Origin of the sequence: Campylobacter novaezeelandiae, assembly GCF_018968685.1 — a bacterium.
GTDB lineage: Bacteria > Campylobacterota > Campylobacteria > Campylobacterales > Campylobacteraceae > Campylobacter_D > Campylobacter_D novaezeelandiae.
In genome coordinates this window covers 1-44227 of sequence record NZ_CP076658.1, presented here as the reverse complement: position 1 = coordinate 44227, position 44227 = coordinate 1, and the positions used below count along the sequence as shown (strand labels likewise).

At 26.4% G+C, this 44227-nt stretch carries 46 protein-coding genes and 1 pseudogene; 39 read left to right on the top strand and 8 right to left on the bottom strand.

From position 1 onward, the window contains the following. The first annotated feature begins 168 nt into the window (after positions 1-168). From CNZW441b_RS07855 to CNZW441b_RS07730, 26 genes and pseudogenes are all read left to right on the top strand, one after another. Positions 169-432: a TrbC/VirB2 family protein gene (locus tag CNZW441b_RS07855; RefSeq protein ID WP_059110833.1), complete on the top strand. Its 264-nt coding sequence runs from the start codon at positions 169-171 to the stop codon at positions 430-432. A 12-nt stretch (positions 433-444) separates the two neighbouring features. Next, positions 445-3213 (top strand): VirB4 family type IV secretion/conjugal transfer ATPase, encoded by a 2769-nt coding sequence (locus tag CNZW441b_RS07850; RefSeq protein ID WP_216681620.1) that lies wholly within the window; start codon positions 445-447, stop codon positions 3211-3213. A 10-nt stretch (positions 3214-3223) separates the two neighbouring features. Then, a complete protein-coding gene (locus CNZW441b_RS07845; protein WP_216681619.1) occupies positions 3224-3781 on the top strand; it encodes a Rha family transcriptional regulator in 558 nt (185 codons plus the stop codon). Then, a complete protein-coding gene (locus CNZW441b_RS07840) occupies positions 3778-4071 on the top strand; it encodes a hypothetical protein (RefSeq protein ID WP_216681618.1) in 294 nt (97 codons plus the stop codon). The genes CNZW441b_RS07845 and CNZW441b_RS07840 overlap by 4 nt, the downstream gene beginning before the upstream one ends. A gap of 21 nt (positions 4072-4092) precedes the next feature. After that, positions 4093-4503, top strand: coding sequence for a single-stranded DNA-binding protein (locus tag CNZW441b_RS07835; protein ID WP_216681617.1), 411 nt, complete (start codon positions 4093-4095; stop codon positions 4501-4503). Positions 4504-4515: 12 nt separating this feature from the next. Continuing rightward, entirely contained in the window at positions 4516-4785 is a 270-nt protein-coding gene (locus tag CNZW441b_RS07830) for a hypothetical protein (protein WP_059110828.1), read from the top strand. Further along, complete coding sequence (locus CNZW441b_RS07825) at positions 4782-5759, top strand: type IV secretion system protein (protein ID WP_216681616.1); 978 nt, start codon at positions 4782-4784, stop codon at positions 5757-5759. Before CNZW441b_RS07830 ends, CNZW441b_RS07825 begins: the two co-directional genes overlap by 4 nt. After that, positions 5756-6766 (top strand): TrbL/VirB6 family protein, encoded by a 1011-nt coding sequence (locus tag CNZW441b_RS07820; protein WP_216681615.1) that lies wholly within the window; start codon positions 5756-5758, stop codon positions 6764-6766. The genes CNZW441b_RS07825 and CNZW441b_RS07820 overlap by 4 nt, the downstream gene beginning before the upstream one ends. Continuing rightward, positions 6756-6923 carry a hypothetical protein gene (locus tag CNZW441b_RS07815; RefSeq protein ID WP_194963486.1) on the top strand — a complete coding sequence of 56 codons (168 nt, stop codon included), beginning with the start codon at positions 6756-6758 and terminating at the stop codon, positions 6921-6923. Before CNZW441b_RS07820 ends, CNZW441b_RS07815 begins: the two co-directional genes overlap by 11 nt. Further along, entirely contained in the window at positions 6913-7575 is a 663-nt protein-coding gene (locus CNZW441b_RS07810) for a VirB8 family type IV secretion system protein (RefSeq protein WP_126250091.1), read from the top strand. Before CNZW441b_RS07815 ends, CNZW441b_RS07810 begins: the two co-directional genes overlap by 11 nt. Beyond that, entirely contained in the window at positions 7572-8462 is an 891-nt protein-coding gene (gene virB9, locus CNZW441b_RS07805; RefSeq protein WP_216681614.1) for a P-type conjugative transfer protein VirB9, read from the top strand. Before CNZW441b_RS07810 ends, virB9 begins: the two co-directional genes overlap by 4 nt. Before the next feature lie 13 nt (positions 8463-8475). Then, positions 8476-9657, top strand: coding sequence for a type IV secretion system protein VirB10 (gene virB10 / locus CNZW441b_RS07800; RefSeq protein ID WP_126250089.1), 1182 nt, complete (start codon positions 8476-8478; stop codon positions 9655-9657). After that, positions 9638-10645: a P-type DNA transfer ATPase VirB11 gene (gene virB11, locus CNZW441b_RS07795; protein WP_126250088.1), complete on the top strand. Its 1008-nt coding sequence runs from the start codon at positions 9638-9640 to the stop codon at positions 10643-10645. The genes virB10 and virB11 overlap by 20 nt, the downstream gene beginning before the upstream one ends. Next, entirely contained in the window at positions 10645-10923 is a 279-nt protein-coding gene (locus CNZW441b_RS07790) for a hypothetical protein (RefSeq protein ID WP_216681613.1), read from the top strand. Before virB11 ends, CNZW441b_RS07790 begins: the two co-directional genes overlap by 1 nt. Further along, a pseudogene (locus CNZW441b_RS07785) lies at positions 10920-11462 on the top strand (Rha family transcriptional regulator); the annotation flags it as partial. The gene CNZW441b_RS07790 and the pseudogene CNZW441b_RS07785, both read left to right, overlap by 4 nt. A 194-nt stretch (positions 11463-11656) precedes the next feature. Beyond that, on the top strand, positions 11657-12223 hold the full coding sequence (locus CNZW441b_RS07780) for a hypothetical protein (RefSeq protein ID WP_216681611.1): 567 nt from the start codon (positions 11657-11659) through the stop codon (positions 12221-12223). After that, positions 12220-12738 carry a Rha family transcriptional regulator gene (locus CNZW441b_RS07775; protein ID WP_216681610.1) on the top strand — a complete coding sequence of 173 codons (519 nt, stop codon included), beginning with the start codon at positions 12220-12222 and terminating at the stop codon, positions 12736-12738. Before CNZW441b_RS07780 ends, CNZW441b_RS07775 begins: the two co-directional genes overlap by 4 nt. Continuing rightward, a complete protein-coding gene (locus tag CNZW441b_RS07770) occupies positions 12735-13307 on the top strand; it encodes a hypothetical protein (protein ID WP_216681609.1) in 573 nt (190 codons plus the stop codon). The genes CNZW441b_RS07775 and CNZW441b_RS07770 overlap by 4 nt, the downstream gene beginning before the upstream one ends. A 21-nt stretch (positions 13308-13328) precedes the next feature. Next, entirely contained in the window at positions 13329-13889 is a 561-nt protein-coding gene (locus tag CNZW441b_RS07765; RefSeq protein WP_216681608.1) for a hypothetical protein, read from the top strand. After that, complete coding sequence (locus CNZW441b_RS07760) at positions 13890-15701, top strand: type IV secretory system conjugative DNA transfer family protein (RefSeq protein ID WP_059110819.1); 1812 nt, start codon at positions 13890-13892, stop codon at positions 15699-15701. After that, positions 15682-16113: a cag pathogenicity island Cag12 family protein gene (locus CNZW441b_RS07755; RefSeq protein ID WP_059110818.1), complete on the top strand. Its 432-nt coding sequence runs from the start codon at positions 15682-15684 to the stop codon at positions 16111-16113. The genes CNZW441b_RS07760 and CNZW441b_RS07755 overlap by 20 nt, the downstream gene beginning before the upstream one ends. A gap of 2 nt (positions 16114-16115) precedes the next feature. Beyond that, a complete protein-coding gene (locus CNZW441b_RS07750; RefSeq protein ID WP_059110817.1) occupies positions 16116-16868 on the top strand; it encodes a TrbM/KikA/MpfK family conjugal transfer protein in 753 nt (250 codons plus the stop codon). Between the two features lie 2 nt (positions 16869-16870). Next, complete coding sequence (locus tag CNZW441b_RS07745) at positions 16871-17641, top strand: hypothetical protein (protein ID WP_059110816.1); 771 nt, start codon at positions 16871-16873, stop codon at positions 17639-17641. 70 nt (positions 17642-17711) lie between these two features. Then, positions 17712-18332 carry a hypothetical protein gene (locus CNZW441b_RS07740; protein ID WP_059110815.1) on the top strand — a complete coding sequence of 207 codons (621 nt, stop codon included), beginning with the start codon at positions 17712-17714 and terminating at the stop codon, positions 18330-18332. 169 nt (positions 18333-18501) lie between these two features. After that, positions 18502-19173: a hypothetical protein gene (locus CNZW441b_RS07735; RefSeq protein WP_244985450.1), complete on the top strand. Its 672-nt coding sequence runs from the start codon at positions 18502-18504 to the stop codon at positions 19171-19173. A gap of 92 nt (positions 19174-19265) precedes the next feature. Then, positions 19266-21449 (top strand): DNA topoisomerase 3, encoded by a 2184-nt coding sequence (locus CNZW441b_RS07730; protein ID WP_216681607.1) that lies wholly within the window; start codon positions 19266-19268, stop codon positions 21447-21449. A 104-nt stretch (positions 21450-21553) separates the two neighbouring features. On the opposite strand, the gene CNZW441b_RS07725 is transcribed toward CNZW441b_RS07730, so the two are convergent. Further along, complete coding sequence (locus tag CNZW441b_RS07725) at positions 21554-22162, bottom strand: DUF4145 domain-containing protein (RefSeq protein ID WP_216681628.1); 609 nt, start codon at positions 22160-22162, stop codon at positions 21554-21556. Positions 22163-22246: 84 nt separating this feature from the next. Beyond that, a complete protein-coding gene (locus tag CNZW441b_RS07720) occupies positions 22247-22561 on the bottom strand; it encodes an EexN family lipoprotein (protein WP_216681624.1) in 315 nt (104 codons plus the stop codon). A 391-nt stretch (positions 22562-22952) separates the two neighbouring features. Between CNZW441b_RS07720 and CNZW441b_RS07715 the strand changes: the two genes are divergently transcribed. The 4 genes from CNZW441b_RS07715 to CNZW441b_RS07700 are packed head-to-tail and all read left to right on the top strand — an operon-like array spanning position 22953 to position 30462. Further along, positions 22953-23513 carry a P-loop NTPase family protein gene (locus tag CNZW441b_RS07715; RefSeq protein WP_216681627.1) on the top strand — a complete coding sequence of 187 codons (561 nt, stop codon included), beginning with the start codon at positions 22953-22955 and terminating at the stop codon, positions 23511-23513. Positions 23514-23516: 3 nt separating this feature from the next. After that, a complete protein-coding gene (locus CNZW441b_RS07710) occupies positions 23517-23783 on the top strand; it encodes a hypothetical protein (RefSeq protein WP_059110811.1) in 267 nt (88 codons plus the stop codon). Positions 23784-23827: 44 nt separating this feature from the next. Beyond that, a complete protein-coding gene (locus tag CNZW441b_RS07705; protein WP_216681626.1) occupies positions 23828-29644 on the top strand; it encodes an SNF2-related protein in 5817 nt (1938 codons plus the stop codon). 26 nt (positions 29645-29670) lie between these two features. Beyond that, positions 29671-30462 carry a DUF3800 domain-containing protein gene (locus CNZW441b_RS07700; RefSeq protein ID WP_216681625.1) on the top strand — a complete coding sequence of 264 codons (792 nt, stop codon included), beginning with the start codon at positions 29671-29673 and terminating at the stop codon, positions 30460-30462. A gap of 206 nt (positions 30463-30668) precedes the next feature. Here CNZW441b_RS07700 and mobP1 read toward each other — a convergent pair whose 3' ends face one another. Then, entirely contained in the window at positions 30669-32057 is a 1389-nt protein-coding gene (mobP1, locus tag CNZW441b_RS07695; RefSeq protein ID WP_216681629.1) for a MobP1 family relaxase, read from the bottom strand. An 8-nt stretch (positions 32058-32065) separates the two neighbouring features. Then, complete coding sequence (locus CNZW441b_RS07690) at positions 32066-32611, bottom strand: hypothetical protein (protein WP_126250109.1); 546 nt, start codon at positions 32609-32611, stop codon at positions 32066-32068. Positions 32612-32811: 200 nt separating this feature from the next. On the opposite strand from CNZW441b_RS07690, the gene CNZW441b_RS07685 reads away from it, so the two are divergent. The 5 genes from CNZW441b_RS07685 to CNZW441b_RS07665 all read left to right on the top strand — a co-directional run bounded on the left by CNZW441b_RS07685 (position 32812) and on the right by CNZW441b_RS07665 (position 36206). After that, entirely contained in the window at positions 32812-33096 is a 285-nt protein-coding gene (locus CNZW441b_RS07685) for a hypothetical protein (RefSeq protein WP_126250108.1), read from the top strand. 20 nt (positions 33097-33116) lie between these two features. Next, positions 33117-33749 (top strand): hypothetical protein, encoded by a 633-nt coding sequence (locus CNZW441b_RS07680; protein WP_059110804.1) that lies wholly within the window; start codon positions 33117-33119, stop codon positions 33747-33749. A 3-nt stretch (positions 33750-33752) separates the two neighbouring features. After that, positions 33753-34406, top strand: coding sequence for a hypothetical protein (locus CNZW441b_RS07675; protein WP_059110803.1), 654 nt, complete (start codon positions 33753-33755; stop codon positions 34404-34406). Positions 34407-34524: 118 nt separating this feature from the next. After that, entirely contained in the window at positions 34525-35751 is a 1227-nt protein-coding gene (locus CNZW441b_RS07670; protein WP_059110802.1) for a DUF5710 domain-containing protein, read from the top strand. Positions 35752-35891: 140 nt separating this feature from the next. After that, positions 35892-36206 carry an EexN family lipoprotein gene (locus tag CNZW441b_RS07665; protein ID WP_216681624.1) on the top strand — a complete coding sequence of 105 codons (315 nt, stop codon included), beginning with the start codon at positions 35892-35894 and terminating at the stop codon, positions 36204-36206. Positions 36207-36342: 136 nt separating this feature from the next. Here CNZW441b_RS07665 and CNZW441b_RS07660 read toward each other — a convergent pair whose 3' ends face one another. Then, positions 36343-36546 (bottom strand): zinc ribbon-containing protein, encoded by a 204-nt coding sequence (locus CNZW441b_RS07660; protein WP_059110842.1) that lies wholly within the window; start codon positions 36544-36546, stop codon positions 36343-36345. A 190-nt stretch (positions 36547-36736) separates the two neighbouring features. Here CNZW441b_RS07660 and CNZW441b_RS07655 point away from each other — a divergent pair, with 190 nt between their 5' ends. The 4 genes from CNZW441b_RS07655 (at position 36737) to CNZW441b_RS07640 (ending at position 42766) form a co-directional block, all read left to right on the top strand. Further along, on the top strand, positions 36737-37024 hold the full coding sequence (locus tag CNZW441b_RS07655; RefSeq protein WP_216681623.1) for an EexN family lipoprotein: 288 nt from the start codon (positions 36737-36739) through the stop codon (positions 37022-37024). 277 nt (positions 37025-37301) lie between these two features. After that, positions 37302-38876: a DUF4435 domain-containing protein gene (locus CNZW441b_RS07650; protein ID WP_216681622.1), complete on the top strand. Its 1575-nt coding sequence runs from the start codon at positions 37302-37304 to the stop codon at positions 38874-38876. An 865-nt stretch (positions 38877-39741) separates the two neighbouring features. Next, entirely contained in the window at positions 39742-41535 is a 1794-nt protein-coding gene (locus tag CNZW441b_RS07645) for an AAA family ATPase (protein WP_059110838.1), read from the top strand. 25 nt (positions 41536-41560) lie between these two features. Then, positions 41561-42766 carry a hypothetical protein gene (locus tag CNZW441b_RS07640; RefSeq protein WP_216681621.1) on the top strand — a complete coding sequence of 402 codons (1206 nt, stop codon included), beginning with the start codon at positions 41561-41563 and terminating at the stop codon, positions 42764-42766. Between the two features lie 119 nt (positions 42767-42885). Here the strand turns inward: CNZW441b_RS07640 and CNZW441b_RS07635 are convergent, their stop codons facing one another. The 3 genes from CNZW441b_RS07635 to CNZW441b_RS07625 are packed head-to-tail and all read right to left on the bottom strand — an operon-like array spanning position 42886 to position 44227. Then, positions 42886-43500, bottom strand: a complete 615-nt coding sequence (locus CNZW441b_RS07635; RefSeq protein WP_059110836.1) for a recombinase family protein — start codon at positions 43498-43500, stop codon at positions 42886-42888. After that, positions 43497-43907, bottom strand: a complete 411-nt coding sequence (gene vapD / locus CNZW441b_RS07630) for a VapD family protein (protein ID WP_059110835.1) — start codon at positions 43905-43907, stop codon at positions 43497-43499. Before vapD ends, CNZW441b_RS07635 begins: the two co-directional genes overlap by 4 nt. Continuing rightward, positions 43904-44227, bottom strand: a complete 324-nt coding sequence (locus CNZW441b_RS07625; RefSeq protein WP_059110834.1) for a hypothetical protein — start codon at positions 44225-44227, stop codon at positions 43904-43906. The genes vapD and CNZW441b_RS07625 overlap by 4 nt, the downstream gene beginning before the upstream one ends.

Genomic DNA, 44227 nt, shown 5'->3' with positions numbered 1-44227 from the left:
TTTTATCCTTTCATCAAAAATCTAACAAATTCTAGTAAAAAATAACTAATACTTAAATAAAAGCTTTTAAATAGCATTAATCTAATTATAAAACTAAATTTAAATTATTTTTTAAACTCTTTTAATAACTTAAATTAAACGAACATTTTATTTATTAAAGGATTCAAAGTGAAAACAAAACTATTATCGTTAATTTTAATAAGCCCTATATTGTTATTTGGAGCTGGTGGAATTGATAAAGTAAATACATTCTTAGAAAATCTAAGCACGGCTTTATACGCAATTGGTGCAGTTTTATTAACAATTGCATTTATGTGGGGTGGTTCTAAAATTATGTTTCAAGGACAAACACTTAGAGAGGTTGCTCCTATTTTTATAGGCGGTATTATTTTTGGTTCTGCATCAGCAATTGCTGGATATATTATTTCATAAATAGGATTAATAATGCAGAAAAATCCAATTTTTAAAGGCTTAACACGTCCACCTATGATATTTGGAGTTCCTATGACTCCACTTGTTATAGCAATGGGATGTATTTTTTTATTTGCATTTTATACTCAAAGTATCTTTTTGCTTGTTGTGGCTATTCCTGTATTTTTTATTATGAAAGCAATGACCAAAAAAGATGATTTTATTTTTCGTTTGATGTTTTTAAAGATGAGATTTTTCTCAAATCCTGCTTCAAAGAATTATCACAAAGTTAAAACCTATAGTGTAAATTCTTATAGACAAATGCCAAAAAATTCTGATTTTCCAAAAATATCTGTTTTTGGACTTAATGCAGAACCTAATTTTGAAAAGCTTATCCCTTTTTCATCACTTATAAGTGATAGTGTAGTAATTACAAAAAATTACTATCTTTTATCTACTTGGGAAGTAGGTGGAATTAGTTTTGAAGCTGAAGAAGATAGCGAATTAGACATTAAAAATGATCTTTTGAATATGTTATTTAAATCTTTTGCAAATGAACCTGTAAGTTTTTATTTTCATAATTGTAGATATTCTATACAAGACAAATTAAACTCAAAGTTCAATAACGCTTTTTTAGAAGAAATTGATAGAAAGTATTATGAGTCTTTTAAAGAGGGGACACTTAGAAAAAATTCTTTGTATTTAACTTTAATTTTTAATCCTTTAAAAGTTCAAATAGAAAAAACAACTTTTATGAAAAGTTCTTTTGAAAGCAAAAGAAGAGCAATTAGTTTATTCTTAAGCAAATTTAATGAATTTGCAGATAGATTAGAAGCAAATATTAAAGATTTTAATCCAAAAAAATTAAAAACATATTCCAAAGATGATCAAATTTATTCTAAACAATTAGAATTTTACAACTATTTACTTGGTGGAAATTTTAATCCTGTAAGAGTATTAAAAACTCCTATAGATCAATATCTAAATGGTAATTTACAAAATATACAATTTGGTTATGAAACCATACAATTAAATAGTAATAATGGTTTAAAAAGATTTGCCAGATGTATTGAAATTAAAGATTATACAAGCGAAACTTTTGCGGGTATTTTAAATATTTTAATGTATTTAGATGTTGAATATACTATAACACAAAGTTTTTCACCAATTCCAAAAATAGATGCAAAATCTGCAATATCAAAACAAAAAAAGCAGTTAATTGCTACTGAAGATGATGGTTTTTCACAAGTAGAACAAATAGATGAAGCATTAGATCAACTTACTAATGGTGAAATTTCATTTGGTAAATATCATTTTTCTATACTTGTATATGGTCATTCTTTAAAAGAATGTAAAGACAATACAAATGAAGTAATTACAAAAATGAATGAATTAGGATTTGGGGTAACTTTAGCTACCTTAGCACTTCCTGCTACTTTCTTTTCTCAATTACCATCAAACTTTGCTATACGCCCTAGAATTAATTTAATTTCATCAATTAATTATTCATCTTTAATAGCTTTACATAATTTTTCTATGGGAAAAAGAGATAATAATTGCTGGGGAGAAGCAGTTACAATACTTAAAACACCAAATAAACAACCTTATTATTTTAATTTTCATCAAAGTTCAGGTATTAATAAAGATGATTTTGGACAATTCTTTTTAGCAAATACTTTAATACTTGGACAAAGCGGTGGTGGTAAAACCGTCTTAATGAATTTTATTGTAGATCAAATGCTTAAATATGCAAACAAAGATACTTTTCCTGATGATATACCACAGGAAAATAGAAAATTTACAGCTGTATATTTAGATAAGGATAAAGGTGCTCTAGGCAACGTTCTTTGTGCTGGAGGTAGATATATTAGTATTGAAAATGGTAAGCCTACAGGATTTAATCCTTTTATGGTTGAGAGCACACAAGAAAATATAAGACAACTACAATCGCTAATGAAACTTTTAGTAACTAGAAATAATGAAATTCTTACAACTAGAGAAGAAGAAATGCTTAATAATGCTGTTAATTCTGTTATGAAAGGTTTTGAAAAAGAAGAAAGAAAATATCCTATTTCTTTATTACTTGAAAATCTAACTGAAAATGTTGATGATGACAATTCTTTAAAATCAAGACTAGCATTATTTAAACAAGGCAAACAATTTGGCTGGGTATTTGATAATGAGTTTGATAATTTAGATTTTCCTGATGATATTAATTTATTTGGCATTGATGGAACTGAATTTTTAGATGATAAAGATGTATCTGGAATACTTAGTTATTACATTCTTTGGCGTGTAATGAGCTTAGCAGATGGTAGAAGACTTTGTATTGATATAGATGAAGCTTGGAAATGGTTAGAAAATGAAATAGTGCAAGAAGAAGTTAAAAATAAATTTAAAACTATTAGAAAACAAAATGGTTTTTTAAGACTTGCTACACAAAGTATAGAGGATTTTTTAAAATTAAAAAATGCTACAACTCTTATAGAGCAATCTGCGACAATGATATTTTTACCTAATCCAAAAGCCAAACAAGAAGAATATGTAGATGGTGTTGGCTTAAGCTATGATGAATATATGATTATTAAAGGGTTTAATCCTGCAAAAAGACAATTTTTAATTAAAAGACAAGATGAAAAAGTTATTTGCACACTTGATCTTAGCTCTTTAGGTAATGAGAATCTAAAAATATTATCTACTGGGACTTCTTATATAGACATCATAGAAAAAATCTTTGCACAAAATAATAAAAGTCTTGATGAAAAAGTATTAGAGCTGAAAGAATTTTATAAAAACTCATAGGAGATGAAAAATGAGTAATAAAGTGATTATTAATAAACAAGAAGTGCAATTTGGCACCAAAGGTAATCAAATCTTTTGCACTAGTTTGGATGTGGCTAAGGTTTTTGACAAAGAGCATAAAAATATTTTAAGAGATATTGAAAACATTTTAAATGATTTGCGAGAAATAGGGGATTTGCAATGTAAGCTCAATTTTGAGCTTTCATTCAAAGTCCGTAAAATACAAGGTTTTAAAGGTAGAGAAAGAAAATATCCATATTACAACTTAACTCGTGATGGATTCTCTCTTTTAGCGATGGGTTTTACAGGTAAAGAAGCATTACAATGGAAAATACTTTTTATCAATGCTTTTAATGAAATGGAAAAACTTTTACAAAAAGAAATTAGAAGTCCTAATAAATACTTAACAGATTTAATGAAACTCATTCATCCAAACTTACCACAAGATGATTATAAGGTTAGTGTAGTAATTACAAATAATCCTTATTCTAAAGATTCTAAAGATATTTTTTCTTTAAATTATCTTGTTGATAATCGCACACCAAAAGATCCAAAGAAATTGCAATGAGTGATTATAATTGGAGTGTAAAGGCAAATGATGGAAACATTCTTAAATATGGTGAAAGAGATTATGGAGAAGGGTATAGGTTATTAACTGCTCATAGCTTAACAGAGAGGGGTGAGCGAGGTCAACCTCACCGACAGATTCACGACCTCAATTTTCACAACTCTGTTAGCAAAACTATACCACAAAAAGACAAATCTGTAAAAGATTTTAAAGCAAAGTTAAAAGAATTTGCAAATAAGAAGCAAATTGACACCAAAACTAAAGAAATAGAAATACCAATAAAAAAATAAAAATTATTAAAGGAGATAAAAATGAATAACGTAAATTTAATTGGATACTTAGGAAAAGATTTTGAAGTAGGAACTACAAACAATGGTAGATTATTTGCAAAAAATTCTCTTGCAATTACTAAAAAATGGAAAAATGAAAAAGGCAATGACGAAAGCCATACTACTTGGATACCTATAGTTTTATTCGGTAAAAGTGCAGAAAGTGCTTCAATGTATATTAAAAAAGGTTCTCAATTTGCGTGTAGTGGAGAATTATCATCTAGTCAATATACAGATGAAGATGGAAATACCAGAGTAATACTTAGTGTTATTGTTTCTAAGTTCTATTGGCTTGGAAAAAAAGATAAAGAAAACATAATACAAACTCCACCAAAAGATCCAAATATCGAATATGAAAATACAACCATAGAATCAGAAGAAACAGTTTTTTAAGTGAGGAAAAAAATGTCAATACAAGATTTAAACATAGAAGAATTAGCAAAAGAATTAGAAACTTCTAATTGCGAAAAACTAATTAAAGCTTTATTTTTATTTGAAAAAAGTTTGACAATGAAAGATCTTACTTTATCTCAAAAAGAAATAATTTTGGATGAAGCATATGAATTTTACACAAATCAAAAATTTATATCTTCCTTTTTACAAGAAGATATAAATAAAGTTTTAGAAAAAGCTATTGATAGAGAACTTTCAAAACAAAACAAGGAAGCAAAATGAAAAAGATCATTTTCAATGCAAATATAGCCACAAGGAAAATCCACCACACCCCAACAAGCTGGGCAAGGCTAAAAAGCCTTGACTGTAACTATACAAAGGAGTATAATTACAACTATGAGATTTGTGTAACTCAATTTAATCACCTCCTTTCGGAGTGCAAATTAAGCCACAAGGGTGCGAACCTTGTGGCAAACACCCTGCAAAATTATACTCAAAAATTTAAAAAAGCTATTTTTATTTTTGTCTCTTTATTAATTTTACCTAATTTAGCATTTAGTGCTGGTATTCCTGTTGTTGATGTAACAGCAAATCAACAAATGTCTGTGCAAAATGCAAAAGAAATAGCTGAATGGGCTAAACAAGCCTCAAGATGGACTGAGACTGTATCACACTATCAAAAACAAATACAAGCTTATAAAGATGAGCTTTTATCAAAAACAGGTGTAAGAAGTAGTGTATCTTTTTTAAAAGATATAAAACAAATATATTCTGATTTTGCAGAAGCTGGAGAGAATATACAATCATTTTATAATGACGTTTTAAGAGATCCAAAAGATTTTTTAAGCGACAAAGGTAATGAAATCTTTGGAAAATACACAAGCTTTGATCGATGTAATTATGATTTTATGACTCAAGATGAGAAAAATATTTGTAGAATCAATTTAATTACCTATGCAGCTCAAGTAGAAACTTATAATCAAGCTTCAAAACAAATGGATACAATCAGTGAAACACTTAAAAAACTACAAGATAGGCTAGTAAATTCTAAAGATATTAAAGAAAGCACAGATATAGGCAATGCCATTCAATTAGAAGCAGCAAAAATTCAAATGGTTAAAAACCAAGTTGATTTAGCCAATGCAAGTTATGAAAATCAAAGAAGAATTAAGCAAGAACAAGATATGCAAGAATATTCTAAGTCATTTGATAAAGAAAGATTAGATCCTTCAGAATTTTTTAAGAAGAAACAATGAATTCAAAACTTTTCCAAACTCTAGGCGAAAGCATACAACAAATTGTTGATGCTATAAGACAAATAGGCACTAGTGATAAGATCGCTGAGCTTAGTATTTTATTTTCTATTATCGTTACTTTGGTGATTATGTATAAAGGTTATGAAGTTTTAATGGGAAGAAGTCAAAGTCCTATTAGAGAATTAACCTTTGATATTGTTGGAAAACTTGTTGCTATTACTTTTGCTCTAAATTTAGGAGGATGGTTAGATTTAACTATTTCAGCATTAGATGGAATATACGAGTGGGCTGGAGGTGGCACACAAATGTATAAAAATTTAGATGACTTGTTTGTAAGCACAAGTCAATTAACAAAAGCAATTTGGGCTAAATCAAGCGGAATTGGAGATTCTATTTTAGCAATCTTTGCTATGCTACTTTGCTATATAGGTTTTATTATTGCTACAATTCCAATCTTAGCAATTATCGTTGTTTCAACTTTTACTCAAACTTTACTTGTAATTAGTGCTCCTATTGTATTTTGGCTTTTAATTTTTAAAGCCACTAAAAATGTTTTTACTCAATATATAGGACTTTTGCTTTCAAATACTTTAGTCATTTTGCTTGTAGGGTTATTTTTAAAGACCTTTATGGAACAAATATCAACTTGGATTAATTATTTTTCAAAAGCAACTCAAATAGGTGATGAAATATTAAGTATCAGTATTTTCTTTGTAATTGCTGCTTTTATATTGGTTATTATGATTATATCTACAAAAGCGTTTGCTGAAAAAGTTGCTAATGTAACTATGGATGGGGCTATGGGTGGTGCAATAAGCAATGCTTTAAGTCCTGCTAGCAGATTAGCTGGGAAGGCTGGAGGTAAAGTTGCAGGAACAGCTGTAAATGTAGCAAAAACTGGTGGAAAATATGCAGGAAAAGGAATATCAGCAGGAGCAAAAATAGCAGGATCTCAAGGTTATAGTTTTGCAAAAAAAGCTTATGAAAGGATGAGAAATGAGGCTTAATTTTATTTTTATTTTACTCTTTAGTGCTTTATTTTTTAGTGCTTGTAGTACTAAAAATCAAGGTAAATATGATGATTTTTTTAATGATCAATCAAATTGGATACCTATTAATTCTCAAAACAATGATTTAAAACAAGGACAAATAAATGAAAAATGATTTTAATACAGCAATAGATTATGAAGCTAGTTTTAGATACTTAATAGAAAAAAGCAATAAAAGAGCTTGGCTTATCGCTTTTGTTTCTATTTTTATAGCTATTCTTTCTATTGTAGCTGTTGTTTTACTTACTCCTTTAAAGACTATAGAACCTTATGTGATAAGGGTAGATAATACTACAGGAATGGTAGATATTTTAACTATGCTCAATGAAAAAGAAATCACCGAAAATGAAGCTTTAGATAAATATTTTATTTCTCAGTATGTAAAAGCTAGAGAAGGTTATTACTATGATCTTTTAAATCAAGATTATTTACTTACTCAATTAATGAGTTCTGAAAAAGTAGCTAATGAATATAGAGCTTTATACGAAGGTGAAAATGCTAGAGATCAGATATTGAAAAATTCCAATGAAGTACAAGTAAATATTTTAAGTATTGTTTTAGGGGAAAGTAATGGAGTTAAAACTTCAACTATTAGAGCAAATATCATAACAAAAAATTTAAACACTAGAGGCACAACACAAGTTACTAAAGTAATTACATTAAGTTATGAATATGTCTTAGCTAAAGCAAGTGAAGAAAACAGAATTTTAAACCCTTTAGGCTTTAAAGTTTTAACCTATAGAATTGATAATGAGGTAGAAAAATGAAAAAAATAATTTTAATAAGTTTATTTTTAAATACTTTTATTTGGGCTTTAAGCATTCCTAAAACTTCTATTTTTGATAAAAGAATTGCTTATGCTGTATATAATGCAAATGATGTGTTTCAAGTTAATGCTAAAAATGGTTATGTTAGTGTATTAGAATTTGGTCTTGATGAAAGAATTATCAATACAGCTACAGGATTTGCACAAGGCTGGGATTTAATAGAAAAGGATAATTTATTATTCATTAAGCCTAAAGCTTATAAAACTCAACTCGTTCAACAAGATAGTAATAATATAGGCGAAAATCAAACATCACAAGAGTTTGTTGTAGATCCTAATCCAAGTGATTGGAAAACTAACTTAATTGTAATTACAAACTTAAACACTTATGTATTTGATTTAAAACTTGTAACTAAAAATAGCAACACTACCTATAAACTTAGTTTTTCATATCCTCAAAAAGAACTAAAAACTGCTAAAGAATTTTTAGAGGCACAAGAGCAAGAAAACATTAGAACAGATTTAAATAAAAATACTATTCCTAGAAATTGGGATTTTTATATGAAAGTTAATAAAGGTAGTGAAGATATAAGTCCTAATTTTGCTTATGATGATGGTGTTTTTACTTACTTAGGCTTTGATAATACTAAAACTTTCCCTGCTGTTTTTATGTATGAAAATGGAAAGGAAAGTATTTTAAATACTCATATTAAAAAAGATGGAAATTATGATGTTTTAGTAATTCAAAAAATTGCTAAACAAATTCTATTAAGAAGCGGTGATAAAGTAGTTGGCATTTTTAATCGTGGTTATGCCAAAAATCCATTAAGAAAAACAAGAGAAACCTCTAATGAAAATATCCAAAGAGAAATAAATAAAAAGAAATAAAAGGAAAATAATTATGCAAAATAAAGAACAAGATAATTTAGATAATGATTTTGAAGAACATATTAGCGAATTAAGTAATCAAAAAAATCATCTTAAAAAAATACAAGCTTATGCAATTTTTGCCATTGGTGGCTTATTATTAATTATACTAATTATTTATTTTGCAAAGTCTTTTTCAGATAATAATGAAACTTTACAAGAAACTCCAAAAGAAGAAAATAAAGATTTAGCACAAAGTGTTAAAACAAGAGATTTTATTCCACCTCCACCACCTCCACAAAAAACATTTGATGAATTAATTATGAAAGAACCAAGAGAAGAAAAAGCAATATTAATTGAACCAAAAGCTCCAAAACCTAGAATTGTAAAAGGAGCTGGAGTAACTGTTGTTGCCTCATCTAATAATGAAGGGTTTAGCAGTGGTGGATCAAAAGGAGAATTTGGTGAAAAACCAAATACAGTATTTGAGTTTGGGCAAAATGGTGCAGGGGCTTTGCAAAATTCTAACAACTCGCAAGGTGGGGGAGATTTTGTAGGTGAAGTTTTTACACCTACAATCGCAAAGCTAAGTGAATTTGATCAAAATCTACTTCTGCCAAAAGGAACTTATATAGGTTGTGCTTTAAAAACAAAACTAGTAAGTTCTATCAAAGGTGGAATTGCTTGTATTGTGTCAAATGATGTTTATTCTGCAAATGGAAACACATTATTAATTGAAAAAGGTAGCACTATTACAGGAACATTTAATGCAGGTCAAATGGATGATGGAATGGATAGAATATTTGTAATTTGGCAAGAAATTAGAACGCCAAACAATATTGTTATTCCTGTATATTCTGGTGCTACTGACGAATTAGGCTCTAGTGGAATGCAAGGGTGGGTTGATCATCATTATTTAAAACGATTTGGTTCTGCAATTTTACTATCAATGATTGATGATGGAATGGCTATATTAGCAAGTCAATTAAACAAAGGGAATAATAATAACAATAATAACAACTACTATAACTATAGTGAAAATACTAGAGACAATATTAATGAAATTGCTAGTATCGCTCTAAAGAAAATGATTGATATTAAACCTACGCTTTATAAAAATCAAGGTGATTTAGTTGGCGTTTATGTTAATCGCGATATTGACTTTTCAAAAGTTTATAAATTAACAAGGAAAAAAAATGTCAATAACATTAGATAAATATACAACACAATATTTTGGTGAATTTTTAAAAGATGATAGCATTAATGAAATCTGCTATAACGGAGATAATCAGATTTGGATACAAAATTCTAAAGGGTTATGGCAATCAGTAGAAACTAAACTTGATTTTGAAAAGGCAGGACACTTTGCCACTGCTGCAGCTGCTTTTAAAAAAGATAAAATTGATGTATCACGCCCTATTCTTAGCTGTATCTTAGTAGGTGGAGAACGTATGCAAATTGTAATTCCACCAGCTACAAAAAGCGAACATATCTCAATTACCATTAGAAAACCTAGTAAAACTAGATTTAAAATGCAAGATCACGTTAAAAGTGGTCTTTTTGAAGATTTAAATCCTGATGATAAAAATAAAATCAAACCAAGCGATGAAGAGTTAATTAAACTCTATCAAGCAAGAGATTATCAAAATTTTATATCAAAAGCCGTTGGTTATGGTAAAAATATTATTATCGCTGGTGAAACAGGTAGTGGTAAAACTACCTTTATGAAAACACTTATTGATTTTATAAGTTTAGAAGATAGAATTATAACTATTGAAGATGTTGAAGAAATTAAATTTTATGAGCATAAAAATTTTGTGCAATTATTTTATCCATCTGAGGCAAAAAGTATAGATTTTTTAAATTCTGCAACACTTTTAAAATCTTGTTTAAGGATGAAGCCTGATAGAATTTTATTAGCAGAACTTAGGGGTGCTGAAACATATGATTTTATTAATGTTTTAGCAAGTGGACACGGCGGAAGTATTACAAGTTGCCACGCAGGAAGCCCAGAAGAAACATTTACAAGACTTGCTTTAATGACCTTACAAAATCCGCAAGGACAATGTGTGCCTTTTGAAATTATTCAAAAAACACTTAAAGATTTAATAGATATTGTAGTGCATATACACGCTCATCACGGAAAAAGACGCATTAGTGGAATTTATTTTAAAGAAATAGAGAACATCAAAAAGAGTTTTTAATGAGTAATAAAGAATTAGAAATTTTTGAACTTTGTGAAAGATTATCAAAGCTACAAGTAGCTACTGGTGAAGCCGTCCACTCCCTTCACACCTCGAGACCTGCCGAGCTGGGCGGTAATAATCAAAAATTATCTGGTGCAAATGCACATTCAGCAACTACCAATCAAACTATACCACAAAAAGACAAATCTGTAAAAGATTTTAAAGCAAAGTTAAAAGAATTTAACACCAAAAATAAAAGTAAAACTCAGACCGAAGAAAGAGAGTTAAAACGATGAGTAAGTCTATGGCTATAAATAATCAAGAAGTTATTTTTGAAAATAAAGAAAATCAAATATTTTGCACAAGTTTAGATGTGGCTAAGGTTTTTGGGAAAAGACATGATCATGTTTTAAGGGATATTGAGAACATTTTAAACGATTTGCGAGAAATAGGGACTTCTCAAGATATCCTCAATTTTGGGGAGGTCGTGCGAATATCGAAAACAACGAACCCAAAGAATGGTAAGCTTGTTAGTAGAAAAATGCCTATGTATAATCTCACTCGTGATGGTTTTTCTCTTTTAGCGATGGGTTTTACAGGCAAAAAAGCATTGCAATGGAAAATTGCTTTTATTAATGCTTTTAATGAAATGGAAAAACTTTTACAAAAAGAAATTAGAAGTCCTAATAAATATCTTACAGAAATAATGAGCGAGCTTTATAAAAGACTTCCACAAGAAGATTTTAGTGTTGATATTACACTTAAAGATAGAAATCAAAACAATAAAATAATTTTCTCTCATTATTATGAAGTTGGCGGTATACCAAAAGATCCAATGGTAAATAAAAATAGTTTAAAAAATTTGAAATTAATGGCTAAAAAAGATGTAATAACCGGTGGTAGGGACGCCCACATCCCCTACACTCAAGCCCAAAGTCTTGACGGACGACTGGTTCAAAAGAACATTTCATCGGCTAATGATAGAACTATACCACAAAAAGACAAACCAAAAATAATGGAATTTAAAAGATGAGTAATAAAGAATTAGAAATTTTTGAACTTTGCGAAAGATTATCGGAGCTTTTAGGAGATAAAGAAGCAATTGCTGATTTAAAGAAATTATATGCGAAACACCCTGAAATGTTTAAAGATATGAACGAATTATCAAATACTATTAAAGAAGTAGTTAAAGAACCTGAAATCATTATTGATGCAAATAGAGATAAAAGAGATTATGAAGTTATTAAAGCGGCAAAAATCATAAATGATAAAAAAATGGCTGATGTAGTTATAAAAAATGAAAATGGAACAAATGAGATATTCCATGCAAATCAAAAAAGAATAAAAGAATTTAATAGATTAAGCAATAAAAATAATCTGTTGCAGGTAGAGACCCCAACACCCTCTACACACCAACTTAATGGATTGGAGCTAATAGATAAAAATCCATCTGGTGCAAATGCACTTTCTGCAACTGATGAAAATATCATACCACAAAAAGACAAATTTGTAAAAGATTTTAAAGCAAAGTTAAAAGAATTTAACACCAAAAATAAAAGTAAAACTCAGACCGAAGAAAGAGAGTTAAAACGATGAGTAAGTCTATGGCTATAAATAATCAAGAAGTTATTTTTGAAAATAAAGAAAATCAAATATTTTGCACAAGTTTAGATGTGGCTAAGGTTTTTGGGAAAAGACATGATCATGTTTTAAGGGATATTGAGAACATTTTAAACGATTTGCGAGAAATAGGGACTTCTCAAGATATCCTCAATTTTGGGGAGACCTACAGAAATACTGAAATTAGGGGTTTTGGCAAAGTTAAAGGAAAAACAAGAAAAGATCGTTGTTATAATCTAACTCGCGATGGATTCTCTCTTTTAGCAATGGGTTTTACAGGCAAAAAAGCCTTACAATTTAAAATCGCTTTTATTAATGCTTTTAATGAAATGGAAAAACTTTTACAAAAAGAAATATTAGCACATTCAAAAACAGGAAGGGGCGAACAGGGTCAGCTTCGCCGAGAGTTTAACGACCGTGATTTTCTCCGTCCTGCTAATCAAACTATACCACAAAAAGACAAACCAAAAATAATGGAATTTAAAAGATGAGTAATAAAGAATTAGAAATTTTTGAACTTTGCGAAAGATTATCGGAGCTTTTAGGAGATAAAGAAGCAATTGCTGATTTAAAGAAATTATATGCGAAACACCCTGAAATGTTTAAAGATATGAACGAATTATCAAATACTATTAAAGAAGTAGTTAAAGAACCTAATTTAATTATGAAAAATCCAAAGGCAAGAAATGAAAAAGATTTCATTGTTGCTAAACAAACATTAGATATTAATAATAAAAAAATGGGTGATATTGGTATTAGAAATGATAGAAATATTAGCATTATTTATCATACTAATAAACAAGATAAAAGAAATTTCAATCGCCTTGTTAAAAAAGCAGTCTCTAGTGAAGCCGTCCACTCCCTTCACACTCCAAGTCCTGCTTGGATGGGCGGTAATGATAAATCATCTGGTGTTAAAACACTTTTAGAAACCGCTAAACAAACTATACCACAAAAAGACAAATCTGTAAAAGATTTTAAAGCAAAGTTAAAAGAATTTGCAAATAAGAAGCAAATTGACACCAAAACTAAAGAAATAGAAATACCAATAAAAAAATAAAAATTATTAAAGGAGATAAAAATGAATAATTTACCAAAAGAAGTGCAACAAGCACACGAACTAATTGACAATACATTGAAACTACTCGAAAAAGAAAATGCAAGAATTGCTGAAACCACTATGGAGTTTAAAGAAGAAAATCTTGAAAATTTAAATAGAGAAATTACTCAATTTAAAAAAATGAAAGAAAATAGACATTTAAATGAAATTAAACTTATGGATAAAAGCACTATAAATATTATATGTGATATGAATGAAGATTTAAAAAAATATAACCTAGAACTTGAAAACTCTGAAGCAATATTTTATAAAAAAGATGCCACCAAAATAACTATACCTGAGTTGTTTGAAGAATCTCTTGAAAATGCAAGAAATTATAAAATTGATGATGAATATGAAAAATTAATCTTTGGTGATGATGAAAAGTCTAAAGCTTTTCAAAATGAAATTAAAGAACAAATGGAATTAGAAAATATAGATTTTAATGATAATGAAACAAGTAAAAACAAATCTTTCTTTTTAGAAAAAATGAAAAACTTTTTTAGAAAAAATGATCAAAAAAATAAAGAATTGGAAAGATAAATGCAAAATAATAAAAGTATTAAAATTGTTTTTATTGTTATAGTAAGTTTTATTTTTAGCTATCTCTTCGCACCTATTGTTTTTTTCTTTCTAAATAAAGTAAAAATAATACAGGCTATTAAAATCTATAATTTAAATTTTACCTATGAAGCCATTATTAATAATTATCCAAAGATATGGCTTTCTTTAGGAATTAGTTTTGGAATTTGCTTAATTGCTTTGATTTTTTTGGTGTTATCTTTAAAAACTAAGAAATCACAATTTGGTGAAGCTAGATTTGCAAATGATAATGAAATTAAAGCAATGAAACTTTATGGTGATAAAGGGATCATCATAGGCAAATATAAAGGAAAATTTTTAAGATTTAGCTCTCAACAATTTGTAGCTTTGGGAGCTCCTACAAGAAGTGGTAAAGGTGTAGGTGTTGTAATTCCAAATTTATTAGAGTGGAGCGAAAGTGCTGTAGTTCAAGATATTAAACAAGAATGTTTTAGCTATACAAGTAAGTATAGAAAAGAAATATTAAAACAGGATGTTTTTCTTTTTAATCCATTTTCTAGACAAACACATCGTTATAATCCTTTAACTTATATTGATATGAGCGATAGTGAAAATTGTGATAGTCAACTAATGGACTTAGCTACTATACTTTATCCACTTGATGGAGATTCTACATCAAAATTCTTTAATGGCTTAGCACAAAATTTATTTATTGGTTTATGTTATATGTGGCGTGATTTACAATTAAATAAGTTAGGTAAAGATTTTCAAGAAACTTTTGGCGTTGATGTTGGAGAATTCAACTTTTATAATATTTTACAATTATCAAAAGGAATTACTCTTAAAAATGGAGAACAAACTATAAGGGGGTTTGATGATACATATAATTTTTTAATTTATTGTGAAATCTTAGATGAAACGACAATAAGAAGATTAGAAACATATTTTAATGTTAATTCTGATGCTACAAAATCAGGTATTATGAGTTCATTTAATGCACCGCTTGTTCCATTTGAAAGTGAAACTTTAAGATTAAGCACAGAAACTAGTGATTTTGATTTAAGAGATTTGCGTAAAAAGAAAATGACTATTTACATAGGAATTACACCAGATCAATTAAGCAATGCTTCTTTTATTTTAAATATTTTTTGGTCGCAACTAATTTTACTAAACACCAAAGAATTACCTCAAGAAAATAAAGATTTAAAATATTCTTGTTTATTATTAATGGATGAATTCACTGCACCAGGTAGAATTCAAATTTTACAAACTTCTGTAAGTTTTATAGCAGGATATAATTTAAGATTATTAACTATTTACCAATCTTTATCACAACTTGAAACACAACCTCCTTTAGGTTATGGAAAAGAAGGTGCTAAAACATTATTGACAAATCACGCTTGTCAAATTTTTTACGCACCAAGAGAACAAGAAGATGCAGAAGCTATTTCTAAAATCTTAGGAAATACTACTTTTAAAACAAGCTCAAGAAGCATTAATTCAGGTGCAAATGGTGGCGGATCAAGAAGTATTAGCGAAGCAAGTAGGGCTTTAATGTTACCACAAGAACTACGTGAAATGCCTTTTGAGAATGAACTTATTACTATTGATAGTGGAAAACCCATTTTGTGTAATAAAGCTTTTTATTATTCAGATTCTTATTTTATGGATAAATTTAAAGCTGTTTCAAAAAGTCTTTCTACTATTAAAAAAATACCTACAAGAGAACAATTAGAAAGTGCCATTCTAAAAGGAGAATGCAAAGTAAAAATTCAAATTATAGGAGAAAAAAATGAAAAAAATATCGCTTAGTTTGGCTTTAATAGCTATATTAACAATAGGGTGTTCAGCACCAAAGGCAAAGAAATTAGATGATGGATCTGCTTTATATATTAATAATTCAATTTTAGAAAAGCAGTATAACTTCGTTCCAAAAGATCAATTTTTAAGCTCATCAAATTGGACTTATCAAATTATAGTTGAAAAGAAATCTATAGAAGATGATTTCATTAAAAATGACCTTATAACTAAAGCTTTTTTATTGGCTCATAACGCTAGTAAAATAATCCTAGTTGGCAGAGAAGACTTAATCAGGGAATATAAAGATTATTTTATTAAAAATCAAGTTATAGCCCCTATTGAATTGCAACCTATTAATCCATATCCAGAAAATATTAACAAAGTAAGCATTTTATTTTTTAACAAAGTAACTAAAGGAGATTAATAATGAAAAAAGTTCTTTCGTCTATATTAGTTTTTGGTGTTGTATCCTCTAATGCTATAAATTTAGATATTTTATCAGGTGATACCAGATTGGCTTGTGAAGCAATGTTATGTTTAGCTTCTCCTATAAAACCACCTGAATGTGGTGCTGCCTTAGCAAGATATTTTAGTATCGATGCAATTAAATGGGCTCAAGTTATAGCCAAAAGAAAAAGCTTTTTAAATTTATGTCCTGTTGATGCATCAGATGATCCTGAAATGTATAAATATAAAAATGATATTCTAGTAAATCTAGATGGAGAATGTTCTGTTTATTCGCTTAATAATAGAATTGAAAAAACTATTTTAAGAACTGAACAATTTTGCCAAAGCAATGGAGCTGGAAATGGATCTACTTGTAGAGAAATAAAAATTTATGGCTATAGAATTAATCCAGAACTTACTAATTCTTGTAAGTTGCTATCCACATCAAAATATACAGATTATCATTTAAAATATACTTGTAATACTAAATTCTATGAACAAGAAGAATGGCAAAGAGGCTATGAATTAAAAGAGGTATCACAAGAAATTTATAATGCCTTGCCTATATCGCAAAGAGAACAAGGAGAAAAATTAACTCAAATTAGCAAACAAGAGTATATTAGACTACCCCAAAATAAGAGAAAACAAATAGGTTTTAAATTTTATAGAATTGATACAGGATACTACCAAAAAGTAGTTATTAAAAAAGATTGCTGGGTTAATGAGAATTAATTATGAATGAAAATGAAATGTATGAAGAAATTAATAGCCAGCAAGAAATAACAGCTATTAATTACAATGAATTGCTAAAAAAAATTGATAGTTTGTTTAAAACTATTAGTAGCAAAATAAACATTGGTAAGCAAAACTCACAAAATAACACAGAAGATGGTATTTTTAAAGACTTAGAAGATAGTTTTATAGAATTAGAAAATGCACACTATGCTTTTATTACCTATTTTAAAAATCCACCAAACGATGAAGAAAAAGAACTCATTCATAAAATGGCTTCCCTTAAAAAAACTATGGAAGACTTTGCAAAATTTGCTAATGGAATTAATCAAATTTCATTAGATGATAAATTACAAAATTACAATACACAAATTGAAAAATTCTGTGAAATAGTGGAGTATAAACTTTCTAATAATAGTAATAACTATAGTCTTTTTCTAGATAATTTCATTAAAAATGAAAAGAAAAAACTAAATATATTTGCTGAAATTTTTACAAAAATGACAAAGCATACAAAACTATTTTTAATAAGTTTGAGTTTTATATCAACTATTCTAGGAGTAGGACTTGGAATTCTAATAGTTCTTACATATTTAAAATACTTAGAATATGAAAAATTAACGCAAAGAGTAAATACAATCACTCAAGGTTTAGCAATCATTTCTGTTGATAAAAATGATAAAAACTTAACCTTGAGCTTTGCAAAAAACAAAAAAACTATTTTTAATGAGAATAAAAATAGTATTCAAATCACACTACAAGGAGGTGAATGAACGGAAAAATTATATACAAAAAATGCAAAAAACAAAAATCAAATCACAAATCAAAACAAAAGGATAAAAAATGGCTTTTGGAAAATTAGTTAACGATAAAATTGTTATTGATACTAATAATGCTTTAAATTACAAAAACAAGGAAGGTGATATCCAACAAAGAAAAGTAGATACAGCTTTAATCGATGTTATTAAAGAAGCTGGACAAGTTGCTGCAATGGAACACGGCTCTGTAATTTTTTCTGCAAAAATTAATAGTGAATGGAAAAACTATTTTGTTAATAGAGATGAAAAAACTCATAATATAGTTTTAAAACCTACAAATTCACAAAATAGAGATGATTTTATCTATGTAAATTCTAATGTAAATGAACAAGGTTATTTTTACTACACTATTAATCAAAAAAGAGAATCTGCTAAAGAACTAATTGAAGGCATAGGTATCACAGAACATCAAAATAAAGACGGAACTAAAAGTCACTATTTAGAGACTAATGTAAGACTTTATAACGAAGAATTAAAGAAAGAATTACAAGAGAAAGGTAATGAGTTTGTAGCTGTAATTTCAAATGCTGGAGTTAAAGTTGTAAATGAAGCTGAAATGAAAGCTCAAAAAGAAGAACAACAAAAACAACAAACTCAAGAAATAAAAGAGCCTGAAAAAACTCAAAATCAAGAGTTTGGAAGATAAAATATGCACCCTTACGGGTGTATATTTATAATTACTATTATTAAATAATAATAACTATAAGTAAAAATAAAAATATTTTTATTAATTATAAATTATTAATAATTAATTTTATTTACTAAAAATATACAAAAATAAAATTAAGCAATTTGATTGCAAAATAGGATATTCAATGAATAAAAAAGATAAACAAATTAAAGAAAAAATACAAGAATTTGAAGATGAACTTAAAAGACATAATCAAAAATGTAATGAAATTTTACAAAGCTTAAAAAATTTACTTTGGGATAGACAATCTAAAAAAGAAAGTTCTCAAATGTATAAAGTATTAAAAGAAGATAAAACACATACAAGGGTTAAAAGTAATGTAGGAGATATTAAAGTAGATAAAGATTTTATGGAGAAAGAAATTAAAAAACATTTAGATAATCCAAATTTAAGAGGAATGGTTACCACTCAAGAAATGCTTTCATTTCCTAAAGTAGCTAAGAATGTGGAGGCTGTTAATGAAACAAGAGGTTATACTTGGCAAGTAAAGGCAAACGATGAAAAAATATTAGTTTATGGAAGTAGAAAATATGAAATCGATGGTGAAAAAATCCATAGGTTAGCAACAAATCATAGCAAAACAGAAACAAATGAAAGAAAGGTGGAAATGGATGGGCGTAGTCATCCCCATCATCCCATATTTAATGACTTCAATTTTCGCAAATCCACCAACGAAAACATTATAACACAAAAACATAAAACTATTATACAGCGGCCTAATTCATTTATAAATAAATTCAAGGAATTTAAAGATAAACAAAAAAAGCAAAATATAAATATTGAAAAAGATAGATAATATTTTTGTATTTTAAAAATAAATATTAATTAATATAAGTAAATATTAATTAATTATATATATTTATATTAATTATTTATATAGGAGAGTGTATGAGATTATTTATAGCGGAAAAACCTGAACTTGGCAGAGCAATTGCGGAAGGACTAGATGGCAATTATAAAAGCGGAGAAGGATATATACAAAAAGGCAATGATATTGTTACTTGGGCTTTTGGTCATATTTTAGAACTTGCCAAACCTGAAGAATATGATGAAAAATATAAATTATGGAAACTTGAAGATTTACCATTGCCTATTAAAGAATTTAAATATTTGCCCAAAAAAGATAGTAAAAAACAATTAAAAATTATTTGCGATTTAATTAATAGTGACAAAATCACTTCTATTGTAAATTGCGGTGATGCAGATGATGAAGGTCAAATTCTTGTTGATGAGATTGTGCAATATTCTAAAACAACAAAACCTGTATTTAGAGTTTTAATTAATGACTTAACACCAAAAGCAGTAAAAGAAGAAATAGCCAAAATTAAACCAAATATAGATTTTAAGGGAATGAGTGAACGAGGTTTTGCAAGAAGCCAGGCAGATTGGATAGTAGGAATTAATCTCACGAGAGCTTATACAATTATTGCTAAGCAAAATAATTTTGATGGAATTTTAAGTGTTGGTAGAGTTCAAACTCCTATTTTAGGTCTTATTGTTGCTAGAGATAAAGAATTTGAAAGTTTTAAAAGTATAGATTATTATTCTTTACTTGGAAATTTTAAAATCAACGATAATATCATTAAAGCAAGATTAAAGACAGATGAAAAGATTTTAGATGAAAATATAGCCAAAGAAATTAAAAATTCTTGCGAAAATCAGACTGCAAAAATAAATTTAAAAATAGAAAATAAAAAAGAATATCCACCATTACCCTATAATTTACTTATTTTACAAGCAGAATGTGCAAAAATTTTTGGATTTAGTCCTGATAAAACATTACAAATTACTCAATCTTTGAGAGAAAAACATAAAGCAATAACTTATAATAGATCTGATTGTCAATATTTACCTGAAACAATGTTTGAGGAAGCACCAAAAATTTTAAACTCTATAAAAGAAAATTTAAATAATAGCGAAATTGAAGCTCTTATTGCTGGAAGCAATACAACAATAAAAAGCAAAGCTTTTAATGATGCTAATATTTCAGCACACTATGGAATAATTCCTACTCAAAATAAAATTTCATCTCAATTAACTCAAGATGAATTAGCTGTTTATGATTTAATCGCTAAAAGATTTATTATTCAATTCTTTCATCCTAGAGAATATCAAACTACTACAATTAATTTAGAAATAAATCAAAGAATTTTTACCACTGCACAAAGCAAAACAATAAAAAGTGGTTTTAGAAGTTTGTGGAAAAATATAGATAATGACAAAGAAGATGAACAAGATAGCGATAAAAATGATTATGATTTATCTAGCTTAAAAGATAATGATAGTGCAAAATGTTCTTTAATAGAAATTGAAAAAAAACAAACAAAACCACGCCCTTATTACACTATGACAACATTACTTAAGGATTTAAATAGTGTTGCAAAATATGTAACAGATGAAAGAATTAAAAAATTACTTATGGAAAAAGACAAAGATAAGAAAGGTGAAAGTGGTGGGATAGGAACACCTGCTACAAGATCTAATCACATAAAAACCTTAATTGAAAGAGGATATATAGAAGTAAGTAAAGATAAAAAGCAAATTATTAAATCCACAAAAAAAGGTAAAGATTTAATCGCACTCTCTCCAAAATCACTTACTACCCCTGATATGACAGCTTTATGGTTTGAACAACAAAAAATGATTGAAACATCTGAATTAGAAAGAAAACAATTTTTAGAAGAAGTAACAAAAGAAGTGATTAATGAAATCAATAGAATTAGTAATGATCAAAATTTTAAAATCTTAGAAGATGAAAATAAGCCAAAAATTCAATGTCCACAATGCAATCAAGGCTTTTTAACTAAACGAAAAGGGAAATATGGGGATTTTTGGGGATGTAGTGGATATAAAGAAGGCTGTAAAGCTATCTATCCTGATAATAAAGGTACTCCGAACTTTGAAACAAAACAAAATAATAATGATACTACATATAAATGTCCACAATGTAATAAAGGATTTTTACAAAGAATAAAAAGTAAAAATGGTAAAAGTTGGTGGTGGGGATGTAATGAATTTAGACAAGGTTGTAAAGCAATGTATTATGATGACAATGGAAAACCTAAAATATAAAATGTATAATATTAATTACTAAAAATAACTATTATATATTAAAAATCACTAATATATCTGTATTTGAAAATTTATATTTAAATAACCCTTAATTTATAAAGGGTTTATTTTTTGTTTTTTAAATTTTGTATTTTATTAAATAATTTTTCTGTTTTTATTTTTTGAGTGATTAATTTTTCTGCAATTAAATTAATCATCTCAAAAAGACAGTAGGCAATTTCTGGATTGTCATTTATATCAATGATTCCAGGATGAACAGCATTATTTCCTACTATTCTTACAATTTCACAGGCTTTTATTATCTGTTCATCAAGTCCTTTGTTTTTCAAGTTTAATATATCACTAGCAAGATCCTTTCCTTTTTCTCCTAATTCTTTCATTAGTTCTTGTAATGCAAGACGCATTAGAGCACAAGCTGCTCTGGGTGAATCATTAAGTATGATTGCCGCTTCATTATATATTTGCTTTATGTTTTCTTTGAGATCTTCATTTGGTAAAGGAGTATTTATTTTTTTTGGATATAACATTTCTTTGGTTTCCTTTAGCCATATTGAATGTTTTTTACAATGATTACAAAATGCGATTGAACACAAATATTTATTATAATAAGAATCTAGACAAGTATCTCCCCATTTCATATGAGAGTAAACATTGCAATGGGGACAATGAAAACTATTTTGGAGAAAAACTGGCGGATAATATTTTATTTCCATAAAATTCCTTTCTGTGTTTTATTTAATCCTATATTTTAACAATTTGCTGTATGCTTTCGCCTAGAGTTTGGAAAAGTTTTGAATTCATTGTTTCTTCTTAAAAAATTCTGAAGGATCTAATCTTTCTTTATCAAATGACTTAGAATATTCTGCCTTATAAGCATTTTCGCATTCTAAATATGTTTTACTTGGGTTTCCATTCATATATTTTACTTGTTCTTCATTAAGTTTTTTGCTACCTTTAGGAAATTCTTCTTGACATTCTTTAATTTTAGCTTCTAATTCCTTAGCATTTTTTGGATCTTTATAGTATTCTACTGATTTTGGCTCACTAGAACAAGCAGAAAAAACACCTATAATCATTGCACTTAATAAACCTAATTTAATTGTATTTTTCATAGAATTTCCTTTTTTGTGTATATTTATAGTTACTATTATATATTAATATTTATTTATATATAATAAAATTAATCTTAAATACTAATATTATATAATATTATGCAAATAATCACAAGAAATAATATTTGTATTTTAAAAAAATTATCTTGTAATTTCTTTGTCTTTAATTGTTTTAGAATTATTTTTAAAATTGTTTAATTTTTGATGAAAATTATAAAAGTTGAGTTGTTTTTTAACTTCATACTACCTACACATTTAGAAGATTATTTAGAATATAAAACAAAACTATCACTAAAAAATCAAAGAAACAAAAATAAATATTATTTATTTTTAGTATTTATTAATAAATAATAGTATATAATATTATACAAAAATATAAAGGATTTATTCAATGATAATATCTGTTGTAAATAAAAAAGGTGGTGTTGGAAAAACTCCTTTCGCTTTTTCAATTGCTAAAGATCTAGAATATTTCTTACAAAGTAATGATAACTCCATTATAGAAAAGATTTATCCTGAAAAAGCGAAAATTTTACCAACTCCAAAAAAAATAGATAATTGCGTTTATGATTTTGGTGGTTTTGTAGAAAAAGGAGTATTGGATATTATTAAAGAAAGTAATAAGATTATTATTCCTTGCACAAGTAATTATAATTCTTTACTTAGAACATTAGAAACTTTAAACGAAATAGGTAATGATAATAGAGTTTGTATTCTAGTTACAGATTATAGAGATGAAAAAGAAAAAAATCAAATTTGTGAAACTCTTGAAAGCAATTTTACAGATTTGAACTTTTTCTTCTTTAAATTTTCTAAAATTATTGAAAACTCTATGAGTAGTGGAGCTTCTTTCACTGAACTTTATAATGAGAACAATCTTTCAAGATTAAGTTATACAAATTTTTTCAATGAATATCAAAGACTTTTAGATTTTATTAGAAAGGATAAATAATATATGGAAAAAAAACCATTTACAATAGCAGAAGCTTTAAATTCTGAAACAAGCTCTCAAAAGACTTTTAAGAAAGCTGATAAAAAATCAGCTGGAAGAAAAACTATAGATCAAAAGCTAAGAAGAGACAATTTAGTAGTTTGCAGACTCAATGAACAAGAAATGGAAATTTTGAAAAAGTTAATGGATTTAGACTTAGTTAGTGAATATGGTACTTATATAAGAAAATTGATTTTAAAAGAGGCAAGAGCTTTAAATATTAATAACTAAAGATGTAAAATATCCTTGCAAAAAACAAAACTACAAGGATATAAATGTATAAAAAAACAAAAAGACAAATTGAAGATGAAAAAGATTATGGTGGTCGAAGTTTATTTGACTTGATAGAACTAGAATTTTCGCAAGGAGAAGAAAATGAACAACAAAACAGAAAATTATCCAAACATAGAGAAATTACAGATAATATTAAACGAATTAGCATTTCATCAAATACACCAAGCGTGGATAGACAAGAAAATTCCACAATACAGCTTGATAATACTAGAAAGATGGGCGGAGTTTTATCCGAATACGATCAAGAATCTAGGAATGTCAGATCTAATGACACTAGCATTACCACAAGCTCAAATGGAATTAGCAATCTTAGAGAGCAAAGAAGCAAACAAGAAGAGAGATCAGGGGCTAACAGATATGGAGATACTAGCGGAAGAGCAAATAAATCTCAATCAATACATAGCGATAGAACCCCAAATTTATTCTCCTTTATTTCAAGAAATGATGATGAAAGACAAGGAACAGATACAGGAGGAAGAAACAATCAACAATCAGTATTGGAAACTGCAACAAGAAATGATGGATATGAAAGAAGAAGCCTCAAGTCTGGACAAAAATTAGATTTTATAAGCGATGATGAAATCTATCTTGGTTCTTTAAAAGATAGATTTCAAAAAAATCTTCAAGCTATTAAGCTTTTAAAAACTATAGAACAAGAGAACCGCTATGCTACCAAACAAGAACAAGAAATTCTAAATAAATTTTCAGGATGGGGTGGTATTCCTCAAGCTTTTGATCATCATAATAAAGAATGGGAAAAAGAATTTAAAGAACTTATTAGCACACTTGATTATATAGAATATGAAAAGGCAAAAACTTCAACTTTAGATGCTTTTTACACTCCAAAAATTATTATCGATACAATTTATCAAGGGCTTAATCAGTTAGGATTTAATAATGATGGTCACACCAAAGAAATATTTGAGCCAAGTGCAGGTATAGGCTCTTTTTTGTCTTATGCAAAAAATTATAGTGATAAATATCATTTTACTTGCGTAGAGCTTGATACTATAAGTGCAAATATATTAAAGCATTTACACCCAAATCAAACAATTTATAATAAAGCATTTCAGCACCATTTATTTGATAAGCCATACGATGCTTTTATAGGTAATCCACCTTTTGGTCAAAAAAAGATTTTAGATTTAAATGATCCTACACTAAATAAATCAAGTGTGCATAATTATTTTATTGCAAATGCTATTAAAAATTTAAAAGAAGATGGAATTGCAGCTTTTGTAGTATCAAGTTATTTTTTAGATTCTAAAAATAGCACAATAAGGAATTATATAGCCGAACATGCAACATTTTTAGGTGCTGTAAGATTGCCAAATAATGCTTTTAAAAAACGAGCTAATACAGAAGTTACTACCGATATTATCTTTTTTAAAAAAGGCAAAGATTTAAATATAGATAAATCTTGGTTACAAAGCGTAGAATACTATGACGATCGTTTTGATGAAGCTGAAAAAAGAGGTATGCACCCTGATGTTTTTAATGACTTTAGAATAAATGAGTATTTTAAAAATAATCCACAAAATATCTTAGGAAAAATAGATATTAAAAGCTCTCAATATGGTTATAATTTAGAATGCTTAGATAATGAAAAAGATTTAAAAATTTCTTTAGAAAATTTTATAAAAACCTTACCTAAAAATATTTATAAATATCAAGAAACAAAAATCAAGCTATCTTATTACAGGATTGATAAAGAATCTCCTGAATATGAAAAATATAGCAAAGTTTTAAGTAAGTTAAAAGATGGTAATTATTTTGAATACAATAATGAAATTTATATGAAGATTAGAAGTGATGATGAACTAGTCTTTTCAAAACCTGTTTTAAATGAACACGATAAAAGAAGGATTAAAAAACTCATTGCTATTAGAAATCAATTTAATACCCTTATTGAATATGAAAAAAATGAACCTAGTAATCTTTTGGTGGAAAATCAAAGAAAATATCTAAATAAACTTTATGATGAATTTGTAGCCAAAGAAGGATATTTAAATAGAGACGCAAATAAAAAAGCTTTTAGAGAAGATATAGAAGCAAATAAAATTTTAGCACTGGAAAAAAATTATAGCAGTGGTATTTCAAAAAACGTAGCCTTAAAAGAAGGTATAGATCCTATTGCACCAAGTGCTACAAAAGCAGATATTTTCTTTAAAAGAACTATAAATACACAAAAAGAAATTAAAATTTCAACTCCACAAGAAGCATTAATTGCTAGTATCAATGAGTATGGAAGAATTGATTTAAAATTTTTAGAAACGAATTTAAATCAGCCTTTAGAAGAAACACTTAAATCTTTAGAGCAAGATAGATTAATTTTTAAAGATCATAACAATCCTACAAATTATGTTTTAGCTGAAAAATATCTCTCTGGCAATGTTAAAGCAAAATACAAAGAAGTAAAAAAATTAGTAGAAGATGGCTTTAATGAATTTGCCAATAATTTAGAAAGTTTGGAGCAAGTTTTACCTAAAGATTTAAAAGCTGTTGATATTTCAATAAGTTTAGGAACAACATGGATACCTATAAAATATTACAAACAATTTATAGAAGAAACCTTACAAATTACTCCTAAAGATTATGATTTATTCTTAATGGAAAAAACAGGTGAGTGGAATCTTAAGGGTTTTGGTCATTCTTTAAGTTCTTATATTCGTTCAGAATATGCTACCGAAAGAATAGGTTGTTTTGATTTGTTCGAGCATGGATTATTAAGAAAGCCTATTCGCATTTATGATAAAAAAACAGATCCATCAGGCAAAGAAAGCAGGGAATTAAATCCTAAAGAAACTGCAATCGCTAATTCTAAATTAGAGAATTTAAAAAATGAATTTATAGAATGGATTTATAAAGATTATGATAGACGCACTGATTTAGAAAATATCTATAATGAAAGATTTAATACAAATATAGAACCACAATACAATGGAGAACATTTAGAACTTCCAAATTTCAATGCTAATATCAAACTCAAAAAACACCAAAAAAATGCTATATATAGGGCTATTCAAGAAAACAGTATTATTTTTGATCATCAAGTAGGTGCTGGAAAAACTTTAGTCGCAATTTGCTCTGTAATGGAACAAAAAAGAATGGGACTTTTAAATAAACCCTTGATTGTAGTTCCTAATCATTTAGCAAGACAATGGAATGATGAGTTTTATCACGCCTATACAAATGCAAACATTTTAGTTGCTACCAATGATGATTTAAAAAAAGATAATAGAGAAAAGTTTTTTTCAAAAATTGCAACAAACAATTATGATGCCATTATTATGACACACTCGCAATTTAAATTAATCCCTGCCCCTTATGAAGTTATCAAAAGACAATACGAAGAAGATATTGAAATTTTGAAACGAACTTTAGAAAGAAAAAAAGATGATAAAAATGTTATGCAATATTCTGTTAAAGACTTAGAAAAACGCATTGAAAATTTTAAAGTAAAGCTCCAAGATTTACAAACCGCACATAAAAAATCTAAAGCTATTGATTTTTCAGAATTAGGAATTGACGCCTTGATAGTTGATGAAGCACACGAATTTAAAAATTTACTCATTACAACTTCAATGGGAGATATAAGTGGTCTTGGTAATTTAAAAGGCTCGCAAAAAGCTTATGATCTTTATTCTAAGACGCAATTTTTGCATGAACAAAATAAAAAACTCTATTTTTTAACAGGAACGCCAATAAGTAACTCAATTACAGAGCTTTACACATTACAAAGGTATATACAACCAAATATATTAAGAGAAAAAGGAATACAAGCTTTTGATTCTTGGGCTTCTACTTTTGGAGAAGTTACAAACGCTTGGGAGCTTGATAGTTCTGGAATAAATTATAAAATCGTTGCAAGATTTAACAAATTCAAAAATGTTCCTGAACTTTCTGCCATGTATAAAAGTGTGGCTGATATTGTAACAAATAATGATATTATGAAATATCAAAAAGATTTCGTACCAAAACTTTACAATGACAAACCTATTAATATCGTTGCTCCTAGAAGTGAAGAAATAGCAGAATTTATAGGTATTCAAGATGAAAATGGAAGGTGGAATGAAGGCTCTATTGTGTGGAGAATGGAAAATCAACAAGAAGATATTACTAGAAATAACTTACTTGCTTGTACCACAGATGCTAGAAAGGCTGGACTTGATTTTAGACTTATTAATCCACATTGTGATGATTATGCAGATTCTAAAATTAATAAGCTTATTGAAAATGTTTTTAATGAGTATAATGCTTGGAATGATGATAGAGGCACACAATTAATATTTTGTGATTTATCCACTCCAAAACAACACTCTCAAAAAGTTTCTCTAAATGGCAATATTACTATACCAAATTTAAATAAAGAAGAATTTGTCAATATTAATGAAGCAATAGAACAAGCAGAAGAAGAAAATAACAAAAGCCTTGATGAACTCTTAGCAGAACAAGCAAAATTTGATGTATATACTGATATCTTAAAAAAACTTGTCGCAAAAGGTATTCCACAAAATGAAATTCGTTTCATTCATGACGCAAAAACAGATTTACAAAAAGGGCAACTTTTTGCGGATATGAATTCAGGAAAAGCTAGAATTTTAATTGGATCAACGCAAAAAATGGGTGCTGGAACAAATGTGCAAAAAAGAATTGTAGCCTTACACCATTTAGATTGTCCTTGGCGTCCGAGCGATTTAGAACAAAGAAGCGGTAGGGTTATAAGACAAGGCAATGAACTCTTTATGAAAGATCCGCAAAACTTTAGAGTAAAAGAGTTTAGATATGCAACTGAAAGAACCTATGATGCTAGAATGTGGCAAGTCATTGAAAGTAAAGCAAGATCCATAGAACAATTTAGAAAAGCTGGTGCTGATGTAAGAACCTTAGAAGATATTACAAGCGGTGCAGCAGATGCTGCAGAAATGAAAGCAGAAGCTACAGGTAATCCTCTTATTTTACTACAGGTGCAATTAAATAGTGATTTAAGACAAGAAGAAATGCTTTATAGTGGCTATAAAAGACAAATACACAATAATGAAGAAAGTCTTAGAGCTAATCTTTCAAAGATTGAACTGCTAAAAAAAGATATAGAAAAAATGGAAATTTTAAATACAATCATTAAAGAAAACAATAGCGAACATTTTCAAGGAAAATACTACATTAATGATGATGAAACAAAAGATTTTATTGTTTTTAAAAATGATACAAGCGATTTAAACAAGAGCAGACAAGCAGAACTTGAAAGAAATTTTGAAAAGATTGTTAAAACCATAGCCGATGATTATCAAAAAGAATATAAGGTTTTGGAGTTTAAAGGACTGCTTATAAGCGGAGAAAGAACAGATTTAAACACTCTTAATTTTTATGTGAGTACTACTGATGGTAAAACAATAATGGAGCCTGAAAATTTGATTTATAAAAGAGATGAAAAAACCTTTTTTAAATTGGAAAGTTATGTAAATTTTGGTGGTTTTGTAAAGAGATTAAACAATTTTTATAATGACTTAGAAAAATTTACTCAACTCAATAAAAATAAGATAGAAAATCTTGAAAAAGAAATTGTGGAGCTAAAAAGCATTACAGGAGATAACACTCCAAAATACAAAAGAAAGGATTATTTAGAGGCATTAAGAGAAGACAATCGCATTATCATGGATGAAATAGAAAAAATGAGTAAGCAAAAAAACTACAAAAGTGATTTTGTGCCAAAATCTGCAAAGATTTTAGAAGATTTAAATAAGCACAATAAGATTTTGAAAGAGAATGGGAGCTTCATCTTAGGTAATATATGTTAAACTTACCCAAGAAATTAGGAGGATAAATGAAATTTTTTGGCTTTATGGATGAAACAGGAGTTTTGGTAAATAATACAGACAATAAATCTTATTTTGGATTGGGCTTGTTAAGATTGCACGATACAAGCAGACTTTTACAAGAAATAACAATAATAAAAGCCAAACACAAAGGCATTATCCAAGAGGAATATAAGAAAAAAGGCATAAACAAAAATGTGGAGATAGGGGAATTAAAATTTCATTCTTTAAAAAGTAAAAAATATCTACAAATGTATAAGGATATTATTGATGCTTGTTTTGCTTATGAGCATTTTTATTTTTCTGCTATCCTTATCAATAGAAGCAAAATCAAAAATAAAAGCAAAAACACTTGGAAATTACATTTATCCTTTGCTAAAGCACATATAAAAGAACATTGCAAAAAGAAAAATGATGCGATAGTAATCATTGCTGATTATCTTAATAAGCCTAAAAATGCACCATTTTTTGAAGATGAAATGAGAAAACTAAAACAAGTTTTTAATGCTTCCATGCTTGAATCAGAAACCTCAATTTTCATTCAATTAGTAGATATTTTTATAGGTGCTATCATCTGTAGATATAAACATCTGGGTAATACTCACAAAAAGGTAGAAACTAAACCAAAAATGCAACTTGTAAAATATATAGAAGAAAAATTGGAACAAAAATACAATGAAGAAAATTCAAAAAACGGAAATAAAAATTGCAGTGGTAATTATGAAAATGATAAAACATTAAAAGGAAAATTTACTATTTTTGGAGAAAAATTCTATTTCAGTGTGTATGAAAGACAATAACTGGGATCATTGCCTTGGCTGTTATCATTTCGTTTAAAAATGTACGGTCAACATCCCAATTATCAATTGGTAAAATTCTAACATATTATTCTTAACAAGAAATTAAATCATTTAAGACAAATCTCTTTTTCTATATTTTTGAGAAATATAAAATTTGCTAGTATAAACTTCTTGTTTCATTATGCTTTATTCCTTTCTTTTATAAATTATCCATCTCTTTTAATCTCATTATTCCTAACACTTGTCCATCGCAAGATATTATCGGTTCTTCTTCGCTCTCCTTGCTGTAGCTGATTGAGTGCATTGATGTGCAAAAGCATTTGAGTTCGTTTTGTGTCATAAACCATAGGCTGTTTGGACAATACTCGCATAGAGTCTCTTTCTTGGGCAACTTCTCTTCGGATAATTGATTTATTACGGAGCTCTTGTAAGATTCTCTGTCTATATTGTTTTGTATAATCTCTCTCATTATTTATTCCTTTATTTCGTATAATCTTATATTTTTTTATTGTTTTAGTTTTACTTATTGGTTTTAAATCTTTTTCTCTACCTATTACTGATACATCCCAAATAGGTTTTTTAAGTATTTTAGAAACTTCTTGCCATTGATTATTGATTTTTGCTTTTTTTATTATTTCATAATCTTCTTGTCCTACTATTTTAAATCTTGCATACTCACCTCTTAAAACTTTATTTTCTTTCACAACTCTTTCTAAATCTTGTCCCCAAATTGTAGTAATTCCTTTTTTGGTTTTATAGCTCACATAATAACTTTTCTTTGCATTTTCATCTGTGCTAAATTGATAATTTGCACTCCCAAAATCCATAACTTGATAATAGTGCATTTTTATTTTTGGAGTTTGATTAAGCTCATTATTCATATTTAATTTCGCTGAAAACTCTTGATTTATTTCTACTTCTCTTTGTTTTTTATTTGTAGCTTTTGCTTCAACTCCTAACTCATTTAATGCTTTTGCAAATTCTGCTCTTAAATTTGCTAGATCTGCTTTTTTAGGATTAATTCTTTTACCATTTTTATCTGCAACTTTTAAACAAATATGACAATGCGGATTATCTGTATCTCCGTGAAAAGCAAGAACAAATAAATTATTTGGATATATTCTTTTTAAAGCAGTAATTGTAGCCTGTTGTAATTTTTCTTTTGGTGTTGTAGAATGTTCTTTCATAGAAAAAACCATATTAATGGTATGTCTTTTTTCTTTAGCACCTTCTTTATATAATGGAATGGGAGATCCTTCATTTTTAAAAATTTTTTTTACTTCAAAAACTTCATCTTCTCCTACATATTTATCAAAATCATTAGTTATTAATTCTACATTTCCTTTACGAGATATATAATCAAGATGTTTTGAAAGTGCTTGTAAATTTTTAGAACCTGAAGTAATTTTTACTACAACTTCAGTATTTTTTCTAAACATATTTTTATTAATTAGCTTGCCTGTTTTTATATCTTTTGTGTATTTATTTTTATTCTTATTAATATAATTTAGCGGTAATTTTGATGCATTTTCTACTTTAGTAAAAACTTTTTTAGCAATTATTTCATCATCAAATATTTTAATACTAGACATTATATAATCTTTTAAATTCTTTGATTATTTTTTTCAATTATTATTCCTAATTGTTCTAATAATAAATCTAATTTATCATTTAAATTATTAATAGTATTTTTAAAATTCTCATCATTAATTTTTATAAAATTTCTAGATCTAAGAACTTTTAATAATTGATATAAATTTTTACCTATAGCATTAATTTCTGTTCTAGTTTTTATAAATTCTAATATATTATCATTTGAAAAAAATTTATATTTATTTAAAGAATTAATCAGTAAAAATTTAGCTTCTTTTGTTGCTGATTTAAAATTATTATTTATAGCATTTTCTTTTAAGAGTTTAAACTCTTTATCCGTTAATTTTATTCTTATTTCTTTTGTTTCTTTATCCATTATTATATTTGAATTGTCAATTAATTTATAATCATTTTTTATATTACTATTTTTATTTTTTTCTCTATATTCTTTAATTATATAATTTATTATTTTATTTAATGAAGTTTTAGTTTCTAATTTTATTTTATTTAAATAATCAAAGTTTTTTATTTCAATTGTTAATAAATATTTTTTCATTTTTTATCCTTTATATTTCAATGAGCCTCGCAGAGAAATGGCAAAGTAAGTAAAAAAAGTTATATAACTTTTTGGCGTCTTTGCCTATCCTGTTATTAATAAATAAAATAAATTAGTTCGTATTTTACAATACTAAACTTTACAATAAATTAAGATTATTATGTAAAAATAATAATATAGTAATTTATCAAAGGAGAAATATGTTTCAAGAAAGTAAAATGATAGAAGACTTAAAAAGAGAATATAATGAAAAGTTAAAAAAAATACGCCAAAAAGAAAAAGAAAGAAAAGAAAAAATATATAAGAAACTTTCTATAGCCATATTAAAAGATTTTGAAGTAAATCAAGATTTTATAAATGAATTTAACTTATTAATAAATAAATTAAATTGTAATAATACAAAATCTATTATGGAAACAATAAATAGCTTATATAATTTTAATAAAACAACTGATACAATAGAAGATGCAAAAAACAAAAACTAAAGATATACTGGGGAATAAAAATGGATAAAAATTATAAGATAAAAGTAACAGATATAAGCAAATTAAATGAACAATATAAAGAAGCAATTCAAGAAGGAACTTATGAAGATGAAGATATAAATAAATTTTTTGAAACAATAAAAACTTTTGATATTGCTGAGAGTCTATTAAAAAAAGATTTCTCAAATCAATTTATAAAATTTGATATTATTACAGAAAAAGAAAAAATACCATTAAATATAAGACTTGGTGATGGAAATTTTCAAAAAGGCTTAGATCATTTAATTAATATTGGTTGCTCAAAAATTAATAAAGAAGATATTAGTTCTGATATAAAAAAAGATCTCAATAATCAACTTTCAGTGTATAAACCAAAAGCATATGATGAAATGTTAGATGGAACTTTCAAAGCTTTAAAAAATTTATCAGAAATAGCAAATAAAGATATGGGATTAATGATTTTAGAATTTTCAAATTCTTATTCACAAGCTAGAGAAAAATATGAAAAAAAACAATTTGAAAAAAATAAAAATTTAGCAAAAGATCCATCGTTTTTTAAAGAAAAAATGAAAGAATTTTTCAAAAAAAAACTAAATAAAGTTTTACCAGATAGAGAAATTAGTAACGAAAAAACATACTCACGATCAAGGTAAAAAATGAATAGTCTGGTAAATTTTGATAATTTGCTTTCTCAAATAAGATTATCTTCTTATGATAATAATATTGTCAAGCACTATGATAATCTTAAGTGTGTTGGGAAAATTACTCCAAAACTTGCTACATTAGAAATTATTCTTAGAAATAAACTAGATAATAAATTATCAGAGAAAGATAATGATTGGATAAAAAACTCTAATGATGAAAAGATTAAAAAATCCAAAGAAGAAATTGAGCATAGGGAAAAAAATAGAATTTTATCTCATCATCAATATCTTTCTCGTATAAGTTTAGGGACTATCATTCATCTCATCAAAGAAAATAAATTACAAAACTCTATAATGGATTTAAAAAATATCAATTTTAGAAACTACAATCAATACAATAGAAATTTCTTTTTTGAAAATGGCATAAAATTACGCTTTAGAAATACGCATAAAGTTGATATTGTTCTTAGCTTATTACAAAATCTAAGAAATAGAAGTTATCATTGGGAAAATATTTTAAAAACAACAGAAAAAAATGGCAAACATTACCCAAGATTAACAACAAAGATTGAAAACACACATATAGGAGTAGATCCGCAAAAAATAGATTTTTTCTTAAGTGATTTAATTAAAACTTTTAACGAAAAAATTTTGGAATATTGTTAAGATTAAAAAATGGGACACAAGGAGTCCCTCGAATTTAAAAGGTGGGCTACTAGGAAGCCCTTTGAATTTCATTGTAATTATACTGACAAAACATTAAACAAAGTTAAAAGGATATACAATGCCTCAAAAAAGAATTTATCTTTATGTGCCCTTTAAAGATAAAGAAAAAGTGAGATTATTAGGGGCAATGTGGGATGATAAAGAAAAAAAATGGTTTGCTCCTAAAAGCTTAGATAAAAATATTTTTGCACAATGGTTAAATCCACACCAAAAAAAAGAATTCTCATTTGATATAAATGAAGTACAAATTGCTTTTAAATCTGCTTTAGAAAATCAAGGTTTAATTATCGATGGCTTACCTATTATGGATGGTAAGATTCATAGAGCAAAAACCGCAACAGACAAGGGCAGAGAGATGAGTGGAGCTTATAGTGGCTTTTTAAATGGATATCCTGCAGGATTTATTCAAAATTTTAAAACAGGCATTAAAGAAAATTGGAAAATGCAATTAGAAAAAAATTACAAAAACAAAATAAAAAATCCACAAGAATTATTTAAACAAACAAAAAAAGAACAAGAACTCAGAGAAAATGAAATTCTAATCTTGCAAGAAAAAACAGCATTAAAAATCGAAGAAGAATACAATAATGCAAAATGGGCGAATTCTAATCATCCTTATTTAAAGAAAAAAGGATTTAATGAAAATTTTTATCTCAAGCAAGATAATAGAGGTTCTTTGCTTATTCCTTTAAAAGATGAAAATGGAAAAATATGGTCTGTGCAAAGAATTTTTCCAAATGGTGATAAAATCATTGGTATTATTAAATCAAAAGAAGAAAAAGAACAAGGTATAGAATACTACGCAAAGAAAACTGGATGTTTTCATATAATAGGGGCAAAAAGTTTAGAATATTGCAAAGAGTTTATCATAACAGAAGGTTTTGCCACTGCTGCAACAATTTATAAAGCACTTAATAAACCTATAATAATGGGAGTAGATGCTGGAAACCTATCAAAAATCGTTGAAATCTTAAAAGATAAGTTTCAAAATATTCCTATTACTTTAATAGCAGATAATGATAAAAAAAGAGAACTAAAAGGACTTTCTAATATCGGTATAGAAAGTGTAAAAGAAATCAAAGAAAAATTCTTAGATATTAAAGTTATTATTCCAAAAATTAGCGATGAAGAAGCCAAACAAGGAATGAGTGATTTTAATGATATATTTTTAGCTAAAGGACTTGATGAAGTTAAAAAACAACTCAACTTTTACAATTTTCATCAAAAATTAAACAATTTTAAAAATAATTCTAAAACAATTAAAGATAAAGAAATTACAAGATAATTCTTTAAAATACAAATATTATTTCTTGTGATTATTTGCATAATATTATATAATATTAGTATTTAAGATTAATTTTATTATATATAAATAAATATTAATATATAATAGTAACTATAAATATACACAAAAAAGGAAATTCTATGAAAAATACAATTAAATTAGGTTTATTAAGTGCAATGATTATAGGTGTTTTTTCTGCTTGTTCTAGTGAGCCAAAATCAGTAGAATACTATAAAGATCCAAAAAATGCTAAGGAATTAGAAGCTAAAATTAAAGAATGTCAAGAAGAATTTCCTAAAGGTAGCAAAAAACTTAATGAAGAACAAGTAAAATATATGAATGGAAACCCAAGTAAAACATATTTAGAATGCGAAAATGCTTATAAGGCAGAATATTCTAAGTCATTTGATAAAGAAAGATTAGATCCTTCAGAATTTTTTAAGAAGAAACAATGAATTCAAAACTTTTCCAAACTCTAGGCGAAAGCATACAACAAATTGTTAATGCTATAAAAACAAATAAAATATATAAATAACCCTTATATTCTAAAGGGTTATCTTATTAATTTTAAATAACTAATTTAACTTTATATCAAGGATATGGATCCTCTTTTGCATCACCTCTTCCAGTAAGATTCTTCCATCCTTTCAACTTATGTTTATCAGGTTCTTTTCTAAAATTTGGACAAGGAGGCAATGAGTCACTTGAACTGATTGTTATTTTCCGTTTGCAATCAACACATTCAAATTCTCCTCCAGAAACATCTGAACCATAAGGAATATAATTTTTATTCATAACTACTCCTAATTATTAATTTATTATCATATTTTACCTTAAAATTTATTAGTTTTAAAATACAAATATTATTTCTTGTGATTATTTGCATAATATTATATAATATTAGTATTTAAGATTAATTTTATTATATATAAATAAATATTAATATATAATAGTAACTATAAATATACACAAAAAAGGAAATTCTATGAAAAATACAATTAAATTAGGTTTATTAAGTGCAATGATTATAGGTGTTTTTTCTGCTTGTTCTAGTGAGCCAAAATCAGTAGAATACTATAAAGATCCAAAAAATGCTAAGGAATTAGAAGCTAAAATTAAAGAATGTAATAAAAATGCTAATTCTGCAAAAAATGATACAGAATGTGCTAATGCTTATAATGCAGAATATTCTAAATCACTTGAAAATGCTAAGAATACAGAAATTACTGATGAAGAAGCTTCAAAATATCTCAATCTTAAAAAGAAACAATAAATGAATCTTTTTCAATTTTTAAGCGAAAGCATACAACAAATCATTGATGCAATTAGGCAAGTAGGCACTAGTGATAAGATCGCTGAGCTTTAAAAGTAAATACTATTATATATTAGTGATTTTTAATATATAATAGTTATTTTTAGTAATTAATATTATACATTAATTATATATTTGCTTTATATAATGCTTAAAATATTTTAATTAAATTAGAATTTATTATCAAAAAACTTATTAACCTATTTTAAAATAAAATTTTCTATTAAGGAGCAAAACTATGGAAAACAAACAATATATTTATAATTTACCAAATGAATCTAATGAGAAACAAGAGTTTAAAACAACAAATACTAATATTAATTCTATTATAATCGTTGGAGCTAATGGCTCAGGTAAAAGTAGATTAGGTGCTTGGATGGAGAAAAATTGTGAAAGTATATATAGAATTCCAGCACAAAGAAATACAACTATATCAAAATATATAACAAGAAATAAATATAAAGAAGCTAAAAATAATTTGTTTTATGGAAGCACTAATCCTAGTTTATACAATATTTTTAACAATAAATATGATGGATTTGAAAATGCAACAATAAAACTCCATAGTGATTATGATAAGCTTTTAAGCTATATTTTATCTTATGAACAAGAACAATTAAGACAAGAACATAGAAATGGCAATAGAATTGAAAATATCATAGATAAAACTAAAAATATTTGGAAAGAAATTTTTTCTCATAGAGAAATTGAACTTGAAAAAGATGAATTTTTATGCATTATGGATAAGCAAAATGAATATGAAGCAAGAATGATGAGTGATGGAGAAAGAGCTATATTATACTTAATAATGTATGTTTTATGTATTGAAGAAAAAATTATTTTAATAGATGAACCAGAATTACACCTGCATCCATCATTAACAAATAAACTTTGGGATGTCTTAGAAAAATATAAACAAGATCATTTATTTATATATATCACTCATGATTTAAATTTTGCTTCTAACCACACCAACTCAGATAAATTTTGGATTAAATCTTATAATGGGAAAAAATGGGAGTTTGAACAAATCTCAACAAATGAAATTATACCACAAGAATTATTTTTAAAACTTTTAGGCGCTAGAAGAAATATTCTATTTATAGAAGGTGAAAACAATAGCTTAGATTTTGAGATTTATAGTGTATTATATCCACAATATCAAATTATAACGTGTGGAAGCTGTGAAAAAGTTGTTCAATACACAAAAGCCTTTAATGAACAGAATGCATTACATGGTTTTAAAGCTTATGGAATTATAGATAGAGATTATAGATCACAAAATGAAATAAATGCATTGATGAACAAAGATATAAACGTTCTAAAAGTAGCTGAAGTAGAAAATTTATTTTTACTAGAATGTATTATATTAGCTATTTTAAAACAATCTAATGGGGAAGATAAAATCAAAGAAATAAAAAATTATATTTTTGAAATAAAATTTAAAAATTGTCTAGAAAAACAAATTTTAGAAAATTTAAAAAGTGAAATAAAACATAAATTAAATACTATAGATATAAATTTAAAAACATCCGACGAAATTAAAGAAAAAATTAACTCTATAGAAAAATTTATAAATTTTGATGATTTACATAAAAATATAAATAATAAATTTAATTCAGTTTATGAAGAAAAAAATTATAACGAATTGCTAAAAGTATTTAATAAAAAAGACATTTATAAAGATAAGGGATTTTTAGATAAAATAGGTAGAACAGAAGAATCTTATATTAAAGAAGTTTTAAAATTATTAAAAGAAAACAAAAAACTTCGAAAAGAAGTATTAGAGTATATTAATCTACCAGAAATTTAACTTAACCTTTTTTTAATAAAATTAAGCCTGTATAGGCTTAAAACTTTTATATCTCCTTATCCCTTTAAAAGTATCAAATAAACCTATTAATGCTATAACAAAAATTATAAATAATAAAAAATAATCTTGTAAAAATATTAAAATGTCTTTACAAACTAAAAATTTAAAAGCAAGAAATAAAAAACTTACAGAACTTAAAATAATCATAACTATTAAATCAAAATACAATTTCTCTATATTTCTAAGTTTCTTATAATTTAAATACTTAATAAAATTCTTAAATTTCATCATCAGTCCAAAATAATTTTTTAAATTATAACTTCTTTTTGGCGTTATTCAAAATTATATTTTATAATTTTATATGAAAGTTCAAAAATTTTAATTTTTGATTTACCTTTTAATATATTATAAATTTAATAAATTTAAGAATTTAGTAACTATTCTATTTATGTCAATTTATTTTTTGAAAGCCCATTTTTCCATAGGGTCTTTCCGAAAAAATGTCAAAAACTATTCTATTTATGTCAAAAACTATTCTATTTATGTCAATTTTTTCTTATTTTCTCTCTGATTATCCGCTTATTTTGCTGACATAAATATAATAAACTATTCTATTTATGTCAATTTTGGATTTTTATTTTAAACAATATTTTTATAAAAATAAATTTTGATATAGATATAATAAATATTGACATAGATATAATAATTCTACTATAATTACTTTATGAAAAATTATTAGTTTGTATTAGACTATTCTATTTATGTCAATTTTGGATTACAAACTAACTGATTGTTCTATTTATGTCAATCTTAGTAAGAAATTAATGTTACTAAATATTATTATTGAAGTAACAAAAGGATAAAAATGCCAAAAAGAAACACTATTAATACTATTACACTTGGGATTTTTAGCGATGAGAATGTTTCTGTAATTTGCGATGATACAATTAAACTAGAAAGAGGTTCTGTAGCCGTATTAAGTGGTAATAGTGAAGTAGGTAAATCTTTCTTAGCTTTAAAAGTTTGTGCTAATGCTATAAATGATGGTTTAAAACCTTTTTTTTGGAGTATAGAAGATAAAAATCAAGCGATTTTAGAACGTATTAAAAATATAGAAAATTTTTATCCTTTTAATAGCACAGAGCTTGAGTTTTCTAATGAACTTCCAAAAATTGATAAAGATTCTATTAATGGATTACAAGAAGAGCTTAATGAATTAGCAGATTGTGATTTAATTGTTTTAGATACTTTTAGTGCATTTTTTTCATTTTTAGGTTTTAAGGATCAAAATAATCAAAATGATGTTCAAAACTTCTTTAATGTTTTAATTGATACAGCAAAATTAAATAATCAAGCAATTTTAATACTTCATCATTTAGATAAAAAAGGTGAAAGTCTTATGGGTAGTTCAGTTATTGTAAATGCTCCTAGACTTGTTTATAAATTATCTTTTCAAAAGGGAGAAGATAAAAATTCTACAACTTATCGCTTGCTTGAAGTTTTAAAAGATAATAATAATATTAATGCTGGAGAATACCAAAAAATTATTAAAGTATTACATAATTCTAGTATTGATGAGCCTTTAATTAAAAATATTAAAGCAGATAGCATTGATTCTCATACTTTAGAAATTATTAATAAAAAAGATATATCTGCAGTCAGCGTTAATGAATTAGCAGAAGGATATGTAACAATGAATGAGAATAGAGGTGTTTTTTATTTAAGCTCTAGAAAACTTACTGATTCTAATTTTTATAAGATTTTCAAAGAAAATGATAATAAAATAGATTTTGAAATGACTGGTGCAAATGGTTCATCCTATGCGATTAGTCTTAAAAATTCTCTTTTAACACAAACTCATAGAAATATTTTAGATGCTTTATTTTTATATATTAAAAAAAATGTAGAAACTAGTGTAATTAAAAAATATCAAGAAAACTTTTGGGATATGGAGGTAAGATTAGAGCCTTATAAATTTTTAAAACAATATCTTAATAAAGCTCCTAGTAATTATTCTTGGTTAAAGCAAAAATTTACAGAAATCTCTCGCTTTGCATATGATTTAGCTTTTACACAAAATGTTGAAGATAAAGATAAAAAAACAATCACACAAAGAGATAAAGGGATTTTAATGTTTGACTCTGTAGAACGTATCACAAAAGATAATGGAGTGATTGTTTCTGTATTCGTTTTAACTGTGCGTAGAGAATATATTAAAAAGCTTGAAACAGAATCAACTCTTTCTTATGATGATGATTTATCACAGATTCTTATTAATTTAAATTCTTTAGTTGCACAGGATTTAATTAGATTTTTAACAAGCTTCCCTGATAAAAAAATTCTTAGTTATAGTGAATTTTGCGATATTAAAGCTTATAAGCTTTATAAGGAAAGTTCTATTATTTCAAAACAAAAAAAAGAAATTATTAAATTAAAAGATAAATTTATAGAGTTTGGTATAAATATATATGGCAAAGGTGTTGAATTTGCTGAATATGATGACAATTTTTTTTATGATAAATATAAAAATGAAAATGATCTATTTTTTGTTTATCAAAGCAATAATAGAGTGAAAAGATTTATTAAGCGTAATGATCCTATGAATCAATTAAACACCAAAAATAATAAATTTATTTTGGGAAAATCTTTGTTTGATTAAAAATATAATTCAAGAAGGATAGTATATGTCAAAAGAAAAATTAGAGGAATTACAAGAAGAAATTAACAAAGTTAGAAAGCTTTATGAACAACTTAAGAACGATTATTCTATAAATAAAGCATTTATTGATAGTAATAGTGATGATTCTTTGAAATTACTTATTAATAATGAAATTAATAGTTATCAAGAAGCAAAAAGAGAGATACAAGAAAGAATAAATAAATTAAGTGAAGCTTATAATTATTTGTTGAATAATGATCAGAGTGGTAAAAGTAGACTAACACGAATTCAAGAAGTTACATCTGATAATATAATAAATGATATTAAGCAAAAAATAAATAATATTAATAATTCGTATGCAGAAATATTTTTAAGTGATAAGGGAAATATACCCGGTGATTTATTGAACAAATATGAACAAATTAAAAATATTCATGATGATTTAATTGTTGTGAAAAATAGTGAAAACTTAAATAAGGTAGAAGATTTAAACAGAAAAATAGATGATTTTTTGAGCAAATATTCTGAAATAATAGGTAATGAAGAAAATTCAAAATATAAGACCTTTATTTCAAATTATACTGATTTTGAAAAGAAAAAAAGAGAATTAGATGATTTTTATAAAATTGTATTTGGTTCAGATGATGGCAATATTCAATCTTTAAAGAAAGAATTAGAAGAGAGAAAAGAGCAATTAAAAAAAGTAGAAGAGGAAGCAAAAAAAGTTATAGATTTATCTAGTGATGCAGGACTTGCAGCTGGATTTTTTAAACAAGTAGAACAAGCTAATGATAATAAAAATAAAAATTTATATTTTTTTGCTGGAGCAATATTATGTATGGCAATATTTAATTTTTTCACTATTGATTGGAAAAATTTAAATAATATTGATTTAGTTTCAGCTATTGTTAGATTAATGATTAATACCCCTTTTATATGGGCTGCTACTGTTGCAAATATTAATTTAAATAAATATATCAAACTTGAACAAGAATATGCACATAAAGAATCTTTAGCAAAATCATTTGAAAGATATAAAGATCAGATCAAAGATTTGTCAGCAAATTATGAAACAGATGAGAAGCAAGTTGAGTTAATGACAAAATTGCTAGATACGAATATTGAGGCTTTTAAGAAAAATCCTTCTGATAATCTCGAACAAATTCGAGTAAATAATATTTTAATAGATGAAATTTCAAAATTATTTGATAAAATGAAGAATAAAAATTAAAAGAATTATATGTTAAATTCTTTTTTAAACCAATCTTATTTATAAATATTGATTAATTATAAATAAAATGTTCGTTTAATTTTATTCTATTAATATTATATTTTTCTTAAAAACGAAAATTAATTAAGTTTTAATTTTCGTTTTTTAACAAACCACAATAGACTATCATAGCTTTTTCCGCTATCTGCATATAGCAATTTCCAAATACTCCTAATAGGCAAGTCTTTATCCAGTAATGTCTTAATTTTTTCTGTATCCTTATCATAAATGCTATTAAGTGTTCCTACAGGGCGTCCTAATTTTTTTCCACTAGCTCTAGCATTTTCAAGTCCTGCTTTAGTTCGTTGCGATATTAACTCTCTTTCATTTTCCGCTAAATATGCATAAATTGATAAAATCAATTTTGCAGAAGGATTATTAAAATTACTAAGTTCCATCTGTCTCAAAAATAAAAACTTAATATTATTGGAATTAAATTCAAGCACTAGATTAATTATTTCTAACATACTTCTACCAAGTCTTGAAAGCTCTGTTGCTATTAATAAATCGCCCGCTTTTAGTTTTTGTTTTAAATCTTTAATTTTTCTTTTTTCCTGAGATTTTGTAGAACTTATTTTTACTTCTAAGATTTCATCTAAAATGATATTATTTTTATGACAATACTCCATAATTTCTAACTTTTGAGAATCTAATTCTTGTTTATTTGTCGATACTCTTATATATGCTATATTCATCGTTTTAAATCTTTTAACTTTTGATTTTTTGGTGGATTTTTAGTGAATTCCTTAAATTTTTGATGAAAATCTTTAACTTGTTTTGTCTGTTGTGTATCAAGTTTTTTAGCACATAAGTCTTGTATAGTCTCTTTTAAGCTATATTGTTCTCCTATTTCAGTAATATCAAATTCTTTAATACAAGAACCTATCCAAGTAAATTTACTTGATATTTTTAACACAATAGAGAAGATATCTTCATTAGATATAGGCTCTTTTGATACATAACCAGAATATTGTCTATGCTCAAAACCATTTTCAAGCATAAAATCTTTAATTAATCCATAAGGCTTTCTAGTATCTTCAAAATGCTTTTTAAGCTTCTCGGTAGATAAATCAAAATTAATTGCTTTGCGAGAGAGATTCACTGCCAAACACCTTTATTTCGTGCTTTACTTTTCGCAATTAAATCAATATTCCCTTCTCTCTCGCTAAGCCAAGTCCATTCCTTGACATTAAGAGTAAACCAATCACATTCAAGTAAATTACAATGAGTAAACATTCCCAAACAACCCAAATCATACTTATCTCCTTTGCAATGATAAGTTTCTTTGTCTATTTTTATCATTCCTGATTCTTTAGCATATTCATCTATCATTTTATACATATCTTCTAAATTATATTTGCCTTCTTTTAAAATCTTTTCTTCATCTAATACTATTCTTGTGCCTAAAAGTGGGTAAGCCAT

What these genes read in the sequence shown, in the direction of transcription:
- CNZW441b_RS07850 (WP_216681620.1), top strand. Translation starts at nt 445, where the DNA reads ATGCAGAAAAATCCAATTTTTAAAGGCTTAACACGTCCACCTATGATA.
- CNZW441b_RS07845 (WP_216681619.1), top strand. Translation starts at nt 3,224, where the DNA reads ATGAGTAATAAAGTGATTATTAATAAACAAGAAGTGCAATTTGGCACC.
- CNZW441b_RS07840 (WP_216681618.1), top strand. Translation starts at nt 3,778, where the DNA reads ATGAGTGATTATAATTGGAGTGTAAAGGCAAATGATGGAAACATTCTT.
- CNZW441b_RS07835 (WP_216681617.1), top strand. Translation starts at nt 4,093, where the DNA reads ATGAATAACGTAAATTTAATTGGATACTTAGGAAAAGATTTTGAAGTA.
- CNZW441b_RS07830 (WP_059110828.1), top strand. Translation starts at nt 4,516, where the DNA reads ATGTCAATACAAGATTTAAACATAGAAGAATTAGCAAAAGAATTAGAA.
- CNZW441b_RS07825 (WP_216681616.1), top strand. Translation starts at nt 4,782, where the DNA reads ATGAAAAAGATCATTTTCAATGCAAATATAGCCACAAGGAAAATCCAC.
- CNZW441b_RS07820 (WP_216681615.1), top strand. Translation starts at nt 5,756, where the DNA reads ATGAATTCAAAACTTTTCCAAACTCTAGGCGAAAGCATACAACAAATT.
- CNZW441b_RS07815 (WP_194963486.1), top strand. Translation starts at nt 6,756, where the DNA reads ATGAGGCTTAATTTTATTTTTATTTTACTCTTTAGTGCTTTATTTTTT.
- CNZW441b_RS07810 (WP_126250091.1), top strand. Translation starts at nt 6,913, where the DNA reads ATGAAAAATGATTTTAATACAGCAATAGATTATGAAGCTAGTTTTAGA.
- virB9 (WP_216681614.1), top strand. Translation starts at nt 7,572, where the DNA reads ATGAAAAAAATAATTTTAATAAGTTTATTTTTAAATACTTTTATTTGG.
- virB10 (WP_126250089.1), top strand. Translation starts at nt 8,476, where the DNA reads ATGCAAAATAAAGAACAAGATAATTTAGATAATGATTTTGAAGAACAT.
- virB11 (WP_126250088.1), top strand. Translation starts at nt 9,638, where the DNA reads ATGTCAATAACATTAGATAAATATACAACACAATATTTTGGTGAATTT.
- CNZW441b_RS07790 (WP_216681613.1), top strand. Translation starts at nt 10,645, where the DNA reads ATGAGTAATAAAGAATTAGAAATTTTTGAACTTTGTGAAAGATTATCA.
- CNZW441b_RS07780 (WP_216681611.1), top strand. Translation starts at nt 11,657, where the DNA reads ATGAGTAATAAAGAATTAGAAATTTTTGAACTTTGCGAAAGATTATCG.
- CNZW441b_RS07775 (WP_216681610.1), top strand. Translation starts at nt 12,220, where the DNA reads ATGAGTAAGTCTATGGCTATAAATAATCAAGAAGTTATTTTTGAAAAT.
- CNZW441b_RS07770 (WP_216681609.1), top strand. Translation starts at nt 12,735, where the DNA reads ATGAGTAATAAAGAATTAGAAATTTTTGAACTTTGCGAAAGATTATCG.
- CNZW441b_RS07765 (WP_216681608.1), top strand. Translation starts at nt 13,329, where the DNA reads ATGAATAATTTACCAAAAGAAGTGCAACAAGCACACGAACTAATTGAC.
- CNZW441b_RS07760 (WP_059110819.1), top strand. Translation starts at nt 13,890, where the DNA reads ATGCAAAATAATAAAAGTATTAAAATTGTTTTTATTGTTATAGTAAGT.
- CNZW441b_RS07755 (WP_059110818.1), top strand. Translation starts at nt 15,682, where the DNA reads ATGAAAAAAATATCGCTTAGTTTGGCTTTAATAGCTATATTAACAATA.
- CNZW441b_RS07750 (WP_059110817.1), top strand. Translation starts at nt 16,116, where the DNA reads ATGAAAAAAGTTCTTTCGTCTATATTAGTTTTTGGTGTTGTATCCTCT.
- CNZW441b_RS07745 (WP_059110816.1), top strand. Translation starts at nt 16,871, where the DNA reads ATGAATGAAAATGAAATGTATGAAGAAATTAATAGCCAGCAAGAAATA.
- CNZW441b_RS07740 (WP_059110815.1), top strand. Translation starts at nt 17,712, where the DNA reads ATGGCTTTTGGAAAATTAGTTAACGATAAAATTGTTATTGATACTAAT.
- CNZW441b_RS07735 (WP_244985450.1), top strand. Translation starts at nt 18,502, where the DNA reads ATGAATAAAAAAGATAAACAAATTAAAGAAAAAATACAAGAATTTGAA.
- CNZW441b_RS07730 (WP_216681607.1), top strand. Translation starts at nt 19,266, where the DNA reads ATGAGATTATTTATAGCGGAAAAACCTGAACTTGGCAGAGCAATTGCG.
- CNZW441b_RS07725 (WP_216681628.1), bottom strand. Translation starts at nt 22,162, where the DNA reads ATGGAAATAAAATATTATCCGCCAGTTTTTCTCCAAAATAGTTTTCAT.
- CNZW441b_RS07720 (WP_216681624.1), bottom strand. Translation starts at nt 22,561, where the DNA reads ATGAAAAATACAATTAAATTAGGTTTATTAAGTGCAATGATTATAGGT.
- CNZW441b_RS07715 (WP_216681627.1), top strand. Translation starts at nt 22,953, where the DNA reads ATGATAATATCTGTTGTAAATAAAAAAGGTGGTGTTGGAAAAACTCCT.
- CNZW441b_RS07710 (WP_059110811.1), top strand. Translation starts at nt 23,517, where the DNA reads ATGGAAAAAAAACCATTTACAATAGCAGAAGCTTTAAATTCTGAAACA.
- CNZW441b_RS07705 (WP_216681626.1), top strand. Translation starts at nt 23,828, where the DNA reads ATGTATAAAAAAACAAAAAGACAAATTGAAGATGAAAAAGATTATGGT.
- CNZW441b_RS07700 (WP_216681625.1), top strand. Translation starts at nt 29,671, where the DNA reads ATGAAATTTTTTGGCTTTATGGATGAAACAGGAGTTTTGGTAAATAAT.
- CNZW441b_RS07690 (WP_126250109.1), bottom strand. Translation starts at nt 32,611, where the DNA reads ATGAAAAAATATTTATTAACAATTGAAATAAAAAACTTTGATTATTTA.
- CNZW441b_RS07685 (WP_126250108.1), top strand. Translation starts at nt 32,812, where the DNA reads ATGTTTCAAGAAAGTAAAATGATAGAAGACTTAAAAAGAGAATATAAT.
- CNZW441b_RS07680 (WP_059110804.1), top strand. Translation starts at nt 33,117, where the DNA reads ATGGATAAAAATTATAAGATAAAAGTAACAGATATAAGCAAATTAAAT.
- CNZW441b_RS07675 (WP_059110803.1), top strand. Translation starts at nt 33,753, where the DNA reads ATGAATAGTCTGGTAAATTTTGATAATTTGCTTTCTCAAATAAGATTA.
- CNZW441b_RS07670 (WP_059110802.1), top strand. Translation starts at nt 34,525, where the DNA reads ATGCCTCAAAAAAGAATTTATCTTTATGTGCCCTTTAAAGATAAAGAA.
- CNZW441b_RS07665 (WP_216681624.1), top strand. Translation starts at nt 35,892, where the DNA reads ATGAAAAATACAATTAAATTAGGTTTATTAAGTGCAATGATTATAGGT.
- CNZW441b_RS07660 (WP_059110842.1), bottom strand. Translation starts at nt 36,546, where the DNA reads ATGAATAAAAATTATATTCCTTATGGTTCAGATGTTTCTGGAGGAGAA.
- CNZW441b_RS07655 (WP_216681623.1), top strand. Translation starts at nt 36,737, where the DNA reads ATGAAAAATACAATTAAATTAGGTTTATTAAGTGCAATGATTATAGGT.
- CNZW441b_RS07650 (WP_216681622.1), top strand. Translation starts at nt 37,302, where the DNA reads ATGGAAAACAAACAATATATTTATAATTTACCAAATGAATCTAATGAG.
- CNZW441b_RS07645 (WP_059110838.1), top strand. Translation starts at nt 39,742, where the DNA reads ATGCCAAAAAGAAACACTATTAATACTATTACACTTGGGATTTTTAGC.
- CNZW441b_RS07640 (WP_216681621.1), top strand. Translation starts at nt 41,561, where the DNA reads ATGTCAAAAGAAAAATTAGAGGAATTACAAGAAGAAATTAACAAAGTT.
- CNZW441b_RS07635 (WP_059110836.1), bottom strand. Translation starts at nt 43,500, where the DNA reads ATGAATATAGCATATATAAGAGTATCGACAAATAAACAAGAATTAGAT.
- CNZW441b_RS07625 (WP_059110834.1), bottom strand. Translation starts at nt 44,227, where the DNA reads ATGGCTTACCCACTTTTAGGCACAAGAATAGTATTAGATGAAGAAAAG.